Origin of the sequence: Sinorhizobium garamanticum, from assembly GCF_029892065.1 — a bacterium.
GTDB classification, from domain to species: Bacteria; Pseudomonadota; Alphaproteobacteria; order Rhizobiales; family Rhizobiaceae; genus Sinorhizobium; species Sinorhizobium garamanticum.
Genome location: NZ_CP120374.1, coordinates 861,173 through 918,843, shown reverse-complemented (window position 1 = coordinate 918,843; position 57,671 = coordinate 861,173). Strand labels below are relative to the sequence as shown.

Below are 57,671 nucleotides of genomic sequence, written 5' to 3'. Positions count from 1 at the left end.
CCAGGCTGCCCGTCGCATGCAAAGGGTCCAGGTCGGCGTCGAAGTGGGCTGAGCATCATACCGCCGGCAGGGCCGGGAGGAGGGGCCTTCGCGCTTATCCCGATCTCGATGGCGGGTTACCGCAGGAGGAACGGCTCCTCGAAGAAATGTTCCTCCAGGTTCACGCCTTCACCGCCGCGGTCGATCACCGCGAAATCGGAAACACCCTCCAGGGGCGTCAGGATGCCGTGCCAGACGTTGCGGGCGATGTTGACCCCCTGGCCCGGCGTCGTCAGGAAGGCGCGCGGTTCGCCGGGTCCATCGGCCGTCTCTTCGGAAACCACGACCAGGAACGGATTGTTTCCGAGCGGGATGAAGGCCTGGCTCCCAAGCGGGTGACGCTCAACCATCGTCAATGTCAGGGGCAGGGCGTAAGGCTCCCCGCGCACGATGCTGATCATCGGGCGGGCCTTTTCGCCCGCAATCTCGATCCTGGCGAGGTCGTGATAGCGCATGCACCGTCCGCCATTGATCGGAAAGCTGTGGGCATTCTCCGTCTCGATGACGTCGCCGAAAGGCGCGAAAGCCTCGCGGGTCAAGGGCTGGATGGCGATCTCCTTCATTTTTGCGGCCTCCACGATCAGTCCAAAGACGCGCAGACGGCTGACGCCGCCTTCCGTCATCGTATGTCCTCAGTTTGGCAGCATGTCCTGGAGGCGGAGGAGCGCGATCCTTTCCACCTGACGACAGGCCGTGTCGAACTCGGTCTCGCGGTCGTTGCCGATCCGGTTCTCGAAGGCGGCGAGGATCTCGTCCTTGCGCCGTCCCTTGACCGCCATGATGAAGGGGAAGCCGAATTTTTCGACATAGGCGCTGTTGAGCGTCGTGAACCGCTCGCGCTCGCCGTCCGTCAGCGCATCGAGACCGGCCGAAGCCTGCTCATTCGTCGAGCTCTCGGTGAGGCGTTTTGCCTGCGCGAGTTTGCCAGCGAGATCGGGGTGGGCGTTGAGAACGGCCAGCCGCTCCTCGTCCGTGGCGCTGCGAAAGGCATGGACGAGCGCCGCGTGGAGCCCAATCGCCGTGTCGTTCGCTGGTGAAAGCTCGCCGGCGAAGGCGCGTTTGGCAATCCACTTCGAGTGTTCGAAGACGCCGCCGAAGCGGGCGACGAAGGCCTCTTCGGAAAGGCGGGAGGGACGGCCGTTATCGGTCTCGAAGGGGTAGGTCCTCGCCCAGTGGCGGGCGATGTCGATGCGGCGGGCAAGCCAGACCTTCTCATACCCCTTCACATAATCGAGGAAGCGGGCGAGCGCGGCGATCCTTCCCGGCCGGCCAGCGAGACGGCAGTGGAGGCCGATGCTCATCATTTTCGGCGAGCCGGCAGCACCCTCGGCGTAGAGAACGTCGAAGCTGTCCTTCAGATAGCTGAAGAACTGTTCGCCGCTGTTGAAACCTTGCGCCGTCGCAAAGCGCATGTCGTTGGCGTCCAGCGTGTAGGGAATGATGAGCTGGTGCTTGCCGTCGTGCTCATGCCAGTAGGGAAGGTCGTCGGCATAGGAATCCGAGACATAGTCGAAGCCGCCGGCATCGGTCACCAGATCAAGCGTGTTTTCCGAGCAGCGGCCTGTGTACCAGCCGCGCGGCCGCTCGCCGGTGACGACCGTGTGGAGACGGATCGCCTCGGCGATTTCGGCCCGCTCCCTTTCGATGCTGAAATCCTTGTGCTCGATCCATTTCAGGCCGTGCGAGGCAATCTCCCAGCCGGCCTCCTGCATTGCCGCGACCTGGGCGGGTGATCGCTTGAGCGCCGTTGCCACGCCATAGACGGTGGCGGGCACATCGCGATCCGTGAACAGGCGGTGCAGGCGCCAGAAACCGGCGCGCGCGCCATATTCGTAGATCGACTCCATGTTCCAGTGGCGCTGACCCGGCCAGGCCTGGGCGCCGACAATCTCCGACAGGAAGGCCTCCGATGCCGCATCGCCATGCAGCACGCAGTTTTCGCCGCCCTCCTCATAATTGATCACGAACTGGACGGCGATCCGCGCGCCGTCCGGCCAGACGGCGCGGGGATTTGGGCCATAGCCGTGAAGATCGCGGGGGTATCTCATGAAAGCGGCTCCTCCAGACATTGTCTCTGCCTCCCAATTGGTAGCGAGAAAGCCGCCTGCTCATTCCCCCCAAAAAATTTGAAAGTCTCGAAGGCTGGGGCCGCTACACAGGGACATCTCCCCTCCGGATACTGTGCAATGGAAAGCTGACTTCGGGAGGAGCGAAACGCATGCAATCTCAAGGTGGAAACGCCGGCCGCCTGACGACCCACGTGCTGGACACGGCAAGCGGCAAGCCGGCCAGCAACCTGCACATCGAACTCTACCGGTTCGATGGCGAGCGGGCCGAGCATCTCGTCTCCACGAGGACCAACGACGATGGCCGCTGTGACCAGCCGCTGCTTGCCGGCGAGCGCATGGAAAGCGGGACCTACGAGCTGCGTTTCCACGCCGGCGAATATCTCGGCCCGGCCGCAGAGTGCGGCGCCAATCCTTTCCTCGACATTATTCCAATCCGCTTCGGGATCGCCGACCAAGGGGCGCATTATCACGTGCCGCTCCTGCTTTCGCCGTATGGCTACTCGACCTACCGCGGGAGCTGATCCCCATGACGATTGAAATCCGCAACACGATCCGTTTCCTGCTGAACGACCGGCTCGTCGAGCTTGCCGACGTTTCGCCGGTCCAGACGCTCCTCGATTTCCTGCGCATCGACCGAAACCTGCGCGGAACCAAGGAAGGCTGCGCCGAGGGCGACTGCGGCGCCTGCACCGTGCTCGTCGGCCGGCTTCTTGGCGGTCAATTGAAATACGAATCCATCAACGCCTGCATTCGTTTTGTCGGTTCGCTCGACGGCTGTCACGTCGTCACCGTCGATGCGCTGGCTCAGCCGAGCGGCCCGCTTCACCCGGTGCAGCAGGCGATGGTCGACACGCACGCGTCGCAGTGCGGCTTCTGCACGCCGGGCTTTGTCATGTCGCTCTACGGCCTCTGGATGGAAAATCCGAAGCCGAGCGTTCAGGAGATCGAAAAGGCGCTGCAGGGCAATCTCTGTCGCTGCACCGGCTATGCGGCGATCATTCGCGCGGCGGAAGCGATCTCGTCGATCGGTGAGGTCGGAAAGGATCCGCTCGTCGCGGAGCGCGAAAATATCGGCAGGCAGCTTGCCGCGCTTCAGGATGGCCGCCGCGTCGTGATCGGCAAGGAGGCTGAACGCTTCGTGCTGCCGGCCAATGTCGACGACTTTGCTGCCGTACTCGAAGCCGACCCGAAAGCGACGATCGTCGCGGGCTCGACCGATGTCGGTCTTTGGGTAACGAAGTTCATGCGCGACATCGCGCCGGTTGTGCACATCTCGCACCTCGAGGAACTGCGCCGGATTTCCGTCGATATTGACGGCATCACGCTCGGCGCCGGCGTCAGCTATACCGAGGCCTATCCGGTGATCGCGCAACACTTCCCGCAGATGCGGGAACTTTGGGACAGAATCGGCGGCCAGCAGGTGCGCAACATGGGTACTGTCGGCGGCAACATTGCCAATGGTTCGCCGATCGGCGACACGCCGCCGGCGCTGATCGCGCTCGGCGCATCGGTGATGCTGCGCAAGGGCGCACGGCGTCGGACCTTGCCGGTGGAGGCATTCTTCATCGAATACGGAAAGCAGGATCGCGAACCCGGCGAATTTGTCGAAGCCGTACGCATCCCCTTCCTCAAGGAGGCGGCCCGCTTTGCCGTCTACAAGGTGACGAAGCGGCTGGACGAAGATATTTCCGCCGTTTGCGGCGCCTTTCGTGTGACGCTCGACGGACGGGGCAAGATCGCCGACGCGGCGATCGCTTTCGGCGGAATGGCCGGCACGCCGAAGCGCGCCTCGAAGGTGGAGGCGGCGCTCAAAGGCGCGGATTGGACCGACGCGACGGTCGAAACCGCCGTTGCCGCCTTTGCCGAGGACTTCACGCCTTTGACCGATTGGCGCGCCTCGGCGGAATACCGCATGCTCGTGGCGAAGAACCTGCTCCGCCGCTTTTACCTGGAAACGCAGGAGGCCGGACGCGTCCGGCTCGATCGCGCTGTCGCCGTCGCGGTTTAGGGAGTTTGAGCCATGAATGTGATGCAGCCCATAGACCGCATCCGCGGAGGCGTTCACGAGAAGGAGAAGCACGAGTCCGGCCACAAGCATGTCTCGGGCACGGCCGAATATATCGACGACATTCCGGAGCCTGCAGGGACCTTGCACGCCTATCTTGGCCTGTCCGCCCGGGCGCACGCGGAAATCCTGTCGATCGATTTTGCGGAAGTCGGGGCCAGCGCCGGCGTCGTCGGCATTCTGACGGCGGACGACATTCCGGGCGAAAACGATATCAGCCCCGCGCACAAGCATGACGATCCGGTTTTTGCGACCGGCAAGGTCGAGTTTCACGGCCAGCCGATCTTCGCCGTGATCGCGACATCACGCGATGCCGCGCGGCGGGCGGCGGCAAAGGTCAAGATCGACTATCGCGACCTGCCGCACGTCACGGACGTCAAGGAGGCCCAGGCTGCGAACTACCCGCTGGTGATCGATCCGCTCAAGCTCGAACGCGGCGACATCGATGCCGGATTCGCCAAGGCACAGAACGTCGTTCAGGGTGAGATGCGGATCGGCGGTCAGGATCACTTCTACCTGGAGGGCCATATCTCCTTCGCGTTCCCCGGCGAGGATGATGAGGTGACCGTCTATGCCTCGACCCAGCATCCGAGCGAGACGCAACATATGGTCGCCCAGGTGCTCGGCGTGCCTTCCAATGCGGTGACGGTCAATGTTCGGCGCATGGGCGGCGGTTTCGGCGGCAAGGAGACACAGGCGAACCTTTTCGCGGCGGTCGCTGCCGTTGCGGCGCGAAAATATCGCCGGGCCGTCAAGATCCGCCCCGACCGCGATGACGACATGACAGCGACCGGCAAGCGCCACGATTTCCATGTCGACTACAAGATCGGCTTCGACGACGACGGCAGGATCGAGGCGGTCGATGCGGTCTTTGCCGCGCGCTGCGGCTTTTCGGCGGATCTCTCCGGTCCGGTGACGGACCGCGCGCTTTTCCACGCCGACAACTGCTATTTCTATCCGAACGTCCGGCTGCGCTCGCGGCCGATAAAGACCAATACGGTGTCGAATACCGCCTTCCGTGGTTTCGGCGGACCGCAGGGCATGGTCGGCGGAGAGCGGATGATCGAGGATATCGCCTATACGCTCGGCAAGGATCCGCTCGAGATCCGCAAGCTCAACTTCTATGGCGGAGAGGGTCGCAATCTGACGCCCTATCACCAGACGGTGGAAGACAACATCATCGGGCGGATCATCGAGGAACTCGAACTGTCGGCGGATTATGCCACCCGGCGTGAGGCCGTTCTCGCCTTCAACCGCGAGAACCACGTAATCAAGCGCGGCATCGCGCTGACGCCGGTGAAGTTCGGCATCTCCTTCACCAAGACGGAATACAACCAGGCCGCCGCTCTGGTCCATGTCTATACCGACGGCTCGATCCACCTGAACCATGGCGGCACCGAGATGGGGCAGGGGCTCTACACCAAGGTCGCCCAGGTCGTGGCCGACGAGTTCCAGGTCGACCTCGACCGGATCAAGGTCACTGCGACCTCCACTGGCAAAGTGCCGAACACCTCGGCGACGGCCGCCTCCTCCGGCTCGGATCTGAACGGCATGGCGGCCGCCAATGCGGCCCAGCAGATCAAGGCGCGGCTCGTCAACTTTGCGGCGGAACGCTATGGCATCAGCGAAGCGGATGTCGCCTTCGAGCCGAATGTCGTCAGGATCGGCAGCGAACGCATCTCGTTCCCGGAATTCATCAAGACGGCCTACACGGCGCGCGTTCAGCTTTCCGCTGCCGGCTTCTACAAGACGCCGAAGATCCACTGGAACCGTTCCGAAGGCCGCGGCCGTCCGTTCTATTACTACGCCTACGGCGCTTCGTGTTCCGAAGTCAGCGTCGACACGCTGACCGGGGAATACCAGGTCGACCGCACGGACATCATCCACGATGTCGGCAAGTCGCTCAATCCCGCGCTCGACGTCGGCCAGGTCGAGGGCGCCTTCGTCCAGGGCATGGGTTGGCTAACGACGGAAGAACTCTGGTGGGACGCGAAGGGGCGGCTGCGCACGCATGCGCCGTCCACCTACAAGATCCCGCTCGCCTCCGACCGGCCACGCATCTTCAACGTGCGTCTGGCCGAATGGTCGGTCAACCGGGAGGAGACCATCCGCCGCTCCAAGGCGGTGGGGGAACCGCCCTTCATGTTGGGCATTTCCGTTCTCGAAGCTATATCAATGGCAGCGGCGAGCGTTGCGGGATATCGTCTCCCACCGCGCATCGACGCCCCGGCGACGCCCGAGCGCGTGCTGATGGCGATCGAGCGACTGCGCGGGAAGGCAGCAACGGAGACAACGCGGTAGCATTTGATGCGGCGCATGGCCGACCCGGCGTCGACCATGCGCGGAAACAGGAACCACGAACATGCTGGCAAGCAGAGAGGATATCCGGGCTTTCCTGAACCGAGAAGCGGCCTCAATTCTCGTCGAGGTGGCCGTCGCGGCCGGCTCGACCCCTCGCGATACGGATGCCTGGATGCTCGTCTCGAAGGATCGCACCTTCGCCACGATCGGCGGCGGCCAGCTGGAATATATGGCGATCGATCACGCGCGGAAGCTTCTCCAGGGAGCGAGCGCAGATTACGAGCTGACGATCCCGCTCGGCCCCGAGATCGGCCAATGCTGTGGCGGTCGCGTCTCGCTCGCCTTCAAAGCGGTCGACAAGGAAACCCGCGCGGCACTGACCGAGCGCAGCGATCGCGAGATCGCCCGGAGGCCGCATGTCTATGTCTTCGGCGCCGGCCATGTCGGCGATGCGCTCGCCATGGCGCTCTCACTGGTCCCGGTTCGAACCATCCTCGTCGATACGCGCAAGCAGGAGCTTTCGGCCGTCGATGTGCCCGGCATCGAAACCTGCCTCACGGCGATGCCGGAGGCGGTCGTGCGAGATGCGCCGGCGGGAAGCGCTTTCGTCGTTCTCACCCACGACCATGCGCTGGATTTCCTGATCGCCGCCGAAGCGCTCAGCCGCGAGGATGCCTGCTACGTCGGTATGATCGGCTCGAAGACCAAGCGCGCCACGTTCAAGAGCTGGCTTTCGCGGGAAATAGAACGTCCGGAACTCTTCGAGAGGCTCGTCTGTCCGATCGGCGGGACGACAGTCAAGGACAAGCGGCCGGCCGTCATCGCAGCGCTTGCCGCCGCCGAAATCATGACGGCTGCCCTGAGCCATGATCGCCCGCAGGACGATGTCGTGTCGCGAAAACGGGGAAAGCCAGTCAGGGCGTGAGGCAGGTCAACCAGGGCTCTCGCTATCGACGGCGGATCGAGGCCTGACGACGCAATCTGCAAGACGGTCCTGCTCGTTCAACTCCGCCGCGTGGCGCTGACCCCATTCGCAGAGCGCAAGCAGCACGGGTTCGAGGCTCAGTCCCAGCGCCGTTGCCGAATACTCCACGCGTGGCGGGACCTCGCGAAAGATCTCCCGGTGAACATGGCCATGCTCCTCCATCTCGCGGAGCTGCTGGATCAGAACCTTTTGGCTGACGGCGGGGACCAGTCTCTTGAGCTCGGACAATCGTTTCGGCGCGCCGGGAAGATCGTGCTGATCTCTTGAGCGGTCTGCTCCAATCATCCCGGAACAAGAAAGGCGACGGCAAAGTTGCGGAGGACGTCCGCGATCGGAAGGTGGCGGTGCGGCTCGAAGATGTTCCCGGTGGCCAGATTCTGCAATCGCGTGAGATCGTGGCCGTCGGGCCATACCAGACAGGTGTCTCCCCACAATTCGGGCAGGATGGACAGTCTGTCGCCGTCCGTATGGCGGAAGACGAGTCGCGGGACCACCGTGATCGAGAAGTCGTTCTCCGTATGCCGCATGAACGCAGCGACGTGGCGCGAGCTGGAACCTTGCACATGCAAGGGAAGATACCCGCCTGTCGCCAATAGGTCCGAGCCCCCGTTTCGGCGATAGTTCAGGCATCTTTCGATCAGCGATTGCTTGCAGTCTTCGAAAACGCTTGATGTTGGCACGCGCGGGAGTTTGGAGGGTGTAGGCCGTGGTGAAAAAGGCCGGCGGTTATCAGGGTCGACGAGGCTGAAGTCGCGACGCTCGCTGCCTTGATAAATATCCGGGACTCCCGGTGCGGTCAGTTTCACCAGGGTTTGCGAGAGGCTGTTGATCAGGCCGGCCTGGATGAAGGGCGTCACGGTCGTCCCGAAGCTTTCGAGAAATGTTCGGTTCTGCAAATCGAGGAGGTCAGAGAGAAACCCCATCATGGCCGCTTCGTAGAGCTCGTCCGGAGAATCCCAGCTCGTCCTCAGTTTTGCTTCTCGGAGCGCCTTAACGGCAAAGCTGCCAAAGCGCTCGCGCAAAGCGGAAAAGTCGTCTTCATCGAGAGAGGACTCGATAGGCCAGATACCAAGCAAGCTCTGGTAGAGGAACTGCTCAACGGAAGCTTCCGGTGCATTGCCGCCCGGGAGGTGGCGGATCCGCTCGGCATTCATCTCGTGCCAGCGTGCAACCGATGCCGCCCAGACGTCCGGTGCCTCGCTGATGGTGTAGAGACGGGCGCGTGCGTCCTCACCGCGTTTGGTGTCATGCGTCGACGTTGCCGACAGGCCGTTTGGCATATTGCGTGCCCGATCCTGCATCATCTCATGAAAGCGCTCGACGCCGCCCGGTCTCCAGAGTGGAGCGGCTCCAACCTCGTTCGCGGCGAGATAATCGGTTCTTCTGTAGAAGAAGGTATCCTCCACCGCCTTGGCCATGACGGCGCCGCTCAATTGTTGAAAGCGCGTACGGAACTCGGATTGCAATTCCCGATCCGCAAAACCGCTCTTCGACTTCAGCGCGGCAATGACGAGGGCTATTTCGGCGTCGGCAGTGGGGGCAGCGGCCACTGCCTTCAACTCCATTTCATCGAGGATCCGTTCGTCGCGCTCGGTTGCGCCGCGGTCGCTGACATAGGTCCGATAGACGTGCAGCGCTGCCATCAGCTGGCGGATGGCTTCGGCGCAGCGGTCGGTGTCCTGCGATGAACCGTCGTTGTTCCCGAGGCTGACGGCAAGTTTGGCCAGCCGCATGACCTCGGCATTGAAGTTATGGTTCAACACCTGCAGCTTGCATTCCAGGACTGCTTTCTTCACTGCCGATCTGCGCGCCTCACTCGAAAGCCCGGAGGAAGGCTGCTCGTTGGTCAGGAGTTCCGCCAGGGCGGAGATGAACTCGTAGCCCGTCGCCCCCTCAACCGGCCATTCCCGCGGCAGAGCTTCACGCGCCTCCAATATTTTCTCGACGATGACGTAGGTGCTGTTGCCGACGAGTTGCCGCAACCGATGAAGATAGGCTTCCGGATCGGCAAGGCCATCGATGTGATCGACCCGTAATCCGTCAACCAGGCCCTGCTTGATCAGATCCAGAGTCAGCCGATGGGTGTCCGCGAAAACCGACGGGTTCTCGACGCGCAGGCCGACGAGACCAGCTACTTCGAAGAACCGGCGATAGCTCATCTGGTCTCGCGTGCTTTTCCAGCTTGTGAGCCGCCAGGGCTGCAACTGATGCAGCCGCAGCATATGCTGCTCGTCGGCGGAGAGCCGTTCGAGAAGTTCGTCCAGCTCGGCGGCAACTTGGGGCGTCTCCACGACCGACGCGACTTCGGAATGAAGATCTGCGGTGCCCTTGGATTCCGCTGCACCGGCAATGGCCGCAACCCTTTCGAGAGCCGGGCCCGCGTCCTTAAGAATTACCGGATAGGTAGCCGGACTGAGCGGATACAGCGCGTCAAAATACTTGAACGCGAGGCAGTTGTGCTTGCGATCGAGTGCGAGCTGCACATTGCCGGCGGCGAGTTCTTCCTCGAAAGGCCTCCCCAGGAAGGGCAGGGTAAGAGGCTGCCGCCAGTCGATGTCGAAATGACCGGCAAAGGCGCTGGAACGGCCCGATTCGATGACGCTGTGCCACCATTTGTTCTCGAGGCTCGCGGCCATGTGGTTTGGGACGATATCCAGGATTATCCCGAGCCGTTGCGCTTTCAGCTGGCGGACCAGCCGCAAGAAACCCTCCCGACCGCCCAGAGCGGGGTCGATCTCGTTAAAGTCGACGACATCGTAGCCGTGCGTGGAGCCATGCACAGCGGTAAATATCGGCGAGGCGTAAAGATGGGATATTCCGAGGCTGACGAGATACGGGATCAACTCCACGGCTCTGGCAAAGTCCATCCCGTTTCGAAATTGCAGGCGGTAGGTTGCGTTGGGCGGCTGCATTGCGGGTGATTTGAATCCTGTGCTGGCTCAACACGATTCATCGCCCTTTGTTCCCACGCGTTTCGATAATCCGCGCGGGGGCGGAACTGGGTCTAGTCTGTGCAGCAGCGGACAGGTGTGGTGGCGGGTGGCGAGGCCATGCATCTACTGCATGATTCCTTAAATCGGGATCGATTTAAGGACAAAATAATGCAGCAATTCAAAGTGCTTCAGCGGCCCTAGCGCGTCCAGATCAACTCCTCGCAGTGATGCCGCGCATGCTGCTGCATCTACAATTGCAGAAAGAATTAATCCGGAAGGATGATTATGAAATAGTGTCACGGTTGTCAGGAAAATCCTTTCTAAGATTCTGGAATTGCCTGTATTTAGCTGGAAAGTCTTACGCTAATCTAACGCATGGTGACGGCGTGTTTTGGTTGTATCGTCAAAGGCGCAACCGTTCCTAAAAAATACATAAAACGGGGTCCTGAAAAGATGATTTTACTTTTCCTGATCCTGCAAACAGGAGAAAGGGAGAACGTTATGAATAGAAACAGCGAAGATACAGTAGACAAACTGCGGCGTATTCTGACCATTTCCACGGCAGCAGCATTGCTGGCGACAGTCGCTTCTCCTTTCGCGGTCGGTGTTGCCAAGGCCACTGAAGGTGAAGGCGGCGGCGGCGAAGGTGAAGGCGGCGGCGGCGAAGGTGAAGGTGGCGGCGGCGAAGGTGAAGGCGGCGGTGGCGAAGGTGAAGGTGGCGGCGGTGGTGAGGGCGGAGGCGGTGGCGGCGGCGAAGGCGGCGGCAACGGCAACGGCCCGAAGGGCAATAACGGCATCGGCAATGGTGGCAATGACGGCGTGCCCGGCAACTCCGGCAAGACCGACACCAATCGCTGACCTATAGAGAAATATGAGGGCGGTTGCTTGCAAGAGGGCCGCCCTCCCTTGTTCCAAGCACGGAGGCGGGCGAGCGCGAAGCGATATCGAGCGCCGTGCGTCTCTTGCGGCGCACAAAGATCGCTGTAGCGCTTTGAATTGCTTCATGTTTTTATCCTTAAGTCGGCTACGACTTAGGAAAACATGCAGTGGCCACGGCGGCTTTCCTGAACCCACAAGCCTTCACCGCAGTGAGCGCGGGTAAGGCGGCGAGTCGAAACGTCAAGCGAGCAATTTGCCGATCAGCCGCTGACAGCGTTCGGCCATGAAGTCGATGATCAGCCGCACCTTCGGATCCTGAAAACGCTTGTGCGGGTAGATCGCAGCAAGCTGCGCGCCGAGCGGTGGCGTGTCCAGCAGGATCGGGACGAGCGAGCCCTCGTTGATATACTGCTTCACCTCGAACAGCGGCTTGTTGATGATGCCATGGCCATCGAGCGCCCATTGCATCAGCACGTCGCCGTCGTCGGAATCGTAGGGCCGGTCACCTCGAACTTGCGCACACCGTCGCCCGTCTGCAGCGTCCAGTAATATTCCTTCGAGCCGGGGTAGCGCAGCAGCAGGCAGTCGTGACGGTTGGTGATGAGCTCATCGGGAGTAGCCGGTGTGCCGCGCCGCTCGAAATGCAGGCGCGCCGCAGACCACTCGCTCGCGGTCCATGATGCGGCGCATGCGCAGGTTCGAGTCCTCGAGAATGCCGAGTTTGAACGCGACGTCGACGCCTTCGCTCAAGATATCGACATTGTGATGGGAGAGGTGCAGGCGCACCTCGATATCCGGGTATTTGTTCATGGAATTCCGGAATGCCGGAGGCAATCCGCCGGCTGCCGATGCCAAGGGCGCGGTGAGGCGAAGCGCGCCTTTGGGATTGCGCGAAAGATCGGCGATGGCGCTTTCGGCCTCGTTCACGGCTTCGAGAATTTTGACGGCGTCGTAGAAGACGCGGCCGTGCCGGCGTCAGCTGTCGGGTTGTGCGGTTGGGACAAACCCACATTTAACGATTAGAATGCGGGGCATAATCCTTTTGGGTTGTATCTCCTTCACCCTGCAAGTGGTAAAGTAGCGATTGCGAATATATCGCTTATCGCAAGTGCGCAGTGTCTGGCGATGTACAAATTAGATTTTTGTACATGCGCGCACGCCCGAGTATGGGCGCATCATAAAGATAAATGAAAAGCCCAGAGCGTATTGTGTACAAATCAGGCTCAGGCTCGAAGTGATTTGTGCTTGTAAAAGCAATTTTAGGTAAGTTTTTGCTTTCAGTTCAAGTGTACTCGCGGTGGACGGAAGTCCGCTCGTTGTTTAACCGTGGGAAACCACGAGGGAGGGCGCAATGAACAAGCTAAGACGCATTCTTATTCTTTCGACAGCATTAGCGCTGGTGGCACCACTCACCAACCCTTCCGCGATAGATATCGCCAAAGCCGGTGAGAAACGCGAAAGAGGCCGCCGTGAAGGCGAACGGGAGTGGCATCGCGAGCGCGCTCGGGAAGGCGAGCGCCGCAATCATCGTGAGCGCGGCGAGGATGATGACGATGAGGACGATGATGACGACGAAGATGATGATGATGATGATGATGACGATAATGAACGCGATGATGGTGAGGACGACTGACGGCGTGCCCGGGTAATCCGACAAACTGTCTTTGATCGTTAATGTACAGAACATTTGGGAGGGCGGTCGCTCACAAGCGCGCCCTCCCTTTCTTGAATCCAGCTAGTTCAGACTTGCCGTTAGTAAGTCCGCGGCGAGCCGCGCGTGAGACGTAACGAAGGCAGCAAGGTGCGCCAGCATGCGCCGAGCATGCTCGGGTTGGATCAGGATCGACGGAAAATCGCCCGCCAAAGTCACGTTAGCAATTTGCCGATCAGCCTCTGACAGCGTTCCGCCATGAAGTCGATGATCAGCCGTACCTTCGGATCCTGAAAGCGTTTGTGCGGATAGATCGCTGCAAGCTGCGCGCCGAGCGGCGGCGTATCCTGCAGGATCGGGACCAGCGAGCCTTCGTTGATGTACTGCTTCACCTCGAACAGCGGCTTGTTGATGATACCGTGGCCGTCGAGCGCCCATTGCGTCAGCACGTCGCCGTCGTCGGAATCGTAGGGGCCGGTCACCTCGAACTTGCGCACGCCGTCAGCGGTCTGCAGCGTCCAGTAATATTCCTTCGAGCCGGGGTAGCGCAGCAGCAGGCAGTCGTGACGGTTGGTGATGAGCTCATCGGGAGTAGCCGGTGTGCCGCGCCGCTCGAAATAGGCAGGCGCGCCGCAGACCACACGCTCGCAGTTCATGATGCCGCGCATGCGCAGGTTTGAATCCTCCAGAATGCCGAGCTTGAACGCAACATCGACACCTTCGCTCAAGATATCGACATTGTGGTCGGAGAGGCGCAGGCGCACCTCGATATCCGGATACTTGTCGTGGAACTCCGGGACGCCGGAGGCTATCAGCCGGCGGCCGATCCCGAGTGGCGCCGTGATCCGAAGCGCGCCTTTGGGATTGCGCGAAAGATCGGCGATCGCGCTTTCGGCCTCGTTCACCGCTTCGAGAATCTTGACCGCGCCGTCGTAGAACACACGGCCGTGCTCGGTCGGCGTCAGCTTGCGGGTCGTGCGGTTGAAGAGGCGAACGCCCATGTGCCGCTCCAACTCCTTGATCCGATTGCTGGCGACTGCAGGCGTCACGCGCTGGTCGCGCCCTGCGGCCGACAGCGTTCCGAGTTCCACAACACGCACGAAAACGCGTACATTATCGAGATAAGACATGCCTCCCGCCTACGCTCCTCCGATGCCGACCGGCGCGCTTCAGCGCGCAAAAGGCCGTTTTAACGCTTTGAATTTCTGCATAGTTTTATTCCCAAATCGACTCCGAATTAACGGGTAATGCAGTAGCTCATCCGCGCTTCTTCGATTTTATAGTTTTTTTTGAAAGAGTTGGTGGTCGCGCGGCGTTCTCCCCCGCCCAAGCAATGACACATAATGCCGCCCAGAAAAATGGGAGAGCTGCATGTATGAATTTGCCATTGCCTGGGACTGGCTGACGTTTGCCGTGAGATGGCTGCATGTCATCACCGGCATCGCCTGGATCGGTTCGTCCTTTTACTTCGTCGCGCTCGACCTGGGCTTGAGACAGCGGCCGGGCCTGCCGGTCGGTGCCTATGGCGAGGAATGGCAGGTCCACGGCGGCGGTTTCTATCACATCCAAAAATATCTGGTGGCGCCGGAAAACATGCCCGAGCACCTGATCTGGTTCAAATGGGAGTCCTACGTCACCTGGCTCTCCGGCTTCGGCATGCTTGCCCTCGTCTACTATGCCGGTGCCGACCTTTATCTGATCGATCCGAATGTGCTCGACGTGTCGAAACCGACCGCGATCGCCATTTCACTCGCTTCGCTTGCTTTCGGCTGGCTCGCCTATGACACCGTCTGTCGCTCGCCGCTCGGCATCGACAATACCCGGCTGATGGTGCTGCTCTATTTCGTGCTTGTGGGTGTTGCCTGGGGTTACACCCAGCTCTTCACCGGCCGTGCCGCCTATCTGCATCTTGGCGCCTTCACGGCGACGATCATGTCGGCGAACGTGTTCTTCATCATCATTCCAAACCAGAAGAAGGTCGTTGCCGATCTGATCGCGGGCCGGACGCCCGATCCGGCGCTCGGTAAGCAGGCAAAGCAGCGCTCGACCCACAACAACTACCTGACGCTGCCCGTCCTGTTCCTGATGCTGTCGAACCACTACCCGCTGGCCTTCGGCACTCAGTACAACTGGATGATCGCCTCGCTCGTCTTCCTGATGGGCGTCACGATCCGCCATTGGTTCAACACCCGACACGCCCGCAAGGGCAGCCCGACCTGGACGTGGCTCGTCACCGCTGTGCTTTTCATCGTGATCATGTGGCTTTCGACGGTGCCCAAGGTTCTTTCCGAGGGCGGCGAAGCCCGCGCTTCAACGGCCGAACAGGCCGTTGTCGCGTCGGCGAACTTCGAAAAGGTGCGCGACACCGTGCTCGGCCGCTGCTCCATGTGCCATGCCAAGGAACCCGGCTGGGAGGGGCTCATCGTGCCGCCGAAGGGTGTCGTCCTCGAAAACGACGGCGACATCGTCGCGCATGCTCGCGAAATCTATCTGCAGGCCGGCCGCTCGCATGCCATGCCGCCCGCCAATGTCACCGGTGTAACCGAAGAAGAACGCCGCCTGCTGGTCTCCTGGTATGAAACGGCGGTAAAGGAAGGAAAGCTTCAATGAGCGAGTTGCTGATCCGCGGCCGGGTGCTGACCTTCGTTAGGGAGCCCGAGGGCATCGATGACACGGCCTCCTATCGCTTTTTCGAGGATGGCGCCGTGCTTGTCCGCAACGGCAAGGTCGCCGGTGTCGGTGCCCATGCTGATGTCGCGAAACAGGCAGGCGACGGCGTGAACGTCGCCGATCATCGTCCCCATCTCGTCATGCCCGGTCTCATCGATACACATCTGCACTTCCCGCAGACGCAGGCGATCGCCTCGTATGGCGCTCAGCTTCTGGAGTGGCTGAACACCTATATCTTCGTCGAAGAGCAGAAGTTCAAAGCGCCTGAGCACGCCGCCTTCATCGCTGGCCGTTTCATGGACGAATTGCTCGCCAACGGCACCACGACGGCGGTCGCCTACTGCTCCGTGCATCCGGAAAGCGTCAATGCCTTCTTCACGGCAGCCGAGGCGCGCAACATGCTGATGGTCGGCGGCAAGGTGATGATGGACCGCAATGCTCCGGCGGCACTGCGCGACACGCCGCAGACGGGCTATGACGAGACCAAGCGCCTGATCGACAAATGGCACCGCCGCGGTCGCGCGCATTACGCGATCAGCCCGCGTTTCGCCATCACTTCGACGCCCGAACAGATGGAGATGAGCCGGGCGCTCGTGGCGGAACACCCGGACTGCTACGTCCAGACGCATCTTTCGGAAAACAAGGACGAGATCGCCTTCGCGACCTCGCTCTATCCAGCGGCGAAGGACTACACGGATATTTACGCGCGCTATGATCTTCTCGGTCGCAGGACGCTGCTCGGCCATTGTATCTATTTGAGCGACCGCGAGATATCCGTGCTGGCCGAGACCGGAGCGGTCGCCGTGTTCTGCCCGACGTCCAATCTCTTCCTCGGTAGCGGCTTGTTCGACCGCGATCGCTTCGATCGGCTCGGCGCCCGTTATTCCGTTGCGACCGATGTCGGCGCCGGAACGAGTTTCTCGATGCTGGAGACGATGGACGAGGCCTACAAGGTGCTGCACCTCCAGGGCCAGCGGCTTTCGCCGCTTAACTCGTTCTACATGATGACGCTGGGTAACGCCCGTGCGCTCGAACTCGAGCATTCTATCGGCTCGCTGCATGTCGGCGCCGATGCGGACATCGTCGTTCTCGACAGCCGCGCGAAACCCGCGATGGACCTGCGTATGCAGGTAGCGTCTTCGCTGACCGAGGAACTCTTCATTCTCCAGACGATGGGTGACGATCGCTCAGTGGCCGAAGTCTATGTCGCCGGCAAGCCGATGAAGCACGGTGCACGCAAGACGCCCGTGACCGCGCCCTCGACGAGGATGTTTGAAACGGCTTGATCTCGATCATTCAAGATGACCGCGCCGGCCGGGACCCCATGTTCCGGCCGCTATAGTTCTTCCGGCCGCCGCCCGCCCATCGCTCGTGTCAGGGCGTCGGCGGTTTCTCTGACCATCGACCCGAGGGTGGAGAGCTTTTCGTCGGTTACCCGGACCGAGGGGCCGGAGATCGATATGCCGGCGATCGTTTCGCCATGTTCGTTGAAGATCGGCGCCGCGACGCAGCGCATGCCGAGCGTGTGTTCCTCATCGTCGATCGACCAGCCGCGCAGCCGTATTTCCTGAATGTCCCGGAGCAGGCCGGGCAGCGTATCGCGTGTCTTTTCCGTAAAGCGCGTGAGAGTTCGGCCTGACATCAACTGGCCGATTTCCTTGTCGGACCATGTCGACAGGATCGCCTTGCCGATGCCCGAAGCGTGGACCGGACCACGCCGCCCCGGCCGGAAGAAGGCCCGCATCGGCGCATGGCTTTCGACCTGGGAGATGAAGACGACATCGCCGCCTTCCTCAATGCCGATATTGGCCGTCTCGCCGCTTTCCTCCATCAGCTGCTTCAGGAACGGGCGGCTGATCGTCCCGAGCTTGCGGAAGCGCAGAAAGGCATTGCCGATTTCGAAGGCCTTGAGTCCAACGGTCCAGACACCCGTATCGCTGTCGCTCATGACCATGCCGTGCGAGGCGAGCGAGGTAAGCAGCCGGTGCACGGTCGAGGGCGCCATGCCGGTGCGCTCCGAAAGCGAGGTCAGCGTCGAGTCGTCGTTTTCGGCAACGATCGCCAGCAGCGCCAGGCTGCGGTCCAGCACTTGCACGGATGACGGTGCGGCATTCTCGGCGGCCTTGCGGCCGCGCTTTCCCTTGCCCGTCAACTCCATGAACCGTTCTCCAAATCAGTTGCTTCGCTCCATCTTCCTCTACCGCGATTGCCTTCGATTTTCTCCTTTTTGTTGAAAATCTTTATTTCCGTATGATGGAAATGAATTCCATTTATGAATTGATGAAATCTGAAAATGGATTATCGTCCTACTTCGAACAGGAGGAAATTCCATGGCCAAGATGCGCGCTGTCGACGCGGCAGTTTACGTTCTGGAGAAGGAGGGGACCGATTGCGCCTTTGGTGTTCCGGGAGCTGCGATCAACCCGTTCTATTCGGCCTTGAAGGCCCGCGGGTCGATCCGTCACATTCTCGCCCGTCACGTCGAGGGCGCCTCGCATATGGCGGAGGGCTATACGCGGGCCAGGCACGGCAATATCGGCGTCTGCATCGGCACGTCGGGGCCGGCGGGCACAGACATGATCACCGGCCTTTATTCGGCCTCCGCCGACTCGATCCCGATCCTCTGCATCACCGGCCAGGCGCCGCGGGCCCGTCTCGACAAGGAGGATTTCCAGGCCGTCGATATCGCTGCGATCGCCGGCCCCGTCACGAAATGGGCGGTCACGGTCATGGAGCCGGCCCTGGTCCCGTTCGTGTTCCAGAAGGCGTTCCATCTGATGCGCTCCGGCCGACCGGGCCCGGTTCTCATCGACCTGCCGGTCGACGTTCAGCTCGCCGAAATCGAGTTCGATCCGGAAACCTATTCGCCGCTGGAGCCCTACAAGCCATCGGCGACCCGCGCGCAGGCCGAAAAGGCGATCGCGATGCTGAACGAGGCCGAACGGCCGCTGATCGTAGCGGGCGGGGGCATCATCAATGCCGACGCGTCGGATCTTTTGGTCGAGTTCGCCGAGATCACCGGCATTCCAGTCATTCCGACATTGATGGGCTGGGGCGCAGTCCCGGACGATCACCCGCTGATGGCCGGCATGTGCGGACTGCAGACATCGCACCGCTACGGCAACGCGACGCTGCTTGCCTCCGACTTCGTGCTCGGCGTTGGCAATCGCTGGGCCAACCGCCACACCGGCAACGTCCCGACCTATACGGAAGGACGCAAGTTCGTCCATGTCGATATCGAGCCGACACAGATCGGCCGCGTCTTCGCTCCGGATTTCGGCATCGTTTCGGACGCCGGTGCCGCGCTCAAGCTTTTCCTCGACGTTGCGACGGAATGGAAGACCGCCGGCAAATTGCGCGACTGGTCGGGTTGGGCGGAAGAGTGCCGAGAGCGCAAGCGCACGATGCTGCGCAAGACCCACTTCGACCAGACGCCGCTCAAGCCCCAGCGGGTCTATGAGGAAATGAACCGGGCCTTCGGCCGCGACACTTGCTACGTCTCGACCATTGGCCTCAGCCAGATCGCCGGCGCGCAGTTCCTGCACGTCTACAAGCCGCGCAACTGGATCAATTGCGGCCAGGCGGGTCCGCTCGGCTGGACGCTGCCGGCGGCGCTCGGCGTCAGGGCGGCAGATCCGGACCGGCCGATCGTCGCGCTTTCCGGCGACTATGATTTCCAGTTCCTGATCGAGGAGTTGGCCGTCGGCGCGCAGCACAAGCTGCCCTACCTGCATGTGGTCGTGAACAATTCCTATCTCGGCCTCATCCGGCAGGCGCAGCGCGGCTTCAATATGGATTTCGAGGTGAGCCTCGCCTTCGACAACATCAATGCCGACGGCGATGCCGAGAAGGGTTACGGCGTCGATCACGTCGCGGTCGCCGAAGGTCTCGGCTGCAAGGCGATCCGGGTCCGCAGTCCCAATGAGTTCGCCGAAGCTTTCGACAAGGCGCGGGCGCTGATGGACGAACATCGGGTTCCGGTCGTCATCGAGTTCATCCTCGAACGCGTGACGAACATCGCCATGGGCGCCGACATCAATGCCGTCGTCGAGTTCGAGGAGCTCGCCGCGCGCGGTGAGGACGTGCCGACGGCCATCGCCGCCCTTCTCGACTGAAAATCATCTGAGCGTGACGAGGAAAAGTGTGTGCGGTTTTCCGCCCGCGTCCCGCTCCAACTTCCAGGAGGAACAATCGCATGCCGAGATTCGCTGCGAACCTGACCATGCTGTTCAACGAGGCGCCGTTCCTTGATCGCTTTTCGCTGGCCGCCAAGGCCGGCTTCGAGGGGGTGGAGTATCTCTTCCCCTACGAGTTCGAGAAGATGGCGTTGCGTGCCGCGCTCGACCGTAACGGCTTGACCCAGGTTCTGCACAACTTGCCCGCTGGAGACTGGGGGCGCGGCGAGCGTGGCATCGCCATTCTTCCGGACCGGATCGACGAATTCCGCAAAGGTGTTGCGACCGCCATCGACTACGCGACCGCGCTCGATTGCAGGCAGGTCAATTGCCTCGTTGGCATCGCGCCGGACGGCGTTTCCGACCATATCCTGCGCACGACGCTGGTTGCGAACCTGAAGCTCGCGGCAACCGAACTCGGCAAGCACGGCATCCGCCTCTTGATCGAACCGATCAACCGCTTCGATATTCCGGGCTTTTATCTCAACACAGTCGAGCAGGCGGCCTCGATTATCGCCGATGTCGGCAGCGACAACATCTTTATCCAGTACGACCTTTATCACCAGCAGCGCACGCAGGGCGAATTGGTCGGCACCTACAAGCGTTTCGCCGACCGCATCGCTCACGTCCAGCTTGCCGACAATCCGGGACGCAACGAACCCGGCACCGGCGAGATCAACTACCCTCATGTCTTCGACGCTCTCGAGGGGGCCGGCTACGACGGCTGGATCGGTTGCGAATACAAGCCGTTGACGACGACGGCCGAGGGGCTGGGCTGGCTTTGCGCCGAGCGCAAGCGCAAGCAGTCCGCAGACATCATCAAAATCAGGAGCTAAGCACGATGGCATCTATCGGTTTCATTGGACTGGGTATCATGGGCACCCCGATGGCGCGCCACCTGCAGGATGCCGGATATACGATCGTCACGTCGAAATTCGTCATCCCGCCGGGCCAGGAACTCGTCGATCATGGCCTCAAATTCGTCGAGACGCCGAAGGCGCTGGCCGAGGCCGTCGATACGATCATCCTGATGCTGCCGGACACGCCGGAAGTGAAGGATGTTCTCTTCGGTGAGAACGGCGTCTTCTACGGGCTCGGCAAGGGCAAGCTCGTCATCGACATGAGCTCGATCTCGCCGATCGAGACGAAGGAGTTCGCAAGGAGGGTCCACGAAACGGGCGCCGAATATATCGACGCGCCGGTTTCCGGCGGCGAAGTTGGGGCGAAGAACGCCTCGCTCAGCATCATGGCCGGCGGCTCGCAGGAATCCTTCGACCGCGCCCTGCCGCTCTTCCAGCTGATCGGCAAGAACATCACTCTTGTCGGCGATTGCGGCGACGGCCAGGTCACCAAGGTAGCCAACCAGATCATCGTTGCACTGACGATCGAGGCGGTCTCCGAAGCACTGGTCTTTGCGTCGAAGGCCGGAGCCGATCCGGCCCGCGTGCGCGAGGCGCTGATGGGCGGCTTCGCCTCTTCGCGTATTCTCGAAGTCCATGGCGACCGGATGATCAAGCGCACCTTCGATCCCGGCTTCCGCATCTCGCTGCACCAGAAGGATCTCAATCTGGCGCTGCAGGGCGCAAAGAGCCTCGGCATCTCGCTACCGAACACGGCGGCAACTCAGGAGCTCTTCAACAATTGCGCCGCCAATGGTGACAGCGGACTCGACCATTCCGGTCTCGTCCGGGCGCTCGAGCGGATGGCCAACCACCAGGTTGCGTAGTTTCAATGGGTTCGAGCGTTTCGCGGGTTTCGAAAAAAAACTGCGAAATGTTCATCCGTGGGGCGGCGGCGGGAGGCCGCCGCCCTTCATTTTCAGGGAGACTTATACGTGGCACCGATCGCCGATCCGCGCGCCTTTCTCGAAACGCTGTTTACCTCGGCCGTCGCGGCCGCCGATCCTGCCCTCGTCATCGCTTCCAATCTGCCGGAAAGTCCGAAGGGGCGCACCGTTGTCGTCGGGGCAGGGAAGGGCGCCGCGCAAATGGCGCGGGCCTTCGAAAACCTGTGGCGTGGTCCGCTCAGCGGCGCCGTCGTCACCCGCTACGGTTTTGGCGTTCATTGCGAACGCATCGAGGTGCTGGAAGCCGCCCATCCCGTGCCGGACGAAAGCGGGCTCCACGCCTCGAAACGCCTTCTCGCCGAGGTTCGCGGCCTGACAAAGGACGATCTGGTTGTGGCGTTGATCTGCGGCGGCGGCTCCGCCCTCCTGCCTTCGCCGCCGCCAGCGCTCTCGTTGCAAGATGAGATCGCCGTCAATCGCGCTCTTCTCGCCTGCGGCGCGCCGATCAGCGCAATGAACTGCGTGCGCAAGCATGTGTCGACGATCAAGGGCGGCAGGCTGGCGGCGGCGGCCTACCCTGCGAAAGTCGTTTCGCTTGTCGTCTCCGACATCCCTGGCGATGATCCGGCACTCGTCGCCTCCGGTCCGACGATCGCGGACGAGAGCACGCGCGGGGACGCCCTGAAGATCGTCGAGCGTTACGGGCTGTCGTTGCCGGAAAAGGTCATTGAGTGGCTTGCGACAGATGCTGCCGACGCGCCTGACCCGTCCGATTTGAGGTTCGCCCGAAACGAAGTGCGCCTGATCGCCTCGGCGGCCGTCTCGTTGGAGGCTGCGGCCGCGCGCGCCCGCGAAGCTGGGATCGAGGCGATCATCCTGTCCGACGCAATCGAAGGCGAAGCGCGCGAAGTCGGGCGCGTCCATGCCGCGATTGCGCGTGAAGTGGCTCAGCGCAGCCGCCCGTTCTCGAAGCCGGTCGTCGTCCTCTCGGGTGGCGAGACGACCGTGACGATCAAGGGGAAGGGCAGGGGCGGCCGCAACAGCGAATTCCTCCTGTCGCTGGCACTGGGCATTGACGGGATGCATGGCGTTTCTGCACTTGCTGCCGACACCGACGGGATCGACGGTTCGGAAGACAATGCCGGCGCCTTTGCCGACAGCACGACGATTGCCCGGCTTCGGGGTCAGCGGCTGGACCCGACGGCACTCCTTCAATGCAATGATAGCTGGACCGCGTTCGATGCAGTCGGCGATATTTTCAAGCCGGGACCGACGGGCACCAATGTCAACGACTTTCGGGCGATCCTTGTGCAGTAAGTGGCGTCGAAACGGGTCGGCGGCGGCTCAGCCGCCGCCGAGCCTCATGGGCACTACCGGCGTTTACTCGGTCCCGATCGCAATGCGCTTGGACTTTTCCTGGCTCTGCTCCGTTTTCGGAAGCGTGACGCTCAGCACGCCGTTCTTGAACGTCGCTTTGACCCGGCCTTCATCGATGTCGTATGTGAGCGGAACACGCCGTTCGAAGCGGCCGTAGTAGCGTTCGGAAAACTGCCTTTCCTTGTCCTCGCTCTCGGCGCGCTTTTCGCCACGCAGCGTCAGGACGCCCTCGGAGAAGGACAGCTCGATATCCTTTTCTTCGAGCCCGGGCAGCTCCGCCGTGACCTTGATCTCGTTATCATGGTCGGTGACTTCGACATTAGGCCAACCGAAGCCGAAGCCCGGCTGGTTCGAAAACGCAAACGGCATGCGTTGATCGAAATTGCGGAAGACGTCGTCGAACAGGCGGTTCATTTCCCGGTGAAGCATCAGGAACGGATTGCGGTCGACATCGCGATAGGATGTCGGCACGTGTTCATGGGCGCGGCCCCATGGAATGAGATCACGTACGTTCATTGTCAGCTCCTTTTTTCTTTTGTCGCCGTCCGCCGAAGCGCCGGCGCTTGCCGGCCTTCGGCGATTTTCGGCATAGGCCATTACCCCGGCATGCCTAAGCGGCCTGCTTGCCACCTTCGGCCCGCTCGTGGTCCTCGATCTGGGGCAGGGCCTTGACCTGTTGAATCTCGATCCGGCGTGGCTTCATCTGCTCGGGCAACTCACGCACGAGATCGATTGCCAGAAGGCCATTGGCGAGCTTGGCACCTGTGACCGTGACATAGTCAGCCAGCTGGAAGCGGCGGTCGAAATTGCGGCCAGCAATACCGCGATAGATGTACTCAGCCTTGTCCTCGCCGGCCTTTTCGCCGCGAACGACAAGCAAATGCGGTTCATGCGTGACGGTTATCTCGTCCGGCGCGAAGCCGGCCACTGACATGGTGATGCGATACTGGTTATCGCCGACCCGGAGTATGTCGTAGGGCGGCCAATTGTCGGTTGGTGCCAGACGGCTCGCTGCGTCAAGCAGGTCGAAAACGTGGTCGAATCCCACGCTTGACCGGGACAGGGGCGAAAAGTCGAGTGTTGTTCTCATAGCCATATCCTCCTTGAGCAACATGGACGATGAGGAGCAGCGTCGAAGAGGACGATGCCCCTCGACTGCGAACCCCGAAAGGCGGCCCGCAATTGCGATTTAGTGACTTCCGCAGCGGTTTCAAGGGGTTGTGCGAGCCGCAGCCGGGTGATCGCGCGGCAAGGAAAGGCATGGATGCAAGTCTTTGTAATATCGTGAAAAATTTCGACGCGCACTCGCCTTGATTTTCCGAAATCGGCGCCAATATCTCTCCGGATAGATCCATTGGGGCATGCGAAAGGAGGAAGAAATGCTTCTCAATGAGATTCCGTGGACAACTCCCCTTACCGTACGCCTTTCAAGTGGCATCAAGCACACCTTCAATTCCGTATACGAAGCCCTGGATTTTCTCGAAAACGAATGGCCGCTACGCAAGGGCCAGCGTTACGAACGTGCGGTACGCACCTGCCGCGGCGCGCTCAATCGGATGACGCCGGCCGCGATCGCCCGAGAGGCTTTCGTCGCGGCCTGCCTTGAAGCGGGAATGCCGATTGTGGCGACCGGCCATCAATCGCATCAGCAGGCGGGTGCAGGCAAAGAAACCCGGCGCGCGTGAGGAAGGGTAGTTGCCGTCCACCGCGTCCGAAAACTACCGTGCTTGATGCCGTTCAGTGATCCGGAGGCGGCATTATTCTACAAAAACGCGAACGCTGGCCGCCCGCCCCATGGCATCAATGACCGTGAGAGTGGAATAGCCGCCGCCGTCGGGGAGCCACTGGCTGGTGCGGCGGCGGGTGACATCGGGCAGCGGCCGGCCATTGGCGAGCCAACGGAAGGGGGCGCGGCCACCCTGCAGCTTGAGGGTGAGCGGCATCATCGTTTCACCGCTATGCGTGCCAAGTTCCACGCGCGCGCCTTCCGGCGGAAAGACGATCTGCGGGGCCGGCTCGCGTGCCGATGCCGAAAGCAGGCCGCTCGCGGTCATCGAAAACCGCCGCTGGCTGATCGGCAGGTCGGCCTGGGCAATTCGAACGGCGCCGGCCGGGGCATCCGGCAGCGGCGTGATGGCGATCCCCGATTTGGCGAAGCCTTCGAACAGGATTGGTGCGGCGGCGCCGTAACCGGTCAGTCCAGGTACCGCGCCGTTGTCCGGCCGACCAACCCACACGCCGAGCACGTAGCGGCCGTCGAAGCCAACGGACCAGGCATCGCGATAGCCATAGCTGGTACCTGTCTTGTAGGCGATGCCGCGCTGCCTGCTGCCGGCGGGCGGCAAGACGTCGGAGAGGATATCGGCGACATGCCAGGCAGCAACCGTCGAGAGCAGGGGTTCACCGTCGATCAAGCCCGCCTTGCCCTCGATGCCGTCGCCGAGCCGCACCGGCCAGCCGCGATTGGCCAGGCCCGCGTAAAGCTGAACGAGGTCACGCAGGGTGATGCCGACGCCGCCGAGGCCGATCGCGAGCCCCGGTGCCTCATTGGGCGGCAGCGCAAGCCGCACCTCGGCGCGGCGGAAGCGCACCATCAGCCGGGCGGGACCGACAGCATCGAGCAGACGGATCGCCGGGACATTGAGGGAGAGCTGCAGCGCCTGCCGGATGCTGACGTCGCCCTGATAACTCATGTCGAAGTTGCGCGGGCGATAGCCGAAAAAATCTGCCGGCCGATCCTCGATAATGGTTTCCTGGGCGACCAGCCCTTCCTCGAAGGCAAGCCCGTAGATGAACGGCTTTAGCGTCGAACCTGGCGATCGCGTGACCCGCGTCATGTCGATCCAGCCGGCGCGGCTCGGGTCGAAGTAATCGGCCGAACCGACTTCGGCGACGATCTCGCCGCTCCGGACGTCGGCCATCACCATGGCGACGGAGACCCTTGGCCCGAGCTTCGCCGCCCCCTCGCGCGCAACGGCTTCGAGCCCGCGCTGAATGTCGCGACGCAGGGTCGTATGGTGCTGGAGGGTTTTTGGCTCCTTGCGCAGCGCCACTTCGGCGAGATGCGCCGCATGGGCCGGAAGCTGAAGGCGCCGCGTTGGTATGGCAGCCAACGCCGCCCGTTCCGCTTCGCCTTCGCCGATCACTTGGGAGACCGCTGCACGGCCGAGGACCCGCTTGCGGGCGGCTTCGGCGGCGGCGAGATTGCGGTCGGGACGACGCTTTTCCGGCAATTGTGGCAGCGCGACGAGAAGCGCCGCCTCGGCGACCGAGAGACGGCGCGGTTCCTTGCCGAACCAGGCGAGGCTTGCGGCGCGCACGCCTTCGAGATTGCCGCCATAGGGCGCATGGGTGAGGTAGAGATCAAGGATTTGGTCCTTGCTGAGGCGACGCTCGATCTGGATGGCGCGGAGAAGCTGCAGGAGTTTCGCTGGCAGCGTCCGCTCCCGGCGTGGTTCGATCAGTCTTGCCACCTGCATCGAGAGCGTCGATGCGCCGGAAACGATGCGGCCGTTTGTGACGAACTGCAGTGCCGCACGGCCGAGTGCCAACGGGTCGACTCCGTGGTGCTCTCTAAAGCGTTGGTCCTCATAGGCGATCAGCATCTTGAGAAAGCGCGGGTCGACGTCGACGACGGTGGTCTTCAGCCGCCACAGACCATCCTTGGTCGCGAAGGCGCGCAGCAGACGCCCGTCCTTGTCCAGCACCTCGGCTGAGACTGTGCCGGCCTCGTCGAGCGGCGGCGGAAAGGCCTTGTCGGCCCATTGGAGGGCGAGGGCAGCAAGCACGGTCAGGACCAGGACGATCGGCAGCGCGATCAAAATCGCGCCAAGGCGGCGGGGATGTCGAAAACAATCGGGTTTGACCGTGCCGGCCGCACCCCCCTCTGCCCTGCCGGGCATCTCCCCCACAAGGGGGGAGATCGGCAAGGCGCGGGCTTCCCGCTTCCCATCCTCGACAAACTCAGCCTCACCGCCGCAAAGGACGGTGTCGTCCGTCAGGGCCCTCGCATCGAGGACATTCGCTTCGGCGTGCGCTTCATGAACCTTCCCGTGCGATGTGGAGGTGGCGCACGTCGGTGCCTCCCCAATCTCCCCCCTTGTGGGGGAGATGCCCGGCAGGGCAGAGTGGGGTGACGCCAGGGCAACGCCCTTGCCGTTCATCCCCAAGCCGATCAAGAGCCTTTGCAGGAGGGACATCGCGCGTCTTACTGGGCTGCCAGCACCTCCATGCGCCCGGTCGCGGTGCGCGCCGAGAACTGCGGCCGGTACATGTCCTCGACGCTTGCGGCCGGATGGTCATAGGTGCCGGGCGTTACCGCGCGCACCACATAGGCAAGCGTGATCTCCCGGTTGTCGCCGGTCAACCGATCGAAGGCCGCCACAAAGCGGTCGCTGCGGAACTCGGTATGGGCGGCCTCCACCTCGCCGATCCATTCGAAGTTCGTGAGCTGCGCGCTGTCGACAAGGCTCGGATTGTCGATCTCGAAACCGGCCGGCAACAGATCGTTGATCAGCACGCGCGACGGCCAGTCGTTGCTTTCGGTGACCTTGAGCACGACGACATAACGCTCGTTCTGCCGCGCTTCGCTGACATTGGCCTCGGCGCCGTCGAGCGTGTAGTAGGTGCGCTCGATCGTGAAGCCATCACCGCCGGCCGACAACGGCTGAGCCGGGGCGGCAACGGTCGTCACCACGGCGGAGACCGCGTCGGCACCGTTGTTGCGAATGACGACCGGGTGCTCGATGAGGGCATCCCCGGTGATGCGAGCGGCGTAGCTCCCGGTGCGCGCCGCGCCGTTGATGTCGAGTTTCATATCCTCGTCGCCGCCCTGGATCGCGCGTGCCGCGAGCAGCATCCAGGTCTGTTCCTGCGTGCTCGTATATTGCGCCTGCTGCCACTCCCGCGCGACGATTTTGGAAAGCTCCGGAATGATCGGCGGGACGGGGCGGCTTTCGGCCGCGAGTGCCACCACAGCGGCGTCGTCGCGCAGCGACGAGCCATAGTCGGACCGGGCAAGGCTGACTTTGACGAGACCGGAACCGGTCGACATGTTCAAGGATGCCGCGAAGATATCCTGCGAGCGCGCCGCATCGCCGTAGAGCGCCAGTGCCGCGGCGATATGCGCCTTGGCGAGCGGCGTCGGGAAATCGTCGAGCATCGTGTCGGCGTAATAGCGAAGGTCGCTGATCGCGGCCTTGCGATTGCGGGCGAGCACATAGAGCGCATAGGCGATCTCGTTGCCGCGGTCCTTGACGTTGGTTTCGTAGCTCAGCGCATTCTGGAGATTCTCGAGCGCCTGCACCATCGCCTGTTCGGGCACGTCATATTTCTGCTCGCGCGCCCGCGTCAGGAAATCGCTCACATAGGCGTCGAGCCAGAGATCGCCTGAACCGGGGCTCCAGAGGCCGAAGCTGCCGGAGGAGGATTGGTAGGCGAGCACGCTGTAGATCGCTTCCTGCACGCGCTTCGTCACCTCGCCATCGTCGGCAAGGCCGGACTGTTTCGCGAGTTCGCTAAGATAGAGCAGAGGTAGGGCACGGCTCGTCGTCTGTTCCGCGCAGCCATAGGGATAGCGGTCGAGCGTCATCAAGAGTGCCGGAATATCGAAGGCGGCCGAGCGCGTGACGTTGAGGCTGACGGACGCACCCTGCAGCAAACTGTCGGCAAGCAACTGATCATCCACCGTCAGGCTGCTGCCGGCGGCGATGTTGACCACCTGCCGCTGGGTGACCGGCAAGGCGGCCGGGCGGACCGGAACGTCCAGCGCCTGCTCGATCGACAGGCCGGAGGCGTTGGAAAGTGCCACGGTGACGACCCCGTTTCCGGGATATTGGCCCGTCAGCGGCAGCGTCACGGCGGTCTTGGCGCCGGCGTCAAGATGCACGGTTTCGGCGCCGGTCTGCTCCACCGTTACGGGGCCGTTGGTCGTCACCTGCAATTGGTAGTCGCCGGCAGGTGCATCAGTGTTGGCGATGTCGAGTCTCAGTTCGGTGCGGTCTCCGGGAGCCAGGAACTTCGGCAGGCTTGCGGTCACCACGACCGGATCGCGGATCACGACGTCCTTGGCCGCATGGCCGACGCCGGATTTCGTCCAGGTAACGGCCATGACTCGCGCCGTGCCGTTGAACTGCGGGATATCGAAGCTGACCTTCGCCTCTCCGTCGGCATCGAGCTTCACCGGTCCTGAGAAGAAGGCAACCAGCTTTTCGGTCGGCGGGCTGCCCTGCAGCGGCATTTGCCCGCCGTCGCCGCCGGTGCGCAACCGGCCGGTGGCGCCGAGCGAGCCGTCGATCAAGCGTCCGTAGAGGTCGCGGATTTCGAGGCCGAGCTGCCTTTGGCCGAAGTACCAGCCGTCCGGATCGGGTGCTTCATAGCGCGTGAGGTTCAAAATGCCGACATCGACGGCGGCGATTGTGACGTAAGCGTCCTCGTTCGCGCCTGCCCCTCGCACCTTGAGGTTGATATCAAGGGGCCGGCGCGGTTGCGCCGTCTCCGGCGCATCGAGCGCGACCGCTAGCTTGCGCTCCGCCGGATCGACGGCGAGCCACTTGACGCCGATGGCTCGCATCGGCATGCGGCTTTCCTGGGCATCACCAGGCCGATAAAGCGTCGCGGTAATATAAGCGCCGGCACCCCACTCGGCGGTCACGGGCAATTCCACCTCGCCGCCCGTCTCGGCAATCGTCGCCGTCTTCGTCGTGATCAGGCTTTCCGTGCCGACCGTGATTAGCAATTCGCCAGCAAAGCGCGGTGAGACCTTGAGTCTCGCAGTCTCGCCGATCGCGTAGTTCTCCTTGTCGAGCGCGATCTCGAGCCCGTCCGGCGTTTCGGTCGAGCTTGCTTCGACATACCAGCCGGCTTCGAACTCGACGCTGGAGGCAGGACCGTCGATCGCAGCCGTCTCGATCTCGAGGCGGTAGCGACCCCAGCCGACGGGCACGGCGATCTCGGCACCGTCTGCGGTCACGTCGACGGTGCCGTTCGCCACCTGTTTCGTGGAGATGACCGGCTCGTATTTCCAGGCACTCCCGTCCCGATACCATTGGTAATTGCGTTCGACGCTGATCAGCTTCCAGAGAAGGCCCGGCATCGGTATTTTCGCGCCGTCCTCCCCGACCGCAATCACGTGGAACCGCCCGACCGAGTTTTCGGCAAGGTCGCCCGAAAATTCCGGCTTGATGCCGACCATCGGCCCTTCCGGCTTGACCGGCAGTGTCAGCGAACGCTCCACGGCGCGGCCACCGGCTTCCCGCATGCGCACGGTGACATTGGCATTGAGCAATTGTGTCGTCGAGGGAACCTCGGTCAGATCGACGTCAAAAACGGATTTGCCGTTCTCGTCCAGCGGCTCCAACGCCTCGAGCGGCAGGCGCGTGTCTTCGCTCGCCTCCTCGTCGGCAAGGCCGAAGAAGTACCCCTTGAAGGCGGCGCTCTCGCGCGTCGGCTTGATCGAGACTTCGCCATCGAGCGTCAGCCCGGCCGCGGGTGCGCCATAGAGAAAGCGGCCATCGACCGCGACCTGCACCGGCGTGCCAATAGTGATCTCCTTTGCCTCGCTCGTCAGATCGAACTCGGTGCGGTCCGGTACGAAGTCGTCGACGAGGAATTGCTTTTCGCCGATCGCGGCCCCTTTCGGATCGGCGAAGATCTGCATGGTCCAGGTGCCGCGCATTGCGTTTTCCGGAATCGGCAGGTCGAGCGTGTGGCCGCCGAGCTTGCCGCCATTGCTGACCATACGCCGGTCCTCGACGCCATCCGGGCGCAGGAACACGAAGGTGAGCGGCAAGTTCTCGATCGCCGCGCCGTTCACGTCGCGGGCAAGCGCTGCCGCATGCACCGTCTCGCCGACGCGATAGATGCCGCGTTCGGTCCAGGCGAAAAGGTCGATCGCGCCGGGCGCCGCACGGCCGGTGACACCGCGGTCGGAAAGATCGAAGCCGGCGCGAGTCATGTCGAGGAAGACGTAATCCGCCTCGCTCTTCTTCGCGGTGATGACGGCGGGCGTCATGCTCGCCGTGCCGCGCATCAGGCCGGCGGCAAATGTCGCTTTGCCCTCCGCATCGCTCGTTGCGGTGCCCAGCACTTCATTGTTCTTCGCAATGAGTTGCAGTTCGACGCCGTCGAGCGGCTTGGCGGTGGCGAGCGAACGGGCAAAGACAGTGAGCCCATCCGTGCCGGCGTAGGTCGAGATGCCGATGTCGGAGACCACGAACCACTGGGTGGCGCGGGCGTCCCAATCCTGACTGAGGCCGGTCGCCGAGACTGCCGTCAGCACGTAGACGCCGGGCTTGCGTTGAGGCAACGCTTCATCCACCGGGAAGCTGGTCACCACTTCCTTGTTGAGTTCGGTGGCGATGTCGATGCTGCCCTGCCAGACCAGTTCGCCGCTCTCGTCCTTGATGCGCTCTTCGCTGTAGCCGTCGATCTGCGTCAGGAACTGCGAGCTCGTCAGCAGCGAAGAGATGCCGCGATCACCGATGCGATAGAGCTTGAGGTTGGCGCTCTCGGTGTTGACCGAGACGATCGGAATACCGCGCCGTGCGGTCGACGGCAGCACGAAGCTGTCGCCGGTGAAGCGCACCATCGGCGAGCGATCCTTCACATAGATATCGAGGCTGACGGGCGTTTCGATGACTTCGTCGACGGAGGAGGGCAGGCCCTGTCTCAGCACAAGCTTGTAGCGCTGCCCATGGGACAGGCCCTCGACGCAGATCTCGTTGCCCTTGGCCTCGACCGCCTTGGGGGCCTTGCCGTCGAGAGTGACGAATGAGGCATAGTCCGCTCCATTCTTGACAAGCTGCTCGGAGAACTGGACGCAGGCGCGCGGGCTGGCGCTGTCGGCGTCGATCGTGTGTTCAGTGACGCGGAAACCCTGCCGCGCCCTGAGGTCGAGATAGGCCGTTTCGACCGTCTTCGCCTGCACGAGTTCGAGGCTCGCCTTGTAGGCGTTGAGCGCGGCGCGATAGTTCTCCGTGTTTTCGAGCGATTTGGCGAGAACTGCGAGCGCGTCTGCCCGGCTCTGGGTCGTGCGGGTCAGTTGATAGCCGTTGAGGGCGGCAAGCGCTGCCTGGCCGGCGATCTCAGTGTTGCCGGTGATCCGGTTGGCTGCACGCGCCGTCTCCAGCCACAATTCGCCGTCGTCCGGCGTAATCGCCAGCGCCCCGCGAAAGCCCTTCAGGGCGTTCTCGATGTTGCCCGCTGTCAACTCGCTCCGCGCTGCTTCGATCAGGCCGTTGACGCCGAAACCTTGCTGATCCTCCGTGAGCGCAAGGTTCGCCTTGACGTCACGCGCCTGCTGCCAAAGATCGTCTGAGATGAAAGAGAGGCGCGGCGGCGCGCCGATATCGGGCTCGTCGCCGCCGGTCTCGACGACCTTGCCGGCGATCGCCCCCTTGAAGGTGTTCAACTGATTGAAGTCGGCTTTCAGGAAGCACCACTTCACCTTTGGATTGTAGGTGAAAGCGCGGCAGGCCTGGTCGGCGATGCAGGCGGTCTCGCACTGCTGAAGCGAGACGTTCTGCTCGGTGCGGAGATCGAATCCGAAATAGTCGCCGTCCTGCGTGATCTCGACTGTGCGGTTCGTTTCAGCCGCGGCGGCAGGCGAGCCGAGGGAGACGAGCGTAAAAAGAAGGGTGGAAAGGCCGACAAACGCGCGCATAGACATAAGTCCTCCCCAATGCTGCCCGTCTCGATTGAGCGTCACTTTGTCAACCTTCCCGCCGGCTTGTCAATCACGCATGCGGCAAAGCGGCGGCAGATGCCACTCGAGCGGCGCTGCAACCGGAGCGATTGACGGGGCGGGGCTCAGGGGCCGGCTGATTCCGGCGCGAAGGCCTGCATCGATCCGGTATAGGGTTTTGCAAGCGGCGCGGCATAGGAGCCGCGCTTGCTGGTCGTAAGGCCCTGCGAGACGAGCGCCTCCGCTTGCTTGACCGCCGCCGAGACGCCATCGACGACCGGCACGCCGTATTCGCGCTGCAGGGTCCGCGCCAGATCGGCCATGCCGGCGCAGCCGAGAACGATCGCCTCGGCTCCGTCCTCGGCAAGCGCGAGTTCGATCTGGCGCTTAAGCTTGACGAGTGCGCCGGACGCGTTGTCCTCGAGGTCGAGCACCGGAATATCGGCGGCGCGAACCTTTGCGCGGCCACCCATGCCGTAGCGCACGACGAGGTTTTCGATGAGAACGCGGGAGCGCTCCAGCGTGGTGACGACGGTGAAGCGTTGGGCCAGAAGCGCGGCCGTTATCACGGCGGATTCGCAAAGCCCCAGCACGGGAATCTCGGCGAGGGTGCGCGCGGCCTCGAGGCCGGTGTCATCGAAACAGGCGATGATGGCGGCGTCGGCGCCGGCTACCTGTGCCGCGCGGATTTCGAGAAGCAGGCCTGGCACGGCGATTGCGCCGTCATAGTGCCCCTCGATCGAGGCCGGACCGTTCTTGGAGGTTGCCGCGACGATTTCCGTCCCATGTCCGGCGACGGCGCGCGCTGCTTGCGCAGCCTTTTCCGTCATCGAGATGGTGGTGTTCGGATTGACGATCAGAATGCGCATGGATGTCAGCTTATCTTTGCCTGCCGGCGCCTGAGCACGAGGATGATGGCGAGCGCGACGAGGATGATGGTGAAGGAGAAGAGTGTCGTGACCGTGCCGAGGGCGTAGAGCACCGGCGTCGTCACGTTGGTTGTCATGCCGTAGATTTCGAGCGGCAGCGTATTGTAGCTGCCGGACGTCATCAGCGTGCGGGCGAACTCGTCATAGGAGAGGGTAAAGCCGAAGAGACCGACGCCGATCAGGCTCGGCGCGATCATCGGCAGTACGACATGACGGAAGGTCTGCCATGGCGTTGCGCCGAGGTCGCGGGCGGCTTCCTCATAGGCGGGCGAGAAGCGGTTGAAGACCGCGAACATGATGAGGACGCCGAAGGGCAGTGTCCAGGTGAGATGCGCGCCGAAGCCTGAAGAATACCAGGCGGGCTTCAGCCCGAACTGCTGGAAGACGGCGCCGATGCCGAGCGAAATGATGATCGAGGGCACGACGAGGCTTGCGACCGTCACGTAGAAGAGCATCGTCGAACCGCGGAAGCGGTGGCGGAAGGCGAGCCCCGCCAAGAGCGCCACGACGACGTTGACGATCATGACCATAAGCCCGAGCGTGAAGGACCGGCGAAACGAGGCGCCGAAATCGCCAACAGCCTGCTTTTCGAAGAGGTTGTAGAACCAGCGCGTCGAAACCCCGTTCAGCGGAAAAGTGAGACCGCCGTCCGGCCCCTGGAAGGAGAGGATCAGGACCGCTGACAACGGTCCGTAAAGGAACAGCACGAACAGCGCAAAGAAGGCCGCCAGCACATAGAATTCCAAGGTCCGTCTTTCGTGGCTCATCTCAGAGCTCCTTGCGGATATCGACGACCCGGAGGATCGCGGCGACCATCAAAAGCACGACGATCAGCAGCACGACGGCGTTGGCGGCTGCCGCCGGATACTGCAGCAGCGACATCTGGTTCTTCATCATCAGCGCCACCGATGCGCTCTGCCCGCCGGACATGACCTGCACGGTGGAAAAATCCGCCATCACCAGCGTCACGACGAAGATCGAGCCGATTGCCATGCCGGGCTTTGCCAAAGGCAGAATGACGTTCCAGAGGATCTGCCAACCAGTCGCGCCGCAGTCGCGCGCGGCTTCGATCAGCGAGCGGTCGATGCGCATCAGCGTGTTGAAGATCGGCGTCACCATGAACAGCGTGTTGAGATGCACCATGGCGAGAACGACGGCGAAATCGGAATAGAGCAGCCATTCGATCGGCTCAGGGATGATGCCGAGTTCGATCAGTGTCGAGTTGACGAGGCCGTTGCGACCGAGAACCGGGATCCAGGAGATCATACGGATGATGTTGGAGGTGAGGAACGGCACGGTGCAGACGAGGAAAAGCACCATCTGCATCGTCGTCGTGCGGATGTGGAAGGCGAGGAAATAGGCGACCCAGAAGCCGATCACGAGCGTCAGCGCCCAGGTGATCGCGGTGAATTTCAGCGTGTTGAGATAGGTCTTCCACGTCACCCACGAGCCGAGAGTGTCGGTGTAGTTCATTGTCAGGAAATCGGGGTAGAGGCCCGCGAAGTCGTAGTCCCAGAAACTGACGACGAAGATGGTCAGGATCGGCAGGATGAAGAAGAAGCCGAGGATCAGGAGGAGGGGTGTCGCTTGGAGATAAGCGATCAGCCATTGTGGTGCGGCGAGGGAGCGTGGTGCCTTGCTCGCCTTGATCTCGCCTGAGGTTGTGATGGCTGTCATACTCAATCCTCTTCCAATCTTGGCTTGGAGACTGCCCCTCATCCGCCTGCCGGTCCCTTCTCCCCGCTCGCGGGGAGAAGGGACTTGCGGCGGCCTCCTTGTCCCTCGCCCCCGAGGAGAGACATGGCGGCGCGCCCGTCCCTTCTCCCCGCGAGCGGGGAGAAGGCTAAGGTGAGAGGCAAATCTCTTAAGCGTAATCCTTACGCCGCGATGAACTCGTTCCAGCGGCGAACCATGTAGCGGTCCTCGTCCATCACGGAGTTCCAGCACGCGACCTTGCCCATGCGTTCCTCGAACGAGCCGCCGTCGCGGACGGCGCCGGCCTTTTCCATGACCTTGCCCTCTGGAGAGAGGATGTCGCCCTTTGCCGGCTTGCCCTCGACCCAGAAGCCCCACTCGTCCTCGGACATATGCGCTTTTGCCGTCTCCATGGCGGCGGAATAGTAACCCTGGCGGTTGAGATAGGCGCCGACCCAGCCGGAGAGATACCAATTGATGTATTCATAGGCCGCATCGAGCTGCGCGCCCTGCAAGTGGGCGGCGAGGCCGAGGCCGCCGCCCCAGGCGCGATAGCCCTCCTTCAGCGGCTGGTACTTGCAGGCAATCCCCTTCGAGCGGACGGCGGCGACCGCCGGCGACCACATGGACTGGATGACGACCTCGCCCGAGGCCATCAGGTTGACGCTCTCGTCGAAGGACTTCCAGAAGGCGCGGAATTGGCCGTCCTGCTTGGCCTTGATGAGGAAATCGATCGTTTGGTCGATCTCGTCCGTCGTCATGTTGCCCTTGTCGGCATATTTGATCTTGCCCATCGCCTCCATGATCATCGCGGCATCCATGATGCCGATCGACGGGATGTTGAGGATCGCCGCCTTACCTTTGAAGGCCGGATCCATGATGTCGGCCCAGGTGGTGATCTCGCGGCCGACGAGGTCCGGACGGATGCCGAGCGTGTCGGCATTGTAGATGGTCGGGATGAGGGTCATCCACTGCGTCGGCTCCTTGACGAAGGTCTTGGAGTCCTGCGCTTCGACGAAGCCGACCGTGTGCGGCGCGGTGCCCTGGGCTATCACGCTGTCGGGCTTAAGCTTGCCGTTGATAAAGAGCGGCACGATCTTGTCGTAATACTTGATCTTCGAGACATCCATCGGCTGCATGACGCCGCTCGGGTAGACCTTCTTGGCGATCCAGTATTCGATATCGGCGATGTCGTAGGAGTCCGGCTGGGTGACGGCGCGCTGGGCGGCGGCGTCGGAGTCGGTCGCCGTCATTTCGAGCGTGATGCCGAGGTCCTGTTTGCACTTCTCGGCGATCGCGTTGATGTTCGAAACGCCGGTGCCGAACTGGCGGAGCGTGATCGGGTTCTGCGCCCAGATGGTCGGGAAGCCGGTGATGGCGCCGGATCCGGCGATGGCGCCGACGGCGGCAGCGCCCGTCTTAAGCAGCGAGCGACGGGAGATACCCTTTTGAGCTTTCAGTGAATTGGCTTCGGTTGTCATGCGCAGTTCCCCTTCTTGGTGGTTGGTGGTTGGTTTTGAGCAAGACGCGGGCGAAACGCTTCGCAGCTTTCTCGTCCCGCTATGCTGAAAGACGGCCGAGAGGGATCACGTCCTCCAAGGCCCAGCTCAAGGACACCGCATCGCCGACGGATACCGGTTTCTTGAAATAGTCCGCGTCGGAGACGATCACGGTGAAGTCGTCGCTACCGGCGCCGAGCACGGTGATCTTCACGGAAGCGCCGCGATATTCGACATTCGAGACGACGCCTTGGAAGCCGAGCGACTTTTCCGAGGCCGGCTGGAGACGCACGCGGTCGGTGCGGATGCCGATGTCAATCGGCTTGCCCACCTCCTGCGCGATATCGCGCACTTTGAAGATCTGGCCCTCAGGCACCTCAAGCGTCACGATGCCGTCTTCGATCTTCGTTACCCGGCCCGAAAGCACGTTATGGTCGCCCATGAAGCGGGCGACGAAGGCGGTCGCCGGCTTCTCGAAGACGGTCCGTGGCTTGGCCGCCTGCTCGATCCGGCCGTTGTTCATGATGACGATCAGGTCGGCGAGCGCCATCGCTTCTTCCTGGCTGTGGGTCACGTGCACGAAGGTGATGCCGAGCGTCTTTTGCAGCTTCTTCAGTTCCGCCCGCATCCGAATCTTCAGGAAGGGATCGAGCGCGGAAAGCGGTTCGTCGAGCAGTAGCGCCTCCGGATCGGTGATCAGCGCCCGGGCAAGCGCCACGCGCTGTTGCTGGCCGCCGGAAAGCTGCGCCGGGCGGCGCGTCGCGTAGGCCTCCATCTGCATCAGCTTGAGCATTTCCAGCGCCTTCGCCCGGCGCTCGTCCTTCTCGACGCCCTTCATCTTCAGGCTGAAGGCGACGTTGTCGACGAGATCGAGATGCGGGAACAGCGCATAGGACTGGAACATCATCGCCGTGCCGCGTTTGGCCGGCGGAAAATCCGTGACCACGGAGTTGCCGAGGCGAATGTCGCCGGACGAAATGCTCTCGTGACCGGCAATCATGCGCAGCGTCGATGTCTTGCCGCAGCCGGAAGGTCCGAGGAAGCAACAATAACTGCCGGCTGGAATCTTCAGGCTGATGGCATGGACGGCGGTGGTCGCGCCGTAGACCTTGGAAACGGAAGCGATATCGATCTCTGCTGCTTTGGACATGCCCGATTTTTCTCCTTGCGAAAAGGAGAGAAGCATCCAGCGTGCCAGTTCGCTAAAGGCCTGATTTCATGGCCACGTTTTCGGATGCCGCGATCCGCCGGCAGCTTTGGCCTGATCGGTTGCACATTTTATAGGCGGTTGTCGCCAATAACTGAGGCAATTGTATACAATATCAAAAATATTTGTGTGCGAATGGCTGTTAACTTCCCGCTTTTGTCACGCTACAGTGTCTGCATTGTCCGGATTCCCAGCCTCATGACCTCATCAAACCTCGCCGCTTCCGAAAACGCCATCGAAATCGGTGCCTCCCATATCCGCGACTCGATCCGTGACGCTATCGTCGAGCGGCGCCTCGCGCCTGGGACAAAGCTATCAGAAAACGATGTCGGCGGCCTATTCAACGTCAGCCGCACGGTCGTGCGCGCCGCCCTCCAGGCGCTTTCCTATGAAGGGCTCGTCACGGTCGAGAAGAATCGCGGCGCCTTCGTCGCCTATCCCTCGGTCGCCGAGGCGCAGCAGATATTCGCGACGCGCCGGCTTATCGAGCCGGGCCTTTTACGCGAGGCGGCCCGTCATCTGGAGAAGCGACATATCAAGGAGTTGCGTGCGCTGCTTGCCGAAGAGGAGCGGCTGACGAGTGAGCGTGGCCCGTCGGCACGCCGGGCTGAGATCAAGGCTTCCGGTGACGTTCACCTGGCACTCGCGGCGATCACTGGAAATGCCATTCTCCAGCGTTTCATGGACGAACTCGTTGCGCGTTCCTCGCTGGTGATTGCGCTTTACGGCCAGTCCGTGGTCTCAAGTTGTGGTCATGCCGAGCATCATCAGATCATCGACGCGTTGGAGAACGGAGATGTCGAAGCTGCCTGCAGGCTGATGCTCGAACATATCGATCACATCGAGGCCGACCTCGATCTCCGAGCGAAGAAAAGCGGTGATCTGAAGGACGTTCTGCGCCTCTAGGATCCGCGTTCAAGTGAGCCGGTTGTGAGGCCGCTTGCCCGCGGGATTGCTTCTGTGATAATTCTCACAAATATTGCTTCGAGCGGCTTCCGCTGACATGCTGGATTGCGAAATCGGGGATCGATGGCCAACCGCAAGTCGACACGTATCTCGACCTTGACCGACGCGCTTTCGGCGCGGCGGGTGCTGCATCTGAAAGAGGCCGCCGCACTGCTTGGCGTATCGGAAATGACGGTGCGCCGCGACATTGCCGACAATCCTGGGCTTTTCGGCTATCTCGGGGGGCACATCGTTCCCGCGGCCGATATCGAGAGCGACATGCCCTATGAACTTGCGCGCGCGGCCGACAGCCACGCCGCCGCCAAGCGCGAGGCCTGCGTCCACGCCGCACGATATATTCGTCCCGATGAGACGATCTTCATCGATTGCGGTACGACGCTTGAATATCTTGTCGATCTGATTCCGGAAAATTATGCAATAACCGCAGTCTGTTATTCGTTGAATGCGGCCGACCGCCTGACCCGGAAACCCAATGTGCGGATCGTCATGCTGGGTGGGCTTTATCATCCGTCGTCGGCATCCTTCTCAGGCGATTCCGGCCTGGAGACGCTTGATCGGCTTGGCATCAACGTCGCGTTTCTCTCTGCCGCCGGGATCGACCAACAGCGAGGTGCGACCTGCGTCCATTTCCACGAGGTACCGATCAAGCAGAAGGTGATCTCGCTCGCCCGAGAAAATTACCTCGTCGTCGATCGCAGCAAGATCGGCAAGCTGAAGCCGGCCTTTTTCGCGCCAACGGGCGCCTTTCGGGCGATCATCACGGAAGACGGCGAGACGGCGGTCGCATAGGGCGTTTCGCGGACGCGGCTCTTTGCTTGACAGATGGAATGTTTGGTGAAATTTTAACATAAATAGATAGAAAGATAACAATATCGCCAAGGCGGACAAAAGCTGCGAAGATGCGCGCTCAAGGGCGACATCGGCGATACGAGGAGTAGTCGTTTGGAAGACCTTGCTGTGAAGAGCACGGCGGCGGCATCCGCTGCGACCGCCGGCGTCGGTCACAATTGGCCGCGCAACGATGGCATCGAGCTCGACCGTTCCTGGGTGGTCGATCAGCGCGTCAATCTGTCGGCGGCCGAGCGGCGCGTTGCGACGCTGCCGGGGCGGCGTACCGTCAAGAAGGACGCCCAGGCCGCCTGGTTGCTCAAGGCCGTGACCTGCATCGATCTCACCACGCTCAATGGCGACGACACGACGGAGCGCGTCAAGCGGCTCTGCGCCAAGGCGCGCCAGCCGGTCCGTCAGGACATTCTCGAGGCGCTCGGCATGGGCAATCGCGGCATCACGACCGGTGCGGTCTGCGTCTATCATCGCTTCGTTTCGACGGCCGTCGAGGCGCTCGATGGCTCCGGTATCCCTGTCGCCGCCGTCTCCACCGGCTTTCCGGCGGGTCTCGTGCCGCATGACGTAAAACTGAAGGAAATCGAGGCCTCGGTCGCCGATGGCGCGCGTGAGATCGATATCGTCATCACGCGCGAGCATGTGCTGACCGGCAATTGGCAGGCGCTTTACGACGAAATGCGCGATTTCCGCGCGGCTTGCGGCGACGCCCATGTCAAGGCGATCCTGGCGACCGGCGATCTCAAGACGCTGCGCAATGTCGCGCGCGCATCGCTGGTCTGCATGATGGCCGGCGCCGACTTCATCAAGACCTCGACCGGCAAGGAGGGTGTCAACGCGACGCTGCTCGTGACGCTCGTCATGCTCAGGATGATCCGCGCCTATCAGGAGCGTACGGGCCTCAAAGTGGGTTACAAGCCGGCCGGCGGCATCTCGGCGGCCAAGGACGTGCTGAACTATCAGTTCCTCATGAAGGACGAGCTCGGCCGTGGATGGCTGGAGCCGGACCTCTTCCGCGTAGGGGCGTCGAGCTTGCTTGCCGATATCGAGCGCCAGCTCGAACACCACGTCAGCGGCGCCTACTCGGCCCTCAACAGACACCCGATAGGATAATCCCGATGACCGTCGCTAGGTATTTTGACGAAATGTCCTATGGTCCCGCACCCGAGGCCGACACCGAAGCACGCGAATGGCTCGCACGCCACAAGGGCGAGTTCGGTCACTTCATCAATGGCGCCTTCGTCGCGTCAGCGTCTGGAAAGACGTTCGATACATACGAGCCTGCGACCGGCGCCTTGCTCGCCAAGATCGCGCTCGGTGGACGCGAAGACGTCAACAGCGCGGTTGCCGCCGCCCGCAAGGCGCAGAGCGCATGGGCAAAGTTGCCCGGCCATGCGCGTGCGCGTCACCTTTATGCACTGGCACGCATGATCCAGCGCCACGCGCGTCTGATCGCAGTGGTCGAAGCGATCGACAACGGCAAGCCGATCCGCGAGACGCGCGACATCGACATCCCGCTGGCCGCCCGTCACTTCTACCACCATGCCGGCTGGGCGCAGCTCCAGGAGACCGAGTTCGCCGATCAGGTGTCGGTCGGCGTCGTCGGCCAGGTCATCCCGTGGAACTTCCCCTTCCTGATGCTGGCCTGGAAGGTCGCGCCGGCGCTGGCACTCGGCAACACCGTGATCTTGAAGCCGGCCGAATTCACGCCGTTGACGGCGCTTCTCTTCGCCGACCTTGCCGCCGCGGCCGGGCTGCCGCCAGGCGTCCTGAATGTGGTGACGGGCGAGGGCGAAACCGGCGCGCTGATCGTCGAGCATGAGGATATCGACAAGATCGCCTTTACCGGTTCGACCGAGGTTGGCCGCCTCATCCGCGAGAAGACCGCCGGAACCGGCAAGTCGCTGACGCTCGAGCTCGGCGGCAAGTCGCCCTTCATTATCTTCGACGATGCCGATATCGATGGCGCGGTCGAAGGCGTGGTCGATGCCATCTGGTTCAACCAGGGCCAGGTCTGCTGCGCCGGTTCGCGCCTGCTCGTCCAGGAGGGCGTGGCACCATTGTTTTATGAGCGGCTGAAACGACGCATGGCGACCCTGCGCGTCGGTCATCCGCTGGACAAGGCGATCGACATGGCGGCAATCGTCGCGCCGGTGCAGTTGCAGCGGATCGAAAGCCTAGTCGCCCAGGGTGTGACCGAGGGCGCGTCGCTGCATCAGCCCAAAATCGAGCTGCCGAAAGGCGGCAGCTTCTATCCGCCGACGCTGCTCACCAATGTCCAGCCGACCTCCATCGTGGCCACCGAGGAGATCTTCGGGCCGGTGGCGGTTTCGATGACCTTCCGCACGTCGGAAGAGGCGATCCAGCTCGCCAATCATTCGCGCTACGGCCTTGCCGCCAGCGTCTGGAGTGAAACGATCGGGCTCGCTTTGCATGTTGCCGCGAAGCTTGCGGCCGGCGTCGTCTGGGTCAATGCCACGAATCTCTTCGACGCGGCGGCCGGCTTCGGCGGAAAACGCGAGTCCGGCTTCGGCCGTGAAGGCGGGCGCGAGGGCTGCTATGAATATCTGAAGCCGAAGGCCTGGACCGGGCGCAAGCTCCGGTCCGCCCCGGCCGAGCCGGCCCTGAAAGCGGCCGCGGGCGACTTCTCCGTGCCGGTGCTCGACCGCACCGCAAAGCTCTTCATCGGCGGCAAGCAGGCGCGGCCGGATGGAAACTATTCGCGGCCGGTGCTTTCCTCCAAGGGTAAGGTGATCGGCGAGGTCGGCGAAGGCAACCGCAAGGATATCCGCAACGCCGTCGTCGCGGCGCAGGCCGCATCGGCCTGGTCTTCCGCAACGACGCATAACCGGGCACAGATCCTCTATTACATCGCCGAAAACTTGAGCGGCCGCGCGGTGGAATTCGCCGATCGCATCTCAGCCATGACCGGTGCCACAGCAGCCGGTGCCAGGGCCGAGGTCGACGCTGCGATCGCGCGTCTCTTCACCTATGGTGCCTGGGCGGACAAGTACGAGGGCGTCGTGCACCAGCCGCCTTTCCGCGGCGTCGCGCTGGCGATGCCGGAGCCTCAGGGTGTCGTTGGCGTCATCTGCCCGCCCGAAGCGCCGCTGCTTGGCTTCATCAGCCTCGTCGCGCCGCTGATCGCCGTCGGCAACCGCGTCGTTGCCGTTCCGAGCGAACAGCATCCGCTGGCGGCAACGGATTTCTATTCCGTGCTCGAAACATCGGATGTGCCGGCCGGCGTTATCAATATCGTCACCGGATCGGCGATCGAGCTCGCCAAGACACTTGCTGCCCACAACGACGTCGATGCACTTTGGGCCTTCGGGACGCCGGAACTCTCGACGCTGGTCGAGAAGCTCTCCGTCGGCAACCTCAAGCGAACCTTTGTCGACTACGGCAAAGCGATCGACTGGATGGACCGGACGGCTGCCGAAGGCCCGGCTTTCCTGCGCCGCGCCGTCGACGTCAAGAACATCTGGATTCCCTACGGCGAGTAGGGGATCAGGCATCCTTCGGGCGGGGAACGCGGCCTAAAGAGCGGGGAAATCCGAACAACCTGTTGACGACCGACGCTGGAATCGGCCTGATGCGGCCGTGCGCCGCCGGAAGTCCGGCATCAGGCGCGCGCAGCGCCGCGCGTTCGATCGGATGCGCAAAGTTGCTGCAGCACGTTGAATTGCAGGATGATTCTGTCGTTAGATCCGTTTCGATCTCAAGGAATCATGCAGGGGGAGGACAGGAATGCTCAAGAATATCGACCCGACTCTCAACGCCGACGTGTTGCACGCGCTGCGCTCTATGGGTCACGGCGACACGCTGGTCATCTCGGACACCAATTTCCCGTCCGACGCGATCGCGCGGCAGACGACGCTCGGAAAATTGCTGCACATCGACAATGTCTCCGCCGCGCGCGCCGTGAAGGCGGTTCTGTCGGTATTGCCGCTCGACACACCGCTGCAGCCCTCGGCCGGGCGCATGGAAGTTATGGGCGCGCCAGACGAGCTTCCGGCAGTGCAGCGGGAGGTTCAGGCCGAAATCGATCGCGCCGAGGGCAAGCCGGCACCGATGTACGGCATCGAGCGCTTCGCCTTCTACGAGGAGGCGAAGAAAGCCTATTGCGTCATCACCACGGGCGAGACGCGTTTCTACGGCTGCTTCCTCTTCACCAAGGGGGTCATTCCGCCGGAATCCGCCTGACGCGTCGGCGCGACAATAATCCGGACGACCGAGGCAGAGGGGTCGCGACTAAAGCGCGTCGCGCTCAATCGGACTGATGCGACGCGCTTTAGTTCTTGTTTTTATGCGTGTCGTTGTCCCAAAACCGCTGCACACTTTTGGGCGACATGCATTAAACGCGCCGCGAGCCGATCAAGGTCTGGTGAGCGACCGACCGCTCCTTACTTCGCGGCGTTCCGCGCGGCTACGAGGAATGCGAGCTTCGCCGGCATCTCGATGAGCTTCGAGAGCGCGACCCTTTCCGGCGTGTAGTGATGCTCGACGTCCAGACAGTTGACGGTGCCGAGCAGTTCGCCGCCGACGACGACGGGAATGTTCACGACCGATCCGCAGCCGAGTGCGGCGATCGTCTCGTAGTCGCCGAAGACCGTGGAAATGTCGGCGATCGTATTAGCGACGAAGGTCTCGCGTGCCTTGTGGACCGTGTCGAACCAGCGATCGTAATGGATCGGCTTGGTACCGGAGACCGGATACTCGCCCGGATGCGAAGTATAGGCGCGGCGCACCAGCTCGTTCGCCATGTCCACCGTCATGATCGTGAAAAGCTTGGCGCCGATCAGCTTTCGGCTAAGCGTCTGCAGCGCGCGATAAGGCGCATCCGCGCCGGTGTCGTTGGCAATGGTCGCGTCGAATTCCGCCAGGGCGGCGATATGCTCGGTATTCATCCTGTGTCCTTGGGAGGATTTGTGTGAGGAGGGTTGGAGCAATTCCAGGAAAAGCGTGTTTCCGTCCGGAAATTGCGTGGTTTCAAAAAATTAGGTCATTTCACTGTCTCAATGAAACGATGAAATGATCTAGGTGGCGTGTGCGGCGCTGATCTGCATCAACTCGCGCGAATAGGGCTCCTTGAGGTCACCTCGCTTCAACTCGTCGACGCCGGCCACTTCGACGATGCGGCCGTGGCGCATGACGGCCAGACGGTCGCAGAGGAAGGAGACGACCGGCAGATTGTGGGTGACCATCAGGAAGGTGAGGTTCTGCTCACGGCGCAGACGCTTGAGCAGGTTGAGGATTTCCGCCTGCACCGAAACATCGAGAGCCGAGGTCGGCTCGTCGAGCAGCAGGAGTTTCGGCTTCAGCATCAGCGCACGGGCAATTGCCACGCGCTGGCGCTGGCCACCGGAAAGCTGGTGCGGAAAGCGGAACCGGAATTTCCGGTCGAGTCCGACGGACGCCATGACCTCCTCGACACGGGCGCTCCGGTTGCCGATACCGTGGATCGTCAGTGCCTCGCAAAGCGTCGCGTCGACGGTCTTGCGCGGATGCAATGAGCCATATGGATCCTGGAACACCATCTGGCAGACTCGCGAGAAGTCGCGGTCGACGCCGTGGCTACGCGCTTTGCCGAGAACGCGGATCTCGCCGGTCCATTGAGGCGCGAGCCCGGCGATCGCCTTCAAGACTGTGGACTTGCCCGAGCCGCTTTCGCCGACGAGCGCGAAGCTTTCACCCTCGGCGATGTCGAGGCTCACCTTGTGGGTGATCTGCGTATCGCCGTAGGAGATGTCGAGGTCTTTGAGAGAGAGCGCTGTCATGCTTTGGCCCAGGCGCTGCGGTCGAGCACGGGCAGCTCGTCCCTTGTTTCATCGAGGCGCGGGATGGAGGCGATGAGGCCGCGTGTATAAGGGTGGATGGCGTTCATCAATTCGCCGGCCTTGCATTCTTCGACCACTTCTCCGCTATTCATCACCAGGATCCGGTCGCAATAACTCGAGACGAGATTGAGGTCGTGGCTGATGAGGATCAGCCCCATGCCCTTGCGCCTGACGAGTTCGTCGATGATGTCGAGCACCTGTGCCTGGACCGAGACGTCGAGTGCCGAGGTCGGCTCGTCGGCAATGAGCAGGTCCGGCTCCGGAATGAGCATCATCGCGATCATCACCCGCTGCCCCATGCCGCCGGAAACCTCGTGCGGATAAAGCCGAGCGACGCGTTCCGGGTCAGTGATGCGCACCGATTCAAGCATGGTGTGAACGCGGGCGTTCACTTCCCGTCGTGGTAGGCGTTTGTGCGTCAGCAGCGCCTCGGCGATCTGCTCGCCGATGGTCATCACCGGATTGAGCGAGAATTTCGGATCCTGCATCACCATCGAGATGCGAGCGCCGCGGATGGCGCGCATCTGCTTCTCCGAGCGGGTGCTGAGATCGATACCGTCGAAGGCGAGCTTGTCCGCGGTCACGCAGCCTGGCGCGCGCACGAGCTTCAGGATCGAGCGGCCGGTCATCGATTTGCCGGAGCCGCTTTCGCCGACGATGCCGAGACGCTCGCGGCCAAGCGTGAGGGAGACGCCGCGCACGACGTCAATATCGCCGCGTGCCGTCGGGAAGGTGACGCGCAGGTTTTCGATTTCGAGGAGCGGTCTCATCAGCGTTGCTCTGCGCTCTTGGGGTCGAGCACGTCGCGAAGACCGTCGCCGAGGAAGCAGAAGCCGAGGCTGACGAGGATGATCGCGAAGCCCGGCATCGTGGCGACCCACCATTGATCGAGAATGAAGGAGCGTCCGCGCGAGATCATCGCGCCCCATTCCGGTAGCGGAGGCTGGGCGCCGAGACCGATGAAGCCGAGGCCGGCCGCCGTCAGAATAATGCCGGCCATGTCGAGGGTGACGCGGACGATCATCGACGAGGTGCAAAGCGGCAGCACATGGCCGAGATTGACCCTGAGGCTCGACGCGCCGAGCAGACGCACGGCGGCAATGAACTCGGAATTCTTGAACGTTAGCGTTTCGGCCCGCGCGACGCGGGCATAGCCGGGCCAGGAGGTGATCGCAATCGCGATAATGGCGTTCTCGATCCCTGGTCCGAGCGCTGCGACAAAGGCGAGCGCCAGGATCAGTTTCGGTAACGACAGGAAGATGTCGGTGATGCCCATCAGGATGCGATCGATCCAGCCGCCGAAATAGCCGGAGACGACGCCGATGACGAGGCCCGCCGGCGCCGCGAGGACGGCGACGAGCGCGACGATCACCAGCGTGATGCGGGCGCCGTAGACGACGCGCGACCAGATATCGCGCCCAAGTTCATCCGTGCCCATCCAGTGTGCGGCGCTCGGCGGCAGCAGCCGTTCGGCAAGCGCCTGGCGCAGCGGATCGTGCGTCGCGAGCCACGGCGCAAAAAGTGCTGCGAGGATCAGGGCGGCGACGATGATCGCCCCGATCACTGCCAACGGATTGTGCATCAGCGCGCCGAGGACTCGATAAAGCCGGCCAAGCCGAGCCTGCATCGGGGAAGCGGGGCTGTCGTCGATCAGCCAGTCGCGAAGCGTTGCCATGTCCCACACCTCCCTAGCGCGCACGCGGATCGAGCACGCGATAGAGCACGTCCGAAATCTTGTTGATGCCGATGAAGACCGCGCCGACAACGAGGGTGGAGCCGAGCACGGCGGACATGTCGGCGTTGAGCAGCGCCACGGTCAGATAGTTGCCGATGCCGGGCCAGGAGAAGATCGTTTCGATCATCACCGAGCCTTCGAGGAGGCCCGCATAGGAAAGCCCGATGACGGTGATCAGCGGCACGCGGATCGGCCGGAACGCATGGCGCCAGATGACCAACCGCTCCGGCACGCCCTTGACCCGGGCGGTCGTGACATATTCCTGGCTCAGCTGGTCGAGCATGAACGAGCGCGTCATGCGGGCGATATAGGCCAACGCGAAGAATCCGAGGCAGGACGCCGGCAATATCAGGTGCCAGACGGCGTTGCCGAAGACCTCCCAATCGCCGGCGATGATGCTGTCGATCAGCAGCAGACCGGTCACCGGCGGCACGATACCGTCGAGAAAGATCTCGATGCGGCCGGGCCCTCCGACCCAGTTGAGCCGGGCATAGAACACCGCGAGCCCGACAAGGCCGAGCCAGAAGGCGGGAACGGAATAGCCGAGCAGGCCGACGACGCGGATTGCCTGGTCGAGCCAGGAGCCACGCCGGCTTGCGGCAATGACGCCGAGGGGGACACCGAGCAGGACGCCGATGATGATGCCGAGCGTTGCCATCTCCAGCGTCGCCGGGAAGACACGGGCAAGATCCTCGAGAACCGGCCGGCCGGTGGAAACCGACGTGCCGAAATTGCCGGTCAGCACGTCGCCGACATAGCTGACAAACTGTGTCGTCAAGGGGCGATCGAGGCCCATTTCCACGCGCACCCGCTCATAAACGGCGGCGGGCGCGCGGTCGCCGACGACTGCGAGCACCGGATCGATCGGCACGATCCGGCCGATGAAAAAGGTGATGGCGAGAAGGCCGAGGAACGTTACGGCCAGTGTGACGAGAAAACCGGCAGCAGCGATAAGCCTGCGATGGCCCGAGACGCTCGCGCCACGGCGGCGCGCCGGTCCGGCGACGGTGGTCGTGCTGTCATCTGCCAAGTGGCGGCTCCATCCCTCATAACCCTGCGTTTGGGCCACGCCCATAGCGCAAGAATTCGCTTGGAGTATATAAACAAATTTGCTTAGATCAAAAAAATTTTACTGACGAGGGGAGTCGGTCGTGACCGTATCGGACGATGCACGTGCCGCACAGGGAAGCGCAAATTCCGGGCCGCAGCCGAGGGTCGGCGCGCTGGTGCGTGCGCGCCGGCGGCAGTTGCACATGACGCTCCAGGAATTGAGCGACGCGGCTGGTGTTTCGGTCGGCTATCTCAGCCAGGTCGAACGGGATCTCGCCATGCCCTCGCTCGGCACGCTCGCCCAGATCGCACGCGGCCTCGACACCGAGATCAGCCATTTCATCCTCGCCCCGGCAATCGACACCGGTCTTTCGCGCGCTGAAGATCGAATGGTCTTTTCCGTCGGTGGCTCGCCGGTCGCCTACGAGCGCATCGGCGCCGATTTTGCCGGCAACCAGCTTTCGAGCTTCGTCATCACGATCCCGCCGGGCCATCGGTCGGAAGTGTTCAGCCATGAAGGGGAGGAGATCGTCTTCGTTCTCGATGGCGAGATCCTCTTCGGCCTCGATGGCGAACAGACGACGCTGACGAACGGCGACGGGCTGCATTTCAGGGGAATCCAGCCGCATTACTGGTGGAACAGGACCGACAAGGCCGCGCGCATCCTCTGGACCGGAACGCTGCCGCTCTTTCGGCCGCGAACCGCCGCATCGAAAGAAGCAGGCCGTGCCGAGACCAAGGGAACACCGGCACGACCCGCAAAAACCAAGTCTCATCGAAAACAGGAGAAGCGATGATGAAAATCTTTAAGGCCGCGGTGTTTGCGGCATCACTGGCGCTCAGCGTTTCGCCGGCAGCATTGGCCGAAACGCCGGCGGATGTCCTCGTCGTCGCCCAGAACATCGACGACATCGTCAGCATCGATCCGGCCGAGGCCTATGAGTTCTCGTCGGGCGAATATGTCACGCAAACCTATGACCGCCTGGTGCAGTACGACGCTCCCAACGTTAAAAAGCTCGCGCCCGGCCTCGCCAGCGAGTGGACAGCGGACGACGCTGCAAAAACGATCACCTTCACCTTGCGTGACGGCGTGACCTTCTCGTCCGGCAATCCTCTGCGCGCGGAAGACGTGGTCTACTCGTTCAAGCGCGTTGTGGCCCTCAACAAGGCGCCAGCCTTCATCCTGACACAGCTTGGCTGGACGCCGGAAAACATCGAGAAGATGGTGACCGCCGACGGCAACAAGGTTGTCGTCAAATACGAGGGCGACTTCTCGTCCGCCTTCGTGCTCAACGTTCTGGCCGCCCGCCCGGCATCGGTCGTCGATGCCGAGACGGTCAAGGCGAACGAAGAGAACGGCGACTTCGGCAATGCCTGGCTCAAGGCCAATTCCGCCGGAACCGGGCCCTTCGTACTGCGCGCCTTCCGCGCCGGCGAACTCCTGAACCTCCAGAGCAACCCGAACTATTTCGGCGGCGCCCCCGCGATCAAAGGCGTGATCATTCGCCATGTGGCGGAAGCGGCGACCCAGCAGCTTCTGCTCGAGACCGGCGACGTCGACATGGCGAAGAATCTGACGCCCGATCAGGTCGCCGGCATCACCGGCAACGAAAACATGAAGGTCGAGTCCTATCCGCAGGCGGCCGTTCACTTCCTCTCCTTCAACCAGAAGACCACCGCCCTGCAGCCGGAAGCCGTCTGGGAGGCAGCACGCTATCTTGTCGACTACAAGGGCATGACCGACAGCTTCCTCAAGGGACAGATGGAAGTACACCAGGCCTTCTGGCCGAAAGGCTTCCCCGGCTCGCTCGACGAGACGCCCTATGGCTACGACGTTGAAAAGGCGAAGAAGATCCTTGCCGACGCCGGCATCAAGACGCCGATCAAGGTGACGCTCGACGTCATCAACTCGACGCCCTTTACCGACATGGCGCAGTCGCTGCAGGCCTCCTTCGCTGAAGCGGGCATCAATTTCGAGATCATTCCGGGAACAGGGAGCCAGGTGATCACCAAGTATCGGGCCCGCACCCATGAAGCGATGCTGCTCTATTGGGGCCCCGATTTCATGGATCCCGATTCAAATGCTGCTGCCTTTGCCTTCAACGAGGACAACTCCGACGATCACTACCAGTCGACGACGACCTGGCGGAACTCCTGGGCAGTTCCAGCCGAACTCAACGCGGCCACCAAGGCGGCCAAGGCTGAGGCCGACCCCGCCAAGCGGAACGCGATGTATGTCGACCTGCAGAAGAAAGTACAGGAGAAGTCGCCGATCGTGATCATGTTCCAGGCGGCGACCCAAGTCGCGATGAAGACCAATGTAGCTGGCTACGTCAACGGCGCCACTTCCGACTTCGTCTTCTACCGCCTGGTGAAGAAGAACTAAGCGACGGGCGCGGATCGTTTGCGGTCCACGTATTTTTTGTCGGGAACAAATCGCGCCGCGGGCTCATACGGTCCGCGGCGTTGTTGCGGGAGCGGAGCTTTGCCTCGATATTGCGTCGGTCGGGTGCGCAGCGGGAAGGGGACGGTGAATGGCTGAGTTGAAGGTAAGGACGAGGGAGACGGGCGCGACCGCCGTCGTCGGGCGCACGGGCTTCCCGCACGTGACATCGGTCACCGGCGGCGAACTCGATATCGTCACCAGCCCGTCACAACCGGGCTATGGCCCACTCGATCTTCTCTATGCTTCGCTTGCGAGCTGTCTGGTGCTCAGCGCCCGCATTGCCGCAAGCCGCTTCGGTGTGCTCGACAGGCTGACCGAAGTCTCCGCGAAGGTCACCGGCGAGAAGGCCCACGACGAGCCGTCGCGCGTCGCACGCTTCGACATCGAATTTTCCATCAGCGGCGATTTCGACGACACGGTTCGCCATGCGATCGCGGAGGCTGCGGAAAATGAGATCTGCACCGTCAGCAACACGCTGCGCGGCAATCCCACATTCACGAGCAGATTGTCGGAATAACGCCGCGGCCAACGATGGCCTCGTCAGGCGGATGGTGCGTCTGTGTAAGGCAGCAGCTCCGAATCGAAATCGACTTCGACGACATTGTTGAACAAAGCGGTCGCGACCATCATGCCGGCGAAGGCGACGAGGTTGACGAGCGTGGCGTCGTCGTAGCGCGCCTTCAGCCCGTCCCATATCGCGGCGGAAACATTGTTGGAATCCGCAACGATCGCCCGACCGAACGCAATCAGGCGCTCCTCGTCCTCGTTCGGTGCGATCGACTTGAAATCGATTCCCGCATTGGCAAAGGCGCGGCGAAAAAATCCCATCGCGATGCGGGAATGCATGGCCTCGGAAACCGCGTGGCAAAGCAGCCAGACGGAACGGTCGTCCAGGGCCCGCCGCAATCCTCCCGCAGCGTGAACCATTCCGCATAGATGCGGTGCGCCGTCGGTGAATGAAGCAGCGTGCGCTTCATATTCGTCATCCGCCCGCGAAGGCGGACCTCTTCGTCATGCGCCGCGCGGATCGCATCGGACGCGGTGTTATTATCGATCTGGGGAATGTGGCTCACGATATTTTCCCGTTGCTGTGAGGAGGGACCGGCTGCGGCCGCAGTCAGATGAGGCCGACGGATGTGTCGTCGCGATGTCATCGCGCGCTTATACTTCGGGTGGCATTTAACTTTCACGCCCCGCGCCCGCAACCAAAGAACCGCTTTACACCTTTCCTCGTCCGGCATTGCAGCGCCGCGCGTCTTTTGAGACGCGCAAAGGTCGCTGTAGCACTTTGAATAGCTGCATGATTTTGTCCTCAAATCGATTCCGATTTGAGGAATCATGCAGTAGAAACGGTTGGTCCAAACCAAAGGGTGCAAAGAATGCCGCAGTCACGCCCCGCCTACGAGTTCAACTCCATCATTGTCCGTACGCCTTCGCAGTCCGTCGTCAACGGCCTGCGCGCCGACGATCGCGGCAATCCGACTTACGAGGGCGTGAAGGCCGAGCATGACGCCTATATCGACGCAATGCGTGAAGCGGGCGTCAAGGTGACGGTGCTGCCGGCGCTCGAAGCCTTCCCCGACTCGATCTTCGTCGAGGACCCGGCGCTGGTCTTCACCGAAGGCGCGATCCTTCTGCGTCCAGGTGCGGCGACCCGCGTCAACGAAACCAAGGAGATCGAGCCGACGCTGCGCGATATATTCGACACCGTTCTCGACCTGCCGGGCACGGGCTATGCCGATGGCGGCGACGTGCTGACGACACGCGAAAGCGTGATGATTGGTCTCTCGGCCCGCACCGACAAGGCAGGCGCCGAAGCGCTTCAGGGCTGCCTCGATAAGCTCGGTCGCGAGAGCGAGATCGTCGCGACGCCCGAGGGCGTTTTGCATTTCAAGACCGATTGCTCGCTGCTCGACGACGAAACCGTGCTTTCCACCAACCGCCTGGCGCGCTCGGGTGTCTTCGAGAAATTCAAGCAGGTCATCATTCCGGAGGGCGAGGAGGCGGCCGCCAATGCGCTCCGCGTCAATGACGTCGTCATGGTCGGCGCCGACTTCCCGCGCACGATCGACATGCTCGACAAGGCGGGCTTCAAGGTCGTGCCGCTTAAGACCACGGAAATCGGCAAGATCGATGCAGGGCTCTCCTGCATGTCGCTGCGTTGGTTCAGCCGCGGAAAAGATGGGTAAATCGGTGCCGTACAGGCAAGGACGATACCAGATCGTCGCAGGCGCGTGGCCTGTCCTGATTAATTGTTCGGGTGCGCCCAATCTGCTATCATTTTAGTTATGGCTAATGCGGCTCGGGACAGCCGCCGGCCGATACAATGACAACGATGAATGCGATCCGGGAGAACGGCCATGAAAAGGCTTCTAACGGCCGCTGCTCTGTTAGCAGCAAGCAGTTTAGTTGCAGTGCAGGGCGTCGCCGCCGACGCAGCCCCCGACGACGCTGCACTGATCAAAAATGCTGAATCCGCTGCGCCCGCTGCGGTAGCAAGCGGCGCTGCGATCCACGTCATGGACGAGAAGGGTAGTATGCGCACGTTGAGGGAGGGCACGAACGGCTTCTGGTGCATGCCGGACAATCCGAACACGCCTGGCCCGGACCCGATGTGCGGCGATGCCAATGCGATGGAATGGGCGACGGCTTGGATGCAAAAGAAGGAGCCGCCCAAAGGTAAGGTAGGCTTCATGTACATGCTGGCCGGCGGTAGCGACGGAAGCAACACCGATCCTTACGCGACAAAACCTGAAGAGGGTAACAACTGGGTGGAAACCGGCCCGCATGTCATGATCGTCAATGCGACGGACATGATGCAAGGCTATCCGACGGACCCCAAGCCCGACACCTCCCGGCCGTATGTGATGTGGGCAGGCACTCCTTACGCCCACCTTATGATACCGGTGAAATAGCGACAGTGGAAAAGCAGCGGGCGCGAACGATTGTTCGCGCCCGCAAATCGCAGCTAAGACAGCGGAGATGCTTTTTGCTTTTTTCGCGAAGGCACTCGTTTTGGTTTGTGCTGCGCGCGCCCGCATGCCTCGATCCGTACGAACGTGGTCGTCGCGGGGCCAGTCTCGACCGACTGGATCAGGGTGCGGCATCGACAGTATGCAGTTAAGCACGACCGGATTGAGCCGAAATCGCGGAACAAGCCGATGCGTGGTCCGTTTACTTGCGAACCTGAGGGCACCATGAACGCAGTCATGCGCGGAGCCGCTTATGGAAGAACTCCTACTGTTCGCGGCGGTCGGGTTTCTGGCCCAGGCGGTCGATGGTGCTCTTGGAATGGCATATGGCGTGATCTCGTCGACGGTGCTCCTCGCCTTCGGTGTGCCGCCGGCGCAAGCATCAGCCTCAGCTCATGCTGCAGAATTGTTCACCACCGCCGCCTCCGGATCGGGCCACCTCTATCATCGCAACATCGACTGGAAACTGTTTTGGCGGCTCATTCCCTTTGGTGTCGGTGGCGGGATGTTAGGCACCTTCGTACTCACCTCGTTTGACGGCGATCAGGTCAAGCCATTCGTTACAGCTTATCTCGCAATTATCGGGAGTTGGCTGTTATTTCGTTCTTTTCGTCGTATTCCGACCAACCCTGTGAAATTGAGAATCGTCGCGCCCCTGGGCGCCACCGCCGGCTTCCTGGATGCCGCAGGCGGTGGCGGCTGGGGTCCTGTCGCCACCACCGGCCTGCTCGGCGCGGGCGGGCAGCCGCGATTCGTGATCGGCACGGTCAATGCGAGCGAGTTCCTGATTGCGCTTTCGGTGTCGCTGAGCTTCCTCGTCACAATTGTAACCGGCCACTGGGAGCAAGCCGGCGAATTCGGCGATTACCTAACATCTGTTGGCGGGCTGATCGTCGGAGGCGTTTTGGCGGCGCCGCTCGCGGGATGGGTGGTCAAGACGTTGAAAGAGAAGACACTCCTGCGGCTTGTCGGATCCCTGATCACGCTCTTGGCCGGCTACCAGACGCTCGAGCTGACTGGGGTGCTCTGAGGGGCTTTAGATCCGGCAAGGACAATCCTCGCATTACTTCGCAGGAGAAAGTTCCCCGAAAACGGTCGGGATGAGTTCCGACACCGTCGGGTGGATGTGCATGGCGCGGCTAATCAGAGTATAGGGCTTCTTCGCATACATGACGTCAAGAATGCTCTGGATCGCCTCGTCACCGCCGGTGCCGAGGATCGATGCGCCGAGGATTTCCTCAGTGTCCGCGTCGACGATCACCTTCATGAAGCCCTGCGTCTCGCCCTTTTCGACGGCACGCCCGACCCGCGTCATCGGCCGTGTGCCGATCAGGAGCTTGCGGCCGCTCTTGCGGGCCTCGCTCTCGGTCATGCCGGCGCGCCCGAGCGGCGGGTCGATATAGAGCGCGTAGGTCGGGATGCGGTCCGTCACCCGGCGTAGATCGTTGTCAAGGAGGTTGGCGGCGACGATCTCGAAGTCGTTGTAGGAGGTGTGGGTGAAGGCGCCGCGGCCGTTGCAGTCGCCCATCGCGAAGATATGCGGAACGCTCGATTGCAGGAAATCGTCGACCTCGATATTGCCCCGCGCGTCGGTCTTCACGCCGGCCTTGTCGAGCCCGAGATCGTCTGTGTTCGGCCGGCGGCCGGTGGCGAGCAGCACATGCGAGCCTATGACTTCCGGAGCCCCTGTCGTGCAATCGACGCCGGCGGCGACCCTGTCTTCGTGCTTGGCAAAGCGGATGCATTCGGCATTGAGGCGGATATGGATACCTTCCTTTTCGAGAATGTCGCGGATCGCATCGGAGACGTCCGGATCTTCCCGGCCGGTGAGGCGGGGTCCCTTCTCGATGATGGTCACCTCGGAACCGAAGCGGCGGAACATCTGGGCGAATTCGAGCCCGATATAGCTGCCGCCGATAATGACGAGATGCTCCGGAAGTTGGGCGAGGTCCATTATCGACGTGTTGGTGAGATAGGGAACCTCGTCGACGCCCGGAAAATCCGGAACGGCGGCACGTCCGCCGGTGTTGAGAAAAATCTGATCGCCGGAAATCAGCTCATCGCCGACGCGGACGTCCGTCGGGCTTTCGAAGCGTGCGTGGCCTTCGATGACGGTGCAGTTATTCATGCCCTTGAGCCAGCTTTCGACGCCCGAGCGGGCATCGAGGCGCACCTTCTCCTTGCGTGCCATGACGCGGGCGAAGTCGACGGAAATAGTGCCGGTCGTCATGCCGTATTCGGCGCCGCGACGGGCGGTGTGGATCGCGTAGGCGCTGGCGACCATGGCCTTGGTCGGCATGCAGCCGGTATTGACGCAGGTGCCGCCGAAGAGTTTGCGTTCGATGAGCGCAACGGTTTTGCCGGCAGCTGTCAGCCGCCCGGCGAGCGATGGTCCCGCCTGGCCGGCGCCGATGATGATTGCGTCGAAGTTCTTGCTCATGACACGGAGGACACCACCCAGAAGGCTAGCAGAATTGCAACCAGATCTTCGAGAAGGGCCACCGGTAAATCCTTGCCAATGGCCAGGCCAAGTCGCTTTCGTGCCTCGTAACCGCCGAGGGTGCCGATGACGGCCCCGATGACGCCGGCGACCGCACCGCCGACGAGCGATCCGCCGGCAGTGCCGATCACCGCGCCGCAGAAGCCGCCGCTGACGATGCGAGCGCCGAACTGCTGCGGCACCTTGCGGCTCGGCGTGCTGGGAAGCTGATCGGTGACATATTCGACGAGAGCGAGCAGGCCGAAGATATAAGGCGTGAACCGGAAGCCCATGAAAGCCGCCCAGCTATTGGAGACCGGCAGCCAGCCGGCGGCGGCTGCGATGCTGACGGCGGCGGGCGCGGTCATGGCACGAAGCCCCGCCACCACACCGATCAAAAGCGCGAGAAAATAGACGGACATGTTTCCCCCGAAACAATTCCATGCGCAGAGGAGAGAGTGGCTGAGAACGGTATCGATTGCAATGTCCAATCGAAGGCTGTGCGTGTTGAGAATTCAACCGCAGGTCAGGACGCGCCACCCGCTCTATTTTTCGCCGAACCCTGACATATATGGAATGACTTACCCCGACGCTGCGGAGAATCCGTGATCAAACTGCGAGACCAAATCGAGGGAGACAATCATGCGCCTGATCAAGACTGTTATCGGTACTGCCCTTGCCATTGCGCTCACCGCCGCTGCGGCTGAGGCCGATGTCGTCGTTTCCTCAAAAATCGATACGGAGGGGGGCGTGCTCGGCAATATCATTCTCGCCGTCCTCAATGCCAACGGGATCAAGACCACGGATCGCGTGCAGCTTGGCGCGACACCTGTCGTGCGCAAGGCGATTACCGCCGGGGAGATCGACATCTATCCGGAATATACCGGCAACGCCGCCTTCTTCTTCGAGAAGGCGGACGATCCGGCCTGGAAAGATGCTGCCAAGGCTTTCGAGCAGGCAAAGAAGCTCGACTACGATGCCAACAAGATCGTTTGGCTGACGCCGTCGCCCGCCAACAACACCTGGGCGATCGCGCTGCGCAAGGAGGTCGTGGAGGCCAACAAGCTCAAGACGCTCTCCGACTTCGGCAAATATGTCTCAGGCGGCGGCGAGGTCAAGCTTGCGGCTTCGTCCGAATTCGTCAACTCGGCCGCGGCGCTACCAGCGTTCCAAACGACCTATTCCTTCACGCTGAAGCCGGACCAACTGATCACGCTTTCGGGCGGCGATACGGCGGCGACGATTGCCGCGGCTGCAAACCAGACGAACGGCGCCAACGCCGCGATGGTTTACGGCACAGATGGCGGCATTGCGCCCTCGGGTCTTGTCGTGCTCGAAGACGACAAGAGCGTCCAGCCGGTCTATCAGCCGGCGCCGATCATCCGCGAAACGGTGCTCAAG

At 62.2% G+C, this 57,671-nt stretch carries 47 protein-coding genes and 3 pseudogenes (2 of these 50 running past the window's edge); 26 read left to right on the top strand and 24 right to left on the bottom strand.

Annotated features, from left to right (window positions below):
- Positions 1-52, top strand: the 3' end of a protein-coding gene (locus tag PZN02_RS24235) for an ABC transporter ATP-binding protein (protein ID WP_280663173.1). It extends 1,577 nt beyond the left edge of the window; 52 of the gene's 1,629 nt are visible here — the last part of the coding sequence; the start codon falls outside the window, past its left edge; its stop codon occupies positions 50-52.
- A 64-nt stretch (positions 53-116) separates the two neighbouring features.
- Here the strand turns inward: PZN02_RS24235 and PZN02_RS24230 are convergent, their stop codons facing one another.
- Together PZN02_RS24230 and puuE are read right to left on the bottom strand one after the other, a co-directional pair.
- A complete protein-coding gene (locus PZN02_RS24230; protein ID WP_280663257.1) occupies positions 117-602 on the bottom strand; it encodes an ureidoglycolate lyase in 486 nt (161 codons plus the stop codon).
- Positions 603-671: 69 nt separating this feature from the next.
- Entirely contained in the window at positions 672-2,087 is a 1,416-nt protein-coding gene (gene puuE / locus PZN02_RS24225) for an allantoinase PuuE (RefSeq protein WP_280663172.1), read from the bottom strand.
- 170 nt (positions 2,088-2,257) lie between these two features.
- Between puuE and uraH the strand changes: the two genes are divergently transcribed.
- The 4 genes from uraH to xdhC all read left to right on the top strand — a co-directional run bounded on the left by uraH (position 2,258) and on the right by xdhC (position 7,399).
- Positions 2,258-2,629, top strand: a complete 372-nt coding sequence (gene uraH, locus PZN02_RS24220) for a hydroxyisourate hydrolase (RefSeq protein ID WP_280663171.1) — start codon at positions 2,258-2,260, stop codon at positions 2,627-2,629.
- A gap of 5 nt (positions 2,630-2,634) precedes the next feature.
- On the top strand, positions 2,635-4,116 hold the full coding sequence (xdhA, locus tag PZN02_RS24215; protein WP_280663170.1) for a xanthine dehydrogenase small subunit: 1,482 nt from the start codon (positions 2,635-2,637) through the stop codon (positions 4,114-4,116).
- Between the two features lie 12 nt (positions 4,117-4,128).
- The gene (xdhB, locus tag PZN02_RS24210) at positions 4,129-6,474 is read left to right on the top strand and encodes a xanthine dehydrogenase molybdopterin binding subunit (protein WP_280663169.1); all 2,346 of its coding nucleotides are present in this window, start codon (positions 4,129-4,131) and stop codon (positions 6,472-6,474) included.
- Positions 6,475-6,538: 64 nt separating this feature from the next.
- Positions 6,539-7,399 (top strand): xanthine dehydrogenase accessory protein XdhC, encoded by an 861-nt coding sequence (gene xdhC, locus PZN02_RS24205; protein ID WP_280663256.1) that lies wholly within the window; start codon positions 6,539-6,541, stop codon positions 7,397-7,399.
- Between the two features lie 6 nt (positions 7,400-7,405).
- Here the strand turns inward: xdhC and PZN02_RS24200 are convergent.
- A pseudogene (locus PZN02_RS24200) lies at positions 7,406-7,696 on the bottom strand (winged helix-turn-helix transcriptional regulator); the annotation flags it as partial.
- Positions 7,697-7,740: 44 nt separating this feature from the next.
- Positions 7,741-10,371: a malto-oligosyltrehalose synthase gene (treY, locus tag PZN02_RS24195; RefSeq protein WP_280663168.1), complete on the bottom strand. Its 2,631-nt coding sequence runs from the start codon at positions 10,369-10,371 to the stop codon at positions 7,741-7,743.
- A gap of 396 nt (positions 10,372-10,767) precedes the next feature.
- Between treY and PZN02_RS24190 the strand changes: the two genes are divergently transcribed.
- The gene (locus PZN02_RS24190) at positions 10,768-11,250 is read left to right on the top strand and encodes a hypothetical protein (protein ID WP_280663167.1); all 483 of its coding nucleotides are present in this window, start codon (positions 10,768-10,770) and stop codon (positions 11,248-11,250) included.
- Positions 11,251-11,511: 261 nt separating this feature from the next.
- Here PZN02_RS24190 and PZN02_RS24185 read toward each other — a convergent pair.
- Positions 11,512-12,198 (bottom strand): annotated as a pseudogene (locus tag PZN02_RS24185) (substrate binding domain-containing protein).
- A 424-nt stretch (positions 12,199-12,622) separates the two neighbouring features.
- Between PZN02_RS24185 and PZN02_RS24180 the strand changes: the two are divergent.
- Positions 12,623-12,904, top strand: coding sequence for a hypothetical protein (locus PZN02_RS24180; protein ID WP_280663166.1), 282 nt, complete (start codon positions 12,623-12,625; stop codon positions 12,902-12,904).
- 233 nt (positions 12,905-13,137) lie between these two features.
- Here PZN02_RS24180 and PZN02_RS24175 read toward each other — a convergent pair whose 3' ends face one another.
- On the bottom strand, positions 13,138-14,052 hold the full coding sequence (locus PZN02_RS24175) for a LysR family transcriptional regulator (protein WP_280663165.1): 915 nt from the start codon (positions 14,050-14,052) through the stop codon (positions 13,138-13,140).
- Positions 14,053-14,293: 241 nt separating this feature from the next.
- On the opposite strand from PZN02_RS24175, the gene PZN02_RS24170 reads away from it, so the two are divergent.
- Both PZN02_RS24170 and guaD read left to right on the top strand, forming a co-directional pair.
- Positions 14,294-15,532, top strand: coding sequence for a urate hydroxylase PuuD (locus PZN02_RS24170; protein ID WP_280663164.1), 1,239 nt, complete (start codon positions 14,294-14,296; stop codon positions 15,530-15,532).
- Positions 15,529-16,878 carry a guanine deaminase gene (gene guaD, locus PZN02_RS24165; RefSeq protein ID WP_280663163.1) on the top strand — a complete coding sequence of 450 codons (1,350 nt, stop codon included), beginning with the start codon at positions 15,529-15,531 and terminating at the stop codon, positions 16,876-16,878. The genes PZN02_RS24170 and guaD overlap by 4 nt, the downstream gene beginning before the upstream one ends.
- 50 nt (positions 16,879-16,928) lie before the next feature.
- Here the strand turns inward: guaD and PZN02_RS24160 are convergent, their stop codons facing one another.
- Positions 16,929-17,750: an IclR family transcriptional regulator gene (locus tag PZN02_RS24160; protein ID WP_280663162.1), complete on the bottom strand. Its 822-nt coding sequence runs from the start codon at positions 17,748-17,750 to the stop codon at positions 16,929-16,931.
- 172 nt (positions 17,751-17,922) lie between these two features.
- On the opposite strand from PZN02_RS24160, the gene gcl reads away from it, so the two are divergent.
- The 4 genes from gcl (at position 17,923) to PZN02_RS24140 (ending at position 22,870) form a co-directional block, all read left to right on the top strand.
- Complete coding sequence (gene gcl, locus PZN02_RS24155; protein WP_280663161.1) at positions 17,923-19,707, top strand: glyoxylate carboligase; 1,785 nt, start codon at positions 17,923-17,925, stop codon at positions 19,705-19,707.
- An 80-nt stretch (positions 19,708-19,787) separates the two neighbouring features.
- On the top strand, positions 19,788-20,603 hold the full coding sequence (gene hyi, locus PZN02_RS24150; RefSeq protein ID WP_280663160.1) for a hydroxypyruvate isomerase: 816 nt from the start codon (positions 19,788-19,790) through the stop codon (positions 20,601-20,603).
- Between the two features lie 5 nt (positions 20,604-20,608).
- On the top strand, positions 20,609-21,493 hold the full coding sequence (locus PZN02_RS24145; protein ID WP_280663159.1) for a 2-hydroxy-3-oxopropionate reductase: 885 nt from the start codon (positions 20,609-20,611) through the stop codon (positions 21,491-21,493).
- A gap of 108 nt (positions 21,494-21,601) precedes the next feature.
- Complete coding sequence (locus tag PZN02_RS24140) at positions 21,602-22,870, top strand: glycerate kinase type-2 family protein (protein WP_280663158.1); 1,269 nt, start codon at positions 21,602-21,604, stop codon at positions 22,868-22,870.
- A 63-nt stretch (positions 22,871-22,933) separates the two neighbouring features.
- Here PZN02_RS24140 and PZN02_RS24135 read toward each other — a convergent pair whose 3' ends face one another.
- Both PZN02_RS24135 and PZN02_RS24130 read right to left on the bottom strand, forming a co-directional pair.
- Complete coding sequence (locus PZN02_RS24135; protein ID WP_280663157.1) at positions 22,934-23,446, bottom strand: Hsp20/alpha crystallin family protein; 513 nt, start codon at positions 23,444-23,446, stop codon at positions 22,934-22,936.
- 94 nt (positions 23,447-23,540) lie between these two features.
- Positions 23,541-24,020, bottom strand: a complete 480-nt coding sequence (locus tag PZN02_RS24130) for an Hsp20 family protein (RefSeq protein ID WP_280663156.1) — start codon at positions 24,018-24,020, stop codon at positions 23,541-23,543.
- A 289-nt stretch (positions 24,021-24,309) separates the two neighbouring features.
- On the opposite strand from PZN02_RS24130, the gene PZN02_RS24125 reads away from it, so the two are divergent.
- Complete coding sequence (locus PZN02_RS24125; RefSeq protein ID WP_280663155.1) at positions 24,310-24,615, top strand: DUF982 domain-containing protein; 306 nt, start codon at positions 24,310-24,312, stop codon at positions 24,613-24,615.
- A 72-nt stretch (positions 24,616-24,687) separates the two neighbouring features.
- On the opposite strand, the gene pbpC is transcribed toward PZN02_RS24125, so the two are convergent.
- The 7 genes from pbpC to PZN02_RS24090 form a co-directional block, all read right to left on the bottom strand.
- The gene (gene pbpC, locus PZN02_RS24120; RefSeq protein WP_280663154.1) at positions 24,688-27,129 is read right to left on the bottom strand and encodes a penicillin-binding protein 1C; all 2,442 of its coding nucleotides are present in this window, start codon (positions 27,127-27,129) and stop codon (positions 24,688-24,690) included.
- Between the two features lie 8 nt (positions 27,130-27,137).
- A complete protein-coding gene (locus PZN02_RS24115; protein ID WP_280663255.1) occupies positions 27,138-32,591 on the bottom strand; it encodes an alpha-2-macroglobulin family protein in 5,454 nt (1,817 codons plus the stop codon).
- 146 nt (positions 32,592-32,737) lie between these two features.
- Positions 32,738-33,481 carry an aspartate/glutamate racemase family protein gene (locus tag PZN02_RS24110; protein WP_280663153.1) on the bottom strand — a complete coding sequence of 248 codons (744 nt, stop codon included), beginning with the start codon at positions 33,479-33,481 and terminating at the stop codon, positions 32,738-32,740.
- A 5-nt stretch (positions 33,482-33,486) separates the two neighbouring features.
- Positions 33,487-34,308, bottom strand: a complete 822-nt coding sequence (locus PZN02_RS24105) for an ABC transporter permease (protein ID WP_280663152.1) — start codon at positions 34,306-34,308, stop codon at positions 33,487-33,489.
- A gap of 1 nt (position 34,309) precedes the next feature.
- On the bottom strand, positions 34,310-35,218 hold the full coding sequence (locus tag PZN02_RS24100; RefSeq protein WP_280663151.1) for an ABC transporter permease: 909 nt from the start codon (positions 35,216-35,218) through the stop codon (positions 34,310-34,312).
- A 200-nt stretch (positions 35,219-35,418) separates the two neighbouring features.
- Positions 35,419-36,717: an ABC transporter substrate-binding protein gene (locus tag PZN02_RS24095; protein WP_280663150.1), complete on the bottom strand. Its 1,299-nt coding sequence runs from the start codon at positions 36,715-36,717 to the stop codon at positions 35,419-35,421.
- A 79-nt stretch (positions 36,718-36,796) separates the two neighbouring features.
- Complete coding sequence (locus PZN02_RS24090; RefSeq protein ID WP_280663149.1) at positions 36,797-37,885, bottom strand: ABC transporter ATP-binding protein; 1,089 nt, start codon at positions 37,883-37,885, stop codon at positions 36,797-36,799.
- Positions 37,886-38,140: 255 nt separating this feature from the next.
- Here PZN02_RS24090 and PZN02_RS24085 point away from each other — a divergent pair, with 255 nt between their 5' ends.
- From PZN02_RS24085 to PZN02_RS24065, 5 genes are all read left to right on the top strand, one after another.
- The gene (locus PZN02_RS24085; protein ID WP_280663148.1) at positions 38,141-38,848 is read left to right on the top strand and encodes a GntR family transcriptional regulator; all 708 of its coding nucleotides are present in this window, start codon (positions 38,141-38,143) and stop codon (positions 38,846-38,848) included.
- Between the two features lie 123 nt (positions 38,849-38,971).
- Positions 38,972-39,697: a DeoR family transcriptional regulator gene (locus tag PZN02_RS24080; RefSeq protein WP_280663147.1), complete on the top strand. Its 726-nt coding sequence runs from the start codon at positions 38,972-38,974 to the stop codon at positions 39,695-39,697.
- Positions 39,698-39,850: 153 nt separating this feature from the next.
- Positions 39,851-40,864 carry a deoxyribose-phosphate aldolase gene (gene deoC / locus PZN02_RS24075; protein ID WP_280663146.1) on the top strand — a complete coding sequence of 338 codons (1,014 nt, stop codon included), beginning with the start codon at positions 39,851-39,853 and terminating at the stop codon, positions 40,862-40,864.
- Between the two features lie 5 nt (positions 40,865-40,869).
- Positions 40,870-43,254 (top strand): aldehyde dehydrogenase family protein, encoded by a 2,385-nt coding sequence (locus PZN02_RS24070; RefSeq protein ID WP_280663145.1) that lies wholly within the window; start codon positions 40,870-40,872, stop codon positions 43,252-43,254.
- A gap of 244 nt (positions 43,255-43,498) precedes the next feature.
- Positions 43,499-43,954, top strand: coding sequence for an RbsD/FucU family protein (locus PZN02_RS24065; protein WP_280663144.1), 456 nt, complete (start codon positions 43,499-43,501; stop codon positions 43,952-43,954).
- A 200-nt stretch (positions 43,955-44,154) separates the two neighbouring features.
- Here the strand turns inward: PZN02_RS24065 and PZN02_RS24060 are convergent, their stop codons facing one another.
- The 5 genes from PZN02_RS24060 to PZN02_RS24040 form a co-directional block, all read right to left on the bottom strand.
- Positions 44,155-44,658 (bottom strand): GAF domain-containing protein, encoded by a 504-nt coding sequence (locus PZN02_RS24060; protein WP_280663143.1) that lies wholly within the window; start codon positions 44,656-44,658, stop codon positions 44,155-44,157.
- A gap of 129 nt (positions 44,659-44,787) precedes the next feature.
- A complete protein-coding gene (locus tag PZN02_RS24055; protein ID WP_280663142.1) occupies positions 44,788-45,528 on the bottom strand; it encodes an ABC transporter ATP-binding protein in 741 nt (246 codons plus the stop codon).
- Complete coding sequence (locus tag PZN02_RS24050; RefSeq protein ID WP_280663141.1) at positions 45,525-46,358, bottom strand: ABC transporter ATP-binding protein; 834 nt, start codon at positions 46,356-46,358, stop codon at positions 45,525-45,527. Before PZN02_RS24050 ends, PZN02_RS24055 begins: the two co-directional genes overlap by 4 nt.
- Positions 46,358-47,263, bottom strand: a complete 906-nt coding sequence (locus PZN02_RS24045) for an ABC transporter permease (protein WP_280663140.1) — start codon at positions 47,261-47,263, stop codon at positions 46,358-46,360. The genes PZN02_RS24050 and PZN02_RS24045 overlap by 1 nt, the downstream gene beginning before the upstream one ends.
- 13 nt (positions 47,264-47,276) lie before the next feature.
- On the bottom strand, positions 47,277-48,353 hold the full coding sequence (locus PZN02_RS24040) for an ABC transporter permease (protein WP_425336348.1): 1,077 nt from the start codon (positions 48,351-48,353) through the stop codon (positions 47,277-47,279).
- A 121-nt stretch (positions 48,354-48,474) separates the two neighbouring features.
- Between PZN02_RS24040 and PZN02_RS24035 the strand changes: the two genes are divergently transcribed.
- From PZN02_RS24035 to PZN02_RS24025, 3 genes are all read left to right on the top strand, one after another.
- Complete coding sequence (locus PZN02_RS24035) at positions 48,475-49,170, top strand: helix-turn-helix domain-containing protein (protein WP_280663139.1); 696 nt, start codon at positions 48,475-48,477, stop codon at positions 49,168-49,170.
- Positions 49,170-50,759 (top strand): ABC transporter substrate-binding protein, encoded by a 1,590-nt coding sequence (locus PZN02_RS24030; RefSeq protein ID WP_280663253.1) that lies wholly within the window; start codon positions 49,170-49,172, stop codon positions 50,757-50,759. The genes PZN02_RS24035 and PZN02_RS24030 overlap by 1 nt, the downstream gene beginning before the upstream one ends.
- A 148-nt stretch (positions 50,760-50,907) precedes the next feature.
- Positions 50,908-51,336, top strand: coding sequence for an OsmC family protein (locus tag PZN02_RS24025; protein ID WP_280663138.1), 429 nt, complete (start codon positions 50,908-50,910; stop codon positions 51,334-51,336).
- Between the two features lie 23 nt (positions 51,337-51,359).
- On the opposite strand, the pseudogene PZN02_RS24020 reads toward PZN02_RS24025, so the two are convergent.
- Positions 51,360-51,892 (bottom strand): annotated as a pseudogene (locus tag PZN02_RS24020) (carboxymuconolactone decarboxylase family protein).
- A gap of 306 nt (positions 51,893-52,198) precedes the next feature.
- Between PZN02_RS24020 and PZN02_RS24015 the strand changes: the two are divergent.
- The 3 genes from PZN02_RS24015 to PZN02_RS24005 all read left to right on the top strand — a co-directional run bounded on the left by PZN02_RS24015 (position 52,199) and on the right by PZN02_RS24005 (position 54,821).
- Positions 52,199-53,008, top strand: a complete 810-nt coding sequence (locus PZN02_RS24015; RefSeq protein ID WP_280663137.1) for a dimethylarginine dimethylaminohydrolase family protein — start codon at positions 52,199-52,201, stop codon at positions 53,006-53,008.
- A gap of 171 nt (positions 53,009-53,179) precedes the next feature.
- The gene (locus PZN02_RS24010; protein ID WP_280663136.1) at positions 53,180-53,734 is read left to right on the top strand and encodes a hypothetical protein; all 555 of its coding nucleotides are present in this window, start codon (positions 53,180-53,182) and stop codon (positions 53,732-53,734) included.
- A 310-nt stretch (positions 53,735-54,044) separates the two neighbouring features.
- On the top strand, positions 54,045-54,821 hold the full coding sequence (locus tag PZN02_RS24005; protein WP_280663135.1) for a sulfite exporter TauE/SafE family protein: 777 nt from the start codon (positions 54,045-54,047) through the stop codon (positions 54,819-54,821).
- A 33-nt stretch (positions 54,822-54,854) separates the two neighbouring features.
- On the opposite strand, the gene PZN02_RS24000 is transcribed toward PZN02_RS24005, so the two are convergent.
- Together PZN02_RS24000 and PZN02_RS23995 are read right to left on the bottom strand one after the other, a co-directional pair.
- On the bottom strand, positions 54,855-56,231 hold the full coding sequence (locus PZN02_RS24000) for an FAD-containing oxidoreductase (protein WP_280663134.1): 1,377 nt from the start codon (positions 56,229-56,231) through the stop codon (positions 54,855-54,857).
- Positions 56,228-56,692, bottom strand: coding sequence for a DUF4126 domain-containing protein (locus PZN02_RS23995; RefSeq protein ID WP_280663133.1), 465 nt, complete (start codon positions 56,690-56,692; stop codon positions 56,228-56,230). The genes PZN02_RS24000 and PZN02_RS23995 overlap by 4 nt, the downstream gene beginning before the upstream one ends.
- Positions 56,693-56,912: 220 nt before the next feature.
- On the opposite strand from PZN02_RS23995, the gene osmF reads away from it, so the two are divergent.
- On the top strand, positions 56,913-57,671 hold the 5' portion of the coding sequence (gene osmF, locus PZN02_RS23990) for a glycine betaine ABC transporter substrate-binding protein OsmF (protein WP_280663132.1). Its footprint extends 153 nt past the window's final position; only the first 759 of its 912 coding nucleotides appear in the window; it begins with the start codon at positions 56,913-56,915; its stop codon lies off the right edge, out of view.

What these genes read in the sequence shown, in the direction of transcription:
- uraH (WP_280663171.1), top strand. Translation starts at nt 2,258, where the DNA reads ATGCAATCTCAAGGTGGAAACGCCGGCCGCCTGACGACCCACGTGCTG.
- pbpC (WP_280663154.1), bottom strand. Translation starts at nt 27,129, where the DNA reads ATGTCCCTCCTGCAAAGGCTCTTGATCGGCTTGGGGATGAACGGCAAG.
- puuE (WP_280663172.1), bottom strand. Translation starts at nt 2,087, where the DNA reads ATGAGATACCCCCGCGATCTTCACGGCTATGGCCCAAATCCCCGCGCC.
- PZN02_RS24190 (WP_280663167.1), top strand. Translation starts at nt 10,768, where the DNA reads ATGGTGACGGCGTGTTTTGGTTGTATCGTCAAAGGCGCAACCGTTCCT.
- PZN02_RS24170 (WP_280663164.1), top strand. Translation starts at nt 14,294, where the DNA reads ATGTATGAATTTGCCATTGCCTGGGACTGGCTGACGTTTGCCGTGAGA.
- PZN02_RS24160 (WP_280663162.1), bottom strand. Translation starts at nt 17,750, where the DNA reads ATGGAGTTGACGGGCAAGGGAAAGCGCGGCCGCAAGGCCGCCGAGAAT.
- PZN02_RS24085 (WP_280663148.1), top strand. Translation starts at nt 38,141, where the DNA reads ATGACCTCATCAAACCTCGCCGCTTCCGAAAACGCCATCGAAATCGGT.
- PZN02_RS24130 (WP_280663156.1), bottom strand. Translation starts at nt 24,020, where the DNA reads ATGAGAACAACACTCGACTTTTCGCCCCTGTCCCGGTCAAGCGTGGGA.
- PZN02_RS24065 (WP_280663144.1), top strand. Translation starts at nt 43,499, where the DNA reads ATGCTCAAGAATATCGACCCGACTCTCAACGCCGACGTGTTGCACGCG.
- PZN02_RS24025 (WP_280663138.1), top strand. Translation starts at nt 50,908, where the DNA reads ATGGCTGAGTTGAAGGTAAGGACGAGGGAGACGGGCGCGACCGCCGTC.
- xdhA (WP_280663170.1), top strand. Translation starts at nt 2,635, where the DNA reads ATGACGATTGAAATCCGCAACACGATCCGTTTCCTGCTGAACGACCGG.
- PZN02_RS24230 (WP_280663257.1), bottom strand. Translation starts at nt 602, where the DNA reads ATGAAGGAGATCGCCATCCAGCCCTTGACCCGCGAGGCTTTCGCGCCT.
- PZN02_RS23995 (WP_280663133.1), bottom strand. Translation starts at nt 56,692, where the DNA reads ATGTCCGTCTATTTTCTCGCGCTTTTGATCGGTGTGGTGGCGGGGCTT.
- PZN02_RS24045 (WP_280663140.1), bottom strand. Translation starts at nt 47,263, where the DNA reads ATGGCAACGCTTCGCGACTGGCTGATCGACGACAGCCCCGCTTCCCCG.
- gcl (WP_280663161.1), top strand. Translation starts at nt 17,923, where the DNA reads ATGGCCAAGATGCGCGCTGTCGACGCGGCAGTTTACGTTCTGGAGAAG.
- PZN02_RS24060 (WP_280663143.1), bottom strand. Translation starts at nt 44,658, where the DNA reads ATGAATACCGAGCATATCGCCGCCCTGGCGGAATTCGACGCGACCATT.
- PZN02_RS24100 (WP_280663151.1), bottom strand. Translation starts at nt 35,218, where the DNA reads ATGACAGCCATCACAACCTCAGGCGAGATCAAGGCGAGCAAGGCACCA.
- PZN02_RS24115 (WP_280663255.1), bottom strand. Translation starts at nt 32,591, where the DNA reads ATGCGCGCGTTTGTCGGCCTTTCCACCCTTCTTTTTACGCTCGTCTCC.
- PZN02_RS24080 (WP_280663147.1), top strand. Translation starts at nt 38,972, where the DNA reads ATGGCCAACCGCAAGTCGACACGTATCTCGACCTTGACCGACGCGCTT.
- PZN02_RS24090 (WP_280663149.1), bottom strand. Translation starts at nt 37,885, where the DNA reads ATGTCCAAAGCAGCAGAGATCGATATCGCTTCCGTTTCCAAGGTCTAC.
- PZN02_RS24105 (WP_280663152.1), bottom strand. Translation starts at nt 34,308, where the DNA reads ATGAGCCACGAAAGACGGACCTTGGAATTCTATGTGCTGGCGGCCTTC.
- PZN02_RS24145 (WP_280663159.1), top strand. Translation starts at nt 20,609, where the DNA reads ATGGCATCTATCGGTTTCATTGGACTGGGTATCATGGGCACCCCGATG.
- PZN02_RS24055 (WP_280663142.1), bottom strand. Translation starts at nt 45,528, where the DNA reads ATGACAGCGCTCTCTCTCAAAGACCTCGACATCTCCTACGGCGATACG.
- PZN02_RS24110 (WP_280663153.1), bottom strand. Translation starts at nt 33,481, where the DNA reads ATGCGCATTCTGATCGTCAATCCGAACACCACCATCTCGATGACGGAA.
- PZN02_RS24005 (WP_280663135.1), top strand. Translation starts at nt 54,045, where the DNA reads ATGGAAGAACTCCTACTGTTCGCGGCGGTCGGGTTTCTGGCCCAGGCG.
- PZN02_RS24125 (WP_280663155.1), top strand. Translation starts at nt 24,310, where the DNA reads ATGCTTCTCAATGAGATTCCGTGGACAACTCCCCTTACCGTACGCCTT.
- PZN02_RS24180 (WP_280663166.1), top strand. Translation starts at nt 12,623, where the DNA reads ATGAACAAGCTAAGACGCATTCTTATTCTTTCGACAGCATTAGCGCTG.
- PZN02_RS24095 (WP_280663150.1), bottom strand. Translation starts at nt 36,717, where the DNA reads ATGACAACCGAAGCCAATTCACTGAAAGCTCAAAAGGGTATCTCCCGT.
- xdhB (WP_280663169.1), top strand. Translation starts at nt 4,129, where the DNA reads ATGAATGTGATGCAGCCCATAGACCGCATCCGCGGAGGCGTTCACGAG.
- PZN02_RS24030 (WP_280663253.1), top strand. Translation starts at nt 49,170, where the DNA reads ATGAAAATCTTTAAGGCCGCGGTGTTTGCGGCATCACTGGCGCTCAGC.
- hyi (WP_280663160.1), top strand. Translation starts at nt 19,788, where the DNA reads ATGCCGAGATTCGCTGCGAACCTGACCATGCTGTTCAACGAGGCGCCG.
- PZN02_RS24050 (WP_280663141.1), bottom strand. Translation starts at nt 46,358, where the DNA reads ATGAGACCGCTCCTCGAAATCGAAAACCTGCGCGTCACCTTCCCGACG.
- PZN02_RS24175 (WP_280663165.1), bottom strand. Translation starts at nt 14,052, where the DNA reads ATGTCTTATCTCGATAATGTACGCGTTTTCGTGCGTGTTGTGGAACTC.
- PZN02_RS24015 (WP_280663137.1), top strand. Translation starts at nt 52,199, where the DNA reads ATGCCGCAGTCACGCCCCGCCTACGAGTTCAACTCCATCATTGTCCGT.
- PZN02_RS24135 (WP_280663157.1), bottom strand. Translation starts at nt 23,446, where the DNA reads ATGAACGTACGTGATCTCATTCCATGGGGCCGCGCCCATGAACACGTG.
- guaD (WP_280663163.1), top strand. Translation starts at nt 15,529, where the DNA reads ATGAGCGAGTTGCTGATCCGCGGCCGGGTGCTGACCTTCGTTAGGGAG.
- PZN02_RS24010 (WP_280663136.1), top strand. Translation starts at nt 53,180, where the DNA reads ATGAAAAGGCTTCTAACGGCCGCTGCTCTGTTAGCAGCAAGCAGTTTA.
- PZN02_RS24000 (WP_280663134.1), bottom strand. Translation starts at nt 56,231, where the DNA reads ATGAGCAAGAACTTCGACGCAATCATCATCGGCGCCGGCCAGGCGGGA.
- treY (WP_280663168.1), bottom strand. Translation starts at nt 10,371, where the DNA reads ATGCAGCCGCCCAACGCAACCTACCGCCTGCAATTTCGAAACGGGATG.
- PZN02_RS24070 (WP_280663145.1), top strand. Translation starts at nt 40,870, where the DNA reads ATGACCGTCGCTAGGTATTTTGACGAAATGTCCTATGGTCCCGCACCC.